Consider the following 50,211-nt stretch of genomic DNA (forward strand, 5'->3'; position numbering starts at 1 on the left):
CGCACGCGGACCGGCTGGTGATGGCGAACATCGCGCAGACGGTCAACGTGCTGCAGGCGATGCTGCTGACCGATGGGCAGGCGCTGGTGCTGACCCCGAGCTACCACGTGTTCGAGATGAACAAGGGTCACCACGACGCGGAGGTGCTGGCGCTGGCGCTGCGCGGGGCCGCCCCGGTGCGGAAGGTGCAGGGCAAGGAGCTGGTGACGTTCTCGGCGTCGGCCTCGACCAAGGACGGGCGGGTGCTGATCTCGCTGACCAACCTCGACGCCGAGGAACCCCTGGACGTGCGCATCGACGTCCGTGGTGCCACCGTGCAGGACCTGAGCGCGCGCCTGCTCACCGCCGGCGCGATCGGCGCGCACAACACCGCCACCGACACCCCCGTCGCCCCGCGCCCGCTCGACTCGGTGCGCCTGCAGGACGGCACCCTGCACGTGACCCTGCCCGCCCACAGCTTCGCCACCGTCGGCTTCGCCGCCGGCTGAACCGGTGGGCCGCCGCTCCACCGGACCCGCGTCCCGCACCCCCAGACCCCGCACCGAGCGCCGGACGGCGCTCCGTCACGAATCCCCGAAGGAGTGGACCACCGTGAACACCACGTCCTCGCCGTACTCGTCGCTCCGCACCGCCGCGCTGTCCCGCCGGCGCGTCCTGGCGCTCTCCGCGCTCGCCGGTGGTGCCGCGCTGACCGCCTCCGCCTGCTCGGGCGGCTCGTCCGGCACCAGCGACCCGAACACCTTCGAGTTCTGGTCGTTCACCGGCATCAACCAGAAGGACTCCGTCGAGGCGTACAAGGAGATCGCACCGGACGTCACGGTCAAGCTCACCGAGGTCGGCAACGCGCAGGAGACCGCACAGGGGCTGACCACCGCGCTGGCCGGCGGCAAGGTGCCCGACTTGGTGCTCATCCAGGCCGGCGACCTGCCGAAGTTCATGAAGAACCCCGGCAACTTCACCGACCTCACCACGCTGGGCGGTGCCGACATCGCGGGCGACTACGTGGACTGGGTCATGGCGCAGGCCACCGCCCCCTCCGGTGAGCTCATCGGCATCCCCACCGACGTCGGCGGCATGGGCATCGCCTACCGCACCGACCTCATGGCCGCCGCCGGGCTGCCCACGAACCGCGACGAGGTCAGCGCGCTGTGGCCCACGTGGGAGGAGTTCATCGCCACCGGCCAGCGCTACACCGAGGCCACCGGGAACGCGTTCATCGACAACGCCGCCACCACCGTGTTCCTGCAGGCCGTCTCCCAGGGGGAGGAGCAGTACTACTCCGCCGACGGCGAGGTGGTCTACGCCACCAACCCGATCGTGCGGCAGTCGTTCGACCTCGGCCTGCAGGCCATCGCCGCCGGGATCACCGCGAAGCTGGAGAGCTTCACCGACGGCTGGAACGCCGGCATGGCCAAGGGGGCGTTCGCCGCCGTCGCCGCGCCGTCGTGGATGCTCGGCTCGATCCGCTCCGCGGCGCCGGACACCGAGGGCAAGTGGGACATCGCCGTCATCCCCGGCGGCCGCGGCAACTGGGGCGGCAGCTACCTGGCCATCCCGGCCCGCGCGGCCAACCCGCAGGCGGCGTGGGAGTACGCCTCGACGATGCAGTCCCCCGAGCAGCAGCTGCGGCACTTCATCGAGTCCGGCTCACTGCCCACCACCCCGGTCAACTACGACAAGCCCGAGCTGGTCAACCACACCGACCCGTTCTTCAGCGACGCCCCCACGGGCAAGATCTTCACCCAGGCGGTGCTGGGCCTGAAGCCCTTCGTCAACGGCGAGTACAACACCGAGATCAGCACCGAGCTGCTCAACGCCCTCAACGGCGTCGAGGGCGACGGCGCCCCGGCCGACGCCGCGTGGGACACCGCCACGAGCAACATCGAGACCGCGATCGGCGCCTGATGAGCGCCACCCTGACTCCCGGCACCCTGCGGGGCGTCGAACCGGCCACGGCCACGCGGCCGGTGGAGAAGCGCTGGGAGCGGCTGGCGCCCTACGGGTACGTGGCCCCCTTCTACGTGCTGTTCCTCGTCTTCGGCCTGTTCCCGCTGCTCTTCACGTTCTACGTGGCGCTGTTCGACTGGAACCCCATCGGCGAGAAGACGTTCGTGGGGCTGGAGAACTTCCGCCTGCTCTCCGAGGACCCGCGCTTTTGGAACGCGCTGCGCAACACCTTCAGCATCTGGATCATCTCCACCGTCCCCCAGCTGATCATCGCGCTGATCCTCGCGCAGGTGCTCAACAGCGCCTTCCTGCGCTTCGCCAACTTCTTCCGCATGGCGATGCTGCTGCCCTACATCACCTCGGTGGCGGCGACGGCGATCGTCTTCGCCCAGCTCTTCAACCGCGACTACGGCCTGCTGAACTGGTTCCTCGAGCTGCTCGGCTTCGAGCACATCGACTTCATGTCGACCCCGCTCGGCAGCCACGTGCTCATCTCCGCCATGGTCATCTGGCGCTGGTTCGGCTACAACACGCTGCTGTACCTGGCGTCGCTGCAGGCCGTGCCGCGCGACCTGTACGAGGCCGCGGCCATGGACGGGGCCGGCGCGGTCAAGCAGTTCGTCCACATCACCCTGCCGGCCCTGCGCCCGGTGATCGTCTTCACCGTCATCATGTCCACCATCGGCGGCCTGCAGATCTTCACCGAGCCGCTGCTGCTGTCCAACGGCACCCTCACCTGCGGGACCGCGCGCCAGTGCCAGACCCTGTCGCTGTTCCTCTTCGACCAGGGCTTCGGGTCGTTCAAGTTCGGCTACGGCTCGGCCATCGGTGTCGCGCTGTTCGCGATCATCGTGGTCGTGGCGTTCATCAACTTCCTGCTCTCGAGCCGGCTGGGGAAGAGGGACTGACATGGCCACCACCACCGGACCCGCCCTGCGCGGGGAGCTGAACCGGCGAACCCCGCGCTCCCGGCGTCCGCGAGCCATCGCCCGGGTGCGCTGGTACACCTACGTGCTGCTCGCGCTGGCCGCGGCCGCGTGCATCTTCCCCGTCTACTGGATGTTCGTCGTGGCCTCCGTCGGCTCGGAGGCGGCCACCCAGCTGCCGCCGCGCGTGGTGCCCGGCGGCAACTTCCTCGACCTGCTGAGGCTGGTCTTCGAGACCGTGCCGTTCGTGCGCTCGCTGGTCAACAGCTTCATCGTCGCGGCCCTGATCGCGGTGGGGCAGGCGTTCCTGTGCTCGCTGGCCGGCTTCGCCTTCGCGAAGATGGTCTTCCCCGGCCGGGACGTGCTGTTCCTGGTCCTGGTGCTGACCATGACCGTGCCGGCGCAGCTGGCCGTCATCCCGCAGTACATGATCATCTCGCAGCTGGGGTGGGTGGACACCCTGCAGGCGATCGTCGTGCCCGGCCTGGTGAGCGCGTTCGGCATCTTCTGGATGCGCCAGCACATCAGCGCCACCATCAGCGACGAGCTGCTGCAGGCGGCGCGCATGGACGGGTGCAACTCCTGGCAGATCTTCCTGCGCATCGCGTTCCCCGTCGTCCGGCCGGCGGCCGCGGTGCTGGGCCTGCTCGGGTTCGTCAACGCCTGGAACGACTTCCTGTGGCCGTTCATCGTCCTGAAGTCCCCCGACATGTACACCGCGCAGATCGCCATCAAGGCCCTGCAGAGCAACATCTCCGTCGACCTCGGCCTGGCGATGGCCGGCTCCTTCCTGGTCACCGTCCCGCTGCTCGTCCTCTTCGCGTTCTTCGGGCGGCAGATGGTCTCGGGGATCATGGATGGCGCCTTCAAGGGCTGAGCCCCCCGCGCACCCGCCCCCACCCCCCCGGGAGGACCCCCGTGACCGGCACCGCCCCCGCGCTCGACCCGGCCGGGTCCCACGTGCGGCACCTGCCCCGCGTGCGCCTCGGCGCCGGCGACGGCGAGGACACCTCGATCGTCTTCGCCGACCCCGACCACCCGGACGGTGAGCGGATGGTGCGCGGCGTCACCGTCCCCGTCCTGACGCCGTACCTGCCCGCCCCGGGCGCGGCGACGGGGACCGGGGTCGTGATCGCCCCCGGCGGCGCCCTGCACGTGCTCGCGATCGACAACGAGGGCGTGCACGTGGCCGAGCGGCTCGCCCGGCGCGGCGTCGCGGCCTTCGTCCTGGAGTACCGGCTCGCGCCGGCCCCGCTCGACGAGGCGGGGTTCTCCGCCCGCGTCCGGGAGGTGACCGCCAGCCGCGAGCGCATGGCCGAGGTCTCCCGGCAGCGGCGCGCACCGGCCCTGGAGGACGGCGCCGCCGCGCTGCGCCTCGTGCGCGATCGCGCCGCCGAGTGGGGCGTGGACCCCGGCCGGGTGGGCGTGCTCGGCTTCTCCGCCGGCGCCTTCGTGTCCCTGGTGACCGCGCTGGACGGCGCGCCGGGGGAGCGGCCCGCGTTCGTGGCCCCGGTCTACCCGGCGTGGTGGGACGAGGTGCAGGTGCCTTCCCCGGCTCCGCCGATGTTCCTGGCCTGGGCCGAGGACGACGAGCTCGGCGAGACGATCGTCGGCTCCTGCCGGCGGCTGCACGAGGCCTGGCGGGCGGCCGGCGCGCCGATCGAGGTGCACGCCTACGCCGGGGGCGGGCACGGCTTCGGCGTGCGCCGCCAGGGCACGCCCTCGGACGCCTGGTTCGACGCCTTCGTGCGGTGGCTGACGACCGGGCCCCCGGCCCGGCTGCCCTGACGGCCGCCGGCGCGGCTGCCGTGACGCCCGCCGGCACCGGTTGCCCCTGTACGGGCGGCGGGGGACGATCCGCGGCGTGAGCTGGCACGCGGGCAACGCGGACCTCGACGGCGCCGACGACGGGGGCTGGTTCCTCGGGCACTTCATGGCCGGGCGCGTGCCCGCCCTGACCAGCCGCGACGTGGAGGTGAAGTGGGCGCGGCTGGCGCCGGGCTCGCGCGACGACGAGTGGACCGCGCCGGAACCGCACACCTCGCTGTGCGTCCTGGTCTCCGGCAGCCAGCGCCTGGCCTTCCGCGAGGGCGCGGTCGTCCTGCAGCGCCCCGGCGACTACGTGCTCTGGTTCCCCGGCGAGCAGCACACCTGGCGCTCCTCCGAGAGCGAGGAGACGACGCTCCTGACGGTGCGCTGGCCCTCGACCGCGGGGTGAGCGGCGCCGCGGCCTGCGCGCTCGACGCTCCGGGGCGTGGGATCGACGGCGTGGGAGTGCGAGCACCAGCGGATCCACGGCGCGCGGGCTGCAGCGCCGCGGGACGCCCCTGGTGACCGGCGCCGCCGGCCGGTTCGATGGTCGGCGTGCAGACCTCGATCTCCGCCGTGGACTTCTTCGCCGCCAAGCTGGCGCACCAGACCGACCCCTCCGACCTGGCCGCCGCCCGCGCCGCCAGTGCGGCGCCGCTGGTGCTGGACGTGCGCGCGCGCGCCGGGTGGGACCAGGGCCGCATCCCCGGCGCGGTCCACGCGCCGGCCGACGAGCTGGCGCAGCGCGCGCGCGAGCTGGTCCCGGACCTCGACACCGAGGTCGTCGTCTACTGCTGGGGGCCGGGCTGCAACGGCAGCACGAAGGCCGCCCTGGTGCTGGCCTCGCTGGGGTACACCCGGGTGCGCGAGCTGATCGGCGGTTTCGAGTACTGGGCCCGGGAGGGGCTGGCGGTCGTCACCGACGCCGGCCGCACCCGCCGCGCCCCCGACGAGCTGACCGCCCCGGTGCCGGCGGGCGCGAGCGCCCAGCCGGTGCCCGCCCCGGTGGGCTGAGCTCACGGCCCGGCCGCGCCCGGCGCCCCGGCGGCGCCGGGGTGGCGGGCGCGCCAGCCGTCCGCGCCGAGCTCGAACCTCGCCAGGTCCCCGTGCGCGCCGGCGGGCGCGAAGCCCAGCCGGCGCAGCACGGCGATCGAGGCGGTGTTGGCCGGCACGACCAGCGCCGCGGCCCGCCGAACGCCCCACGAGGAGAACCCCGCCTCCAGCAGCGCCCCGGCGGCCTCGGTGGCCAGCCCGAGCCCCCAGCGGTCGCGGCGCAGCGCGTACCCCAGCAGCGCGGCGTCGTCGGGCTCGCGCAGCAGCAGCACCTCCCCGACGACCGTGCCGCCGGCGCGCTCCTGCACCGCCAGGACGACGGCCTCGCCGGGCGCCGCCGCGCGCACCTGCCCGGTGCGCCGGGCGAGGAACTCCGCGGTCTGCTCGCGCGTGCGCACCGGCCAGGGCGTGAAGCGGGTGACCTCCTCGTCGCCGTGGAAGGCGGCCAGGTCGTCCAGGTCGCCGGGGCGGTGCGCGCGCAGCACCAGCCGCGGCGTGAGGAGCGGGACGGGCGGGGACCACGCGGCACCGGGCACGGCCCGACCGTAGCGGCCCGCGCGCGTCACGGCCGGGGGTTCACGGCCGGGGGTCCACGCCCCGGGGTTCACAGCCGGGAGTACTGCCCCGGCCCCAGCGGCAGGTCCAGGACGAACCACACCGTCAGCAGCGCCGTCCACGCGATCCAGAAGCACACGGTGAAGGGCAGGAAGCGGGAGATCAGCGTGCCCAGCCCCGCCCGCGGCTCGTAGCGGCGCAGCATGGCCAGCACCACCACGACGTACGGGTTCAGCGGGGTGAGGATCTGCGTGGCGGAGTCGCCCGCGCGGAACGCCGCCTGGGTGAACGCCGGCTCGTAGCCCAGCAGCGCGAACAGCGGCACGAACACCGCGCCCATGATGGTCCACATCGACGAGCCGGAGGTGATGAACAGGTTCAGCACCGTGGCCAGCAGCACGAACCCGATCACCGCCTCGAAGCCGGTGAGGTTCAGCGACTCCAGCCCGCTCGCGCCGGCCACCGCCATCCAGGTGCCCACCCGCGTCCAGGTGAACAGCGCCACGAACTGCCCGAGCACGAACGCCAGCACGATGAACGGCGCCATGTCCCGCACGGCCTCGCCCATCGCGGCCGGCACCTGCTCCACCCGGCGCAGCGAGCCGGTGCGCCGGCCGAACACCAGCGCCGGCACGGTGAGCACGCACACCACGAAGAACACCGTGGCGTCCAGCAGGGGGGACTCCGGCAGGTAGCCGCCGGAGGCGTTGCGCATCGGCGAGCCGGGCACCACGGCCAGCACCACGAGCGCGAGTGCGGTCAGCAACGCCGCCAGGCCCGCCAGGGCCAGCGCGCGGCGCTCGGTGCCCGACACGCTCAGGTCGTCGACGTCCTCCACGGCGCCGACGCCCTCGGCGTCCTCGCGCTGCTCGGTGGGCACCCCGGTGCGCGTGAGCATCGGCTCCAGCACCCGGGTGATGAGCAGCCCGCACACCAGCGTCAGCAGCAGCGAGCTGGCGATGTTGTAGTACCAGTTCGACACCGGCGTCACGGGAGTTCCCGCGTCGGGCAGGGTCTCGGCCACCGAGGAGGTGATGCCGGCGAAGAGGGCGTCCAGGCTGGTGACGGCGATGGAGGTGGAGTACCCGGCGCCGGCGGCGGCGAACGCGCCCAGCAGCCCCGCCACGGGGTGGCGGCCGGCGGCCCCGAACACCATCGCGGCCAGCGGCGGGATGACGAGCATCACCGAGTCGGCCATGACGCTGCCGACGACGCCGATGAACGAGACCGCGTAGGGCAGCAGCCAGCGCGGGGCGCCGGCGAAGACCACCTTCACCAGGGTCGACATCAGCCCGCTGCGCTGGGCCAGGCCCACCGCCAGCAGGATGACCACCACGGTGCCCAGCGGCGGGAACGAGACGAAGTTGTCCACCAGGGTCGTGGTGAACCACTGCACCCCCTCGGCGGTGAAGAACCCGCGCACCGGGTTCGTCTCGCCCGAGCCGGGCACCTGCACGGTGACCCCGGCCGCCGCCATCGCCGTGCTGACCACGGCCAGCACGGTGAACAGCCCCACGAACAGCACGAACGGCTCGGGGATGCGGTTGCCCACGCGCTCGACGCCGCCGAGCAGGCGGTCGGTGCGCGTGGCCGCCGGGCGCGGCCCGGCCCCGGCGCCCCGGCCGGTGCGCTCCTCGCGGCTCACGACAGGAACCCCTCGACGTCCATCGCACCGCCGGCCGCCTCGAACTCCGCGCGCACCGCGGCGAGCAGGTCGGCGTCGGCCAGCAGGTCCAGCGCCGTCAGCGCCAGGCCCACCGCGCCGTCCAGCACGCCCGCGTCGCCGCCGGCGGACCCGGCGGCGGCGGCGAACTCCGCGGTGTGCAGCGAGGTGCCCGGCCCCGCCACGGCGAGCATCGGGTGGATCGAGGGCACCCGCACGCTGACGTTGCCCAGGTCGGTGGAGCCCGACAGCGTCTCGGGCACCACCCCCGGCGGCAGCGCCGTGCGCCCGCGCCGCTGCTGGTGGCGCGTCCAGCGCGCGGCCATCTCCAGGTTCGCCCGGATCGGCAGGTACGCCGGCTGCCGGTCCCAGTCCAGCTCGTAGCCGCACCCGGTCATCGCCGCCGCGGCCACGAGCACCGCCTCCACCCGCGCGCACAGGTCCGCCAGCGTCTGCGGCAGCGCCGAGCGCACGTAGTACTCCGCCACGGCGCGCTCGGGCACCACGTTGGGGCGCTGCCCGCCCTCCAGCACGACGCCGTGCACGCGGTCCGCGGGGCTGATGTGCTGGCGCAGCATCGCGATGCCCTGGTACCCGGCGACGACCGCGTCCAGGGCGTTGCGGCCGGCGAACGGCTGCGCCGAGGCGTGCGCGGCGATCCCGCGGTACGTCGCGCGCACCTGCCGCCGGCCCAGGAACGGCTGCACCGCCACGTCGTAGGTGAACGGGTGCAGCATGACCACCGCGTCGACGCCGTCGAACGCGCCGGCGCGCGCCATCGTCTCCTTGCCGCCGCCGCCCTCCTCCGCGGGCATGCCCAGCAGCAGCGCCGTGCCGCCCACGGCCCCCGAGCGCAGCGCCGCCGCCAGCGCCAGGAACGCCCCCGCCGCCGAGGCGCAGATGACGTTGTGCCCGCAGCCGTGCCCGATGCCCGGCAGGGCGTCGTACTCGGCCAGCACCGCCACGGTGGGCCCCTCGCCCGAGGTCACCGAGGCGCGCAGCGCGGTCTCCAGCCCGTGCGCGCCCACCTGCGCCCGCACGTCGTGCGCGGCCAGCAGGTCGGCCAGCGCGCGCACCGAGCCGTGCTCGGCGAACGACTCCTCCGGGTGCGCGTGCAGGTGGTGGCTCAGCGCCAGCAGCGGCTCGCGCAGCGCGTCCACCGCGGCCTCGGCCGCGTCCAGCACGCGGGCCGGGGCACCGGTGTGCGCGCTGGCCAGCGGCGCCGCGGTGGCCGCGGCGCGCTCGACGCCGGTCAGCAGCGAGTCCAGGTAGGTGCGGTCGGGCGTCGTCGGCTCCGGGCCGGGCACGGCGGGGGAGCGCTGGGCGGGGGTCTCGACCATGACGAGCAGGCCTACTCCTGTGCGCGCCGCGCGGCCACCCCGCGCCGGGCGCGCCGCCGCGGCGCAACACGGAGTTCACACGAGCACCCGTGCCGGTGCCCGTGCGGGTGCCCGCGCGGGCCCGTTCAGCGCGCCCGCGCGCGCACCTCGCGCGGGTCGCGCCCGGCCGGCTGCGAGGGGCGCGGCAGCGGCTCCAGGGCCGGCACGTCGAAGCTCAGCGGGGCGCCCGGCTCGACGGTGAAGCGCTCGCCGTGGTGGCTGCTGGTGACCGCCGCGCCGCTGACGACGGTGTACGTAGCGTGCTGCGCGGAGCCGTCGGCGCGCACGTCCACCTCCAGGCAGCTGCCGCGGTGGCGGGTGCGGAAGCACAGCCCGCGCAGGCCCTCGGGCAGGCGCGGCGCGAAGACCAGCACCCCGTCGGCGTCGCGCATGCCGCCGTAGCCGGCCACCAGCGCCTGCCACGCGCCGGCCAGGGAGGCGATGTGCAGCCCGTCGGGGGTCTTGCCGCGCAGGTCGTGCAGGTCCACGAACGCCGCCTCGTGCGCGTAGTCCGCCGCCAGGCCCAGGTGGCCGACCTCGGCGGCCACGACGGCCTGCACCGAGGCCGACAGCGAGGAGTCGCGCACCGTCAGCGCCTCGTAGTACTCGAAGGCGGCGCGCTTCTCCTCCCGGGTGAACGCCTCCGGGCGCAGGTGCAGCGCCAGCACCAGGTCCACCTGCTTGGCGACCTGGCGCCGGTACAGGCTGAAGTAGGGGAAGTGGTCGGCCAGCGGGTACTGCTCGGGGGAGGTGGCGTCGAAGTCCCAGCGCTTGCGCCGGGTGGAACCCTCGTCCTGGGCGGGCATCCCGGTGCGCGGGTCGCGCGGCACGTGCACCGCGTCGGCCAGGCGCACCCAGGTCGCCACCTCCTCGTCGTCCACGCCCAGGGCGGCGGCGCGCTCGGGGAAGCGCCCGGCCAGGTCCACGGCGGCGCGCAGGTTCGCCTGCGCCATGAGGTTCGTGTACGCGTTGTCGTCCACCAGCGCGCTGTACTCGTCCGGGCCGGTGACGCCGTCGACGTGGAAGCGGCCCTCCTCGTCCTCGCGGCCCAGCACCACCCAGGTGCGCGCCGTCTCCACCACGAGGTCGGTGACCAGCTCGCGCGCGACGTCCTCGTCGCCGGTGGCGTGCACGTGCCGCACCGCGGCGTCGGCGATGTCGGCGTTCAGGTGCACCGCCGCGGTGCCCGCCGGCCAGTACCCGGAGCTCTCCCGGCCCGTGATGGTGCGCCACGGGAACGTCGCCCCCGCCAGGCCCAGCTCGGCGGCGCGCTGCCTGGCCGCCGGCAGCATCGAGTGCCGCCAGCGCAGCGCCTCCGCGGCCGCCTGCGGCCACACGTGGTTGAGCATCGGCATGACGAACACCTCGGTGTCCCAGAAGGTGTGCCCGTCGTAACCGGTGCCGGTCAGGCCCTTGGCGGGGATGCCGCGGTCGGTGGCCTGCGCGGCGGCCTGCAGGACGTGGAACAGCGCGAAGCGCACCGCCTGCTGCAGCTCGTCGTCGCCCTCCACGCGCACGTCGGCGTGCTCCCAGAAGTCGTCCAGCACGGCGCGCTGCTGCGCGGCCAGGTGCTCGTAGCCGTCGCGCAGGCCCGCGGCCAGGTCGGTGCCCAGCGCGCCCAGCAGGTCCTCGCGGTCCACCAGCGGCGCCCAGCCCAGCGCCACCACCTTCACCACCCGCAGCTCCTGCCCGGCCTCCAGGCGCGCGCGGGCCACGGTGACGACCCGGTCGGCGGTGGCGTGGGTGCGCACCTGCGTGTCGGCCGGGCCGGTGACGTCGTGGTCGGCCACGGCCGCGACCGCCAGGCCGCTGCCGTCGGTGCGCTGGCGCACCACCCCGCCGCGGGCGCGCGCCTCGGTGACCGGCTCGTGCAGCTGCGCGCTGCACACCACCGCCGAGCGCACCTCCACCTCCTGCGGGGCGTCCACGGCGCGCACCCGGTAGTCCACCGCCAGCAGCCCCGGGCGCTCCAGCGGCACCACCCGCTCCGAGCGCACCCGCACGCGCGCGCCGTCGGGGGAGGTCCACTCCGCCTCCCGGCGCAGGGTGCCGGCGCGCAGGTCCAGGGTGCGCTCGTGGGCGTGCAGCTCACCGGTGCGCACGTCGAAGCGCTCGGGGCCCACGAACAGCTCCACCAGGGTGGGGTCGGGCACCGCCACGAGGCGCTCCTGCACCTGCGGGTAGCCGTAGCTGTACTCGGGGTACGTCATCGGCCACAGCTCGTACGCCCCGCTGAGGTAGGTGCCGGGGCTGCCGCACGGGGAGCCCTCGTCCAGGGAGCCGCGCACCCCGACCCGCCCGTCGGCCAGGGTGAACAGCGACTCGGTGCGCTCCAGCGCCGAGACGTCCAGCTCGCCCTCGTGCACCGCCCAGGGGTCCACCGCGCCCAGGCCCTTGCCCCTGCTGCTGCCCGCCCCGTCCCGTCCCGCGCCCACGCCCGCCCCGCTCCCGTCAGCCCGCCGCGCTCCGACGGGTCACGGCGCCATCCGAGCAGGTGCCGGGACCGTCCGCACCCCCGGGGAGCGCGCGGGAGGCGGCCCGGGGCACCGGGCCCGGGTCAGTCCACCAGCACCGTGCGGCCCCGGGTCCCCGGGCCCGTGCCCGCACCCACCGCCGCGACCGCGGCGGCCAGCGGTGCGAGGGCCCGCACCCGCACGTCCAGCGCCCCGGCGCGCACCGAGCCCAGCAGCCGGGCCAGCCCCACCGGGTCGGCGCGCACCGCGACCGCGACGACCGACCGCCCCGGCGGCGCGACCGGTTCGGCGCCGGGCCGCACGCCGACGAGGGTGCCCCCGTCCTGCAGGGCCCGCAGGGCCGCGGCGCCGAGCACCGCGGCGTCCAGCACCGCCGCGCACCCGCCGCGCGGCACGTCCTGGACGGTGCGGTGCGCCCCCAGGGCCCTCAGCTCGGCGGCGTCGCGGCTGCGGGCCAGCGCGGTGACCTCCCAGCCGGCGCTCGCGGCCAGCTGCACCGCCCAGGCGCCCACCGCCCCGGCCGCCCCCGTGACGAGCAGGCGCCCGCGCGGGGGGCCGGCGCGGTCCAGGGCCTGCGCGGCCGTCAGCGCGTTCAGCGGCACGGCCGCCGCCTCGGTCAGACCCAGCCCCTCCGGCAGGAGCGCCACCGCGGCGGCCGGGACGCCCACCGCGTCCGCGTGCGCACCCGTGGGCACGTCGAAGCCGTCGTGGAGCCCGGCGACGCGGGCGCCGGGGCGCAGCTCCGGGCGCCCGGCGCCGGCTCCCGGACCGAGGCGCTCGACGACACCGGCGAACTCCCAGCCCACCCCGACCGGCCCGTCCCGGCGCACCAGGCCCAGGCGGTGGTACTCCCCGGCCGCCGTGGCGGCGTCCACCCGGTTGACCCCCGAGGCGGCCACCGCGACGAGCACCTCACCCGGCCCCGGCTCGGGCGCCGGGACGTCGGCCAGGGACAGCGGGGCGGGGGACCCGGGCAGGGCCAGCAGCGCGCGCACCCGCCCACCCTGGCCCGCCACCGCCCCCGCCCACCGGGCTTTTCCCGGCGGGCGCGGCCGCGGGCGCGGGCGGGGTCCGGCCCGGCGGGCGGCTCAGGGCAGCGGCGGGCCCGCGATCGCGGCGGCGGGCTTGTCCAGCGCCGTGCCCGAGCCGTCGCGCCGGCCGGGCACCTCCGGCAGCGCCACGGGCGTGCCGGTGGGCGTGGCGGCCTCCGCCGGGCCGTGCCCGGCCCAGGCCAGCAGCAGCACGTCCTCCCCGCGCGCGAAGCGGTGGCAGCGCACCCCGCCGGTGGCGCGGCCCTTGGCGGGGTACTCCGTCAGCGGCGTGACCTTCGCCGAGCCGAGCTGGGTGCCCGGCAGGGCGCCGGAGTCGCCCGCGACGGTGACCACCACCGCCTCGGGGTCCTCGGCGTCCACGGCCGTCATCGAGAGCACCTGCGCGCCCGCGGACAGGCGCACCCCGGCCACCCCGGCCGCCCCGCGGCCCTGCGGGCGCACCAGCGAGGCGCTGAAGCGCAGCAGCTGCGCGTCGGAGGTGATGAGGACCAGGTCCTCCTCGCCGGTGCGCAGCTGCACCGCGGCGACGACCTCGTCCTTGCGGCGGGCGGTGACGTCCTTGAGCGCGATGACGTCGACCTCGTCGCGGTTGCCCAGCGGCTCGAGCACCAGGCGCTTGACGACGCCGGTGGCGGTGGCCAGGGCGAAGCCGGGGTCGTCGGGGTCCTCCACGCCGGCCACCGGCAGCGGCACCAGCGCCAGCGCGCGCTCGCCCTTGCCGAGGGTGAGGAACTCCTTGACCGCCACCCCGCCGGAGAGGGTGGGGCGCCCGTTCGTCTCCGGCAGCACCGGCAGGTCCAGCACCGGCAGGCGCACCAGCCGCCCGGCGGAGGTGACGATGCCCACGTGCCCGTGCGCGGTGGCCGGGGCGGTGGAGACGACGAGGTCGTGGCGCACCCGGCGCCCCTCGGTGCCCAGCGGCTCGGCCGAGCCGGTGCGCGCCAGCAGCCCCGTGGAGGACATCAGCACCGTGCACGGGTCGTCGGCGACCTCCAGCGGCACCGCCGCGCCCGTGGCCGGGCCGCTGGAGGTCAGCAGCACCGTGCGGCGCGGGGTGCCGTGCTCGGCGGCCACGCGGCCCAGCTCGTCGCTGACCAGCCGGCGCAGGCGCGAGTCGTCGGCGAGGATGCCGCGCAGCTCCTCGATCTGCCGGTTCAGCTCGGCCTGCTCGCGCTCCAGCTCGATGCGCGAGAAGCGCGTCAGCCGCCGCAGCTGCATCTCCAGGATGTACGACGCCTGCGTCTCGGACAGGTCGAACGCCTGCGTCAGGCGGGTGCGCGCCGCGGCGGCGTCGTCGGAGGAGCGCACGATGGCGATGACCTCGTCGATGTCGACGATCGCGGTGAGCAGCCCGTCGACCAGGTGCAGGCGCTCCTCCCGGCGCCGCAGCCGGTGCGCGGTGCGCCGGCGCACCACGTCCAGGCGGTGCGCGACGAAGACCTCCAGCAGCTCCTTCAGGCCCAGGGTGCGCGGCTGGCCGTCGACCAGGGCGACGTTGTTGATGCCGAAGGTCTCCTCCATCGGCGTCAGCCGGTACAGCTGCTCGAGCACCGCCTCGGGCACGAAGCCGTTCTTGACCTCGATGACCAGGTGCAGGCCGCGGGTGCGGTCGGAGAGGTCCACCACGTCGGCCACGCCCTGCAGGCGCTTGGCCTTGACGCTGTCGGCGATCTTCTCCGTCAGGCGCTCGGGACCCACCCCGTGCGGCAGCTCGGTGACCACCAGGCCCTGGCGCCGGCCGATCTTCTCCACCCGCACGGTGGCGCGGGTGCGGAACGTGCCGCGCCCGGAGGCGTAGGCGTCGCGGATGCCCTCCAGGCCCACCACGCGCCCGCCGGTGGGGAAGTCCGGGCCCGGCACGAAGCGCATCAGGGCCGGCAGGTCCGCCCCCGGGTGCGCGATGAGGTGGCGCGCGGCGGCGACGACCTCGCCGAGGTTGTGCGGGGGCATGTTCGTGGCCATCCCGACGGCGATGCCGCTGGCGCCGTTGACGAGCAGGTTGGGGAACGCCGCCGGCAGCACGGCCGGCTCGGTCAGGCGGTCGTCGTAGTTGGGCACGAAGTCGACGACGTCCTCGTCCAGGCCCGTCGTCATCAGCAGCGCCGCCGGCGCCGGGCGCGCCTCGGTGTAGCGCTGCGCCGCCGGGCCGGCGTCCAGGGAGCCGAAGTTGCCGTGCCCGTCCACCAGCGGCAGGCGCATCGTGAACGGCTGCGCCTGGCGCACCAGCGCGTCGTAGATGGCGACGTCGCCGTGCGGGTGCAGCTTGCCCATGACCTCGCCGACCACGCGCGCGCTCTTCACGTGCGCGCGCTCGGGCGTCAGGCCCATGTCCTGCATCATGTAGAGGATCCGCCGCTGCACCGGCTTCAGGCCGTCGCGCGCGTCCGGCAGGGCCCGCGAGTAGATGACCGAGTAGGCGTACTCGAGGAACGCCCCCTGCATCTCCTGCTCGACGTCGATGTCGACGATGCGCTCGGGGGCGTCGGGCTGCGGGGGAGGGGACGTGCGTCGTGCCATGGCCCCCATCCTGCCGCCCGGGGCCGACACCTCCGGACCTAGCCGCCCCAGGGCGCGCCGAAGGCGCCGTCGTGGGCGCTGTCGGCCAGGGTGCGCCGGTGCCGGCGCGAGGGCCGCGAGCCCTCGCCCGGCGCGGGGTGGCCCAGCGCCACGGCCGCGACGAAGCGGTGCCCGGCGGGCACGCCGAAGCGCGCGCGCAGCGCCGCGCGCGCCGCCGAGGGCACCCCGAACAGGCACGCGCCCAGGCCCTCGTCCACCGCGGCCAGCAGCAGCAGCAGCCCGCTCATGCCGGTGTCCACCTCCGGCCACGGCACCTCCCACGAGGCCGCGTCGCGGTCCGGGCCGGGCTTGTCCGGCAGGGCGTAGCGCGCCGCGTACGCGCCGGGGTCGGCCAGCAGCAGCACCAGCACCGGCGCGGTGCGCATCCCGCTCAGCCACGCGTCCGCCGGGCCCGGGCGCCCGGCGGTGGCCAGGTCCCAGAAGGCGCCCCGGTCCCGCTGCGCGCGCAGCACCAGCAGGTCGCGGCCCTGGCTGTTGCCGGCCGAGGGCGCGCGCAGCGCCGCGGCCAGCACCCGCTCCAGCGCCCCGGCGCCCACGTCGCGCCCGGCCTCGAAGCGGCGCACCATGCGCCGCCGGCGCAGCACCTCGGGGAAGTCCACCGCGCCATCCTGCCCCGCCCGCCGCGTGCGCCTTCCCGCCCGCCGCGCGGGCGCTGCCCCCCACTAGGGTGGCGGGCATGGTGCCGCTGCCGCCGGTGGGCTACCCGACCCGCTGGGAGGCCGACGTCGTCCTGCGCGATGGGGGCACCGCGCACGTGCGCCCCATCCGCCCCTCCGACGCCGACCTGGTGGCCGCCTTCCACTCGCGCCAGTCCGAGGAGTCGCGCTACCTGCGCTTCTTCGCCCCCATGCCGCGGCTGTCCGCGCGCGACCTGGAGCGCTTCACCAACGTCGACCACGTCGACCGCGTCGCCCTGGTCGCCACCGTCGGCGAGGACATCGTCGGCATCGCCCGCTTCGACGCCGCCCCGCCGCGCGAGGGCTCGCCGCGCTCGGCGGAGGTGGCCTTCAACATCTCCGACGACCACCAGGGCCGCGGCCTGGGCTCGGTGCTGCTGGAGCACCTGGCCGCCGCCGCCCGCGAGCGCGGCATCCGCCGCTTCACCGCCGACGTGCTGCCGCAGAACGCCAAGATGATCGGCGTCTTCCGCGAGGCCGGCTTCGAGGTGCGCCAGGGCTACTCCGACGGCGTCCTGGACGTCTCCTTCGCCATCGACCCCACCGAGCGCTCGGTGGACGTCATGCGCGCCCGCGAGCAGCGCGCCGAGGCGCGCAGCGTGCAGGCGCTGCTCTCGCCGTCCTCGGTCGTGGTGGTCGGCGCCAGCCGCACCCCCGGCTCGGTGGGCCACCGGCTGCTGGCCGACGTCGTCACCGGCGGCTTCACCGGCGAGGTGCACGCCGTCAACGCCGAGGCCGAGCCGGGCGAGCTGCTGCTGGGGGTGCCGGTGCTGCGCTCGGTGCGCGACCTGCCCGGCCCGGTGGACCTGGCGGTGGTGGCGGTGCCGGCCGCGGCCGTGGTGGCCACCGTCGCCGACTGCGCCTCCCAGGGCGTGCGCGGGCTCGTCGTCGTCTCCAGCGGCTTCGCCGAGACCGGCCCGGAGGGCCTGGAGCGCCAGCGCGAGCTGGTGCGCATCGCCCGCGCCAACGGCATGCGCGTGGTCGGGCCGAACTCCTACGGCGTGGTCAACACCGACCCCGCGGTGCGCCTGAACGCCTCGCTGTACGCCGACACCCCGCCGGCGGGCCGCTTCGGCCTCTTCAGCCAGTCCGGGGCGCTGGCCGTCACGGTGCTCTCCTCCGCCCAGCGCCGGGGCCTGGGGCTGTCCACCTTCGTCTCCGCCGGCAACCGCGCCGACGTCTCGGGCAACGACCTCATGCAGTTCTGGCTCGACCACGAGGGCACCGCCGCGGTCGGGCTGTACCTGGAGAGCGTGGGCAACCCGCGCAAGTTCAGCCGGGTCGCGCGCACGCTGGCGCGCAAGAAGCCCGTCGTGGTCGTCAAGTCCGGCGCCTCCGGCTTCGGGGTGCCGCCCGGGCACGCCGTGCGCGCCTCGCGCGCGCCGTTCGAGGCCGTCGACAGCATGCTGCGCCAGGCCGGCGTCATCCGGGTCGAGAACGTGCACCAGCTCTTCGACGTGGCCCAGGTCGCGGTGCACCAGCCGCTGCCGCAGGGCCCGCGCGTGGCGATCGTCGGCAACTCCGACGCGCTGGGCACCCTGGCCGCCGACGCGTGCGTCAGCTGGGGCCTGCAGGTGGTGCGCGGGCCGAGCGCGGTGGCCCCGTACGCGCCCGTGGAGGCGTTCACGGCGGCGCTGGAGAGCGCCTTCGCCGACCCCGGGGTCGACGCCGTCGTCGCCAGCTGGGTGCCGCCGACGCCCGCGCCGGACCCCGCGGTGGCCGCCGCCGTGGCGCGCACCGCCGCGGCCGGGGCGAAGACCACCGTCACCTGCTTCCTGGGCACCCGCTCGCTCTCGGCGGCCGTGGCCGACGCCACCGAGGGCGTGCCGGCCGACGCCCCCGTCGTGCCCTCGTACCCCACGCCCGAGGACGCCGTGCGCGCCCTGGCCGCCGTCGTGCGCTACGCGCAGTGGCGCCGGCGCGACCGCGGGCACCCGCTGGCGCCGCGGGGCGTGGACCTGCGCGCGGCGCGCGCCCTGGTGGAGCGGGCGCTGGCCGCCTCCCCGGACGGGGTGGAGCTGGGCCCGGAGGACACCGCCGCGCTGCTGGCCGCCGGCGGCGTGGACCTGCTGGCGCGCGCCGAGGTGCGCGGCGTGGAGGAGGCCGTGGCCGCCGCCGAGCGGCTGGGCTGGCCGGTGGCGCTGAAGACCGTGGGGGAGGACCTCGCCGGGCGCCAGGACCTGCGCGGGGTGCGCCTGGGCATCACCAACCCCGTGGCGCTGGCCGAGGCGGTGGCCGACATGCGCCAGGTCTTCGGCGAGCGCGCCGACGTCCTGGCCGTGCAGCACATGGCCGGCCTGGGCGTGCCCTGCCTGGTGCGCAGCACCGAGGACCCCCTCTTCGGGCCGGTGGTCAGCTTCGGCGTCGAGGGCGACCCCATCGACCTCATGGGCGATGTGGCCTACCGCATCCCGCCCCTGACCGACGTCGACGTGGCCGATCTGGTGCGCTCGGTCAAGGCCGCGCCGAAGCTCTTCGGGCACCGCGGCTCGCCCGTCATGGACGTCGACGCCCTGGAGGACGTGGTCGCGCGCGTGGCGGTGCTGGCCGACGCGCTGCCGGAGGTCGCCGAGCTGCGCCTGTCGCCGGTGCTGGTGGCCGAGCGGGGCGCGCGCGTGCTGGGCGCCTCGGTGACGCTGGCCCCGCCGCAGGGTCGCGCCGACCCGGACCGGCGCACCCTGCCCAGCTGAGGCCCGCCCGGGTGGCCCGTGCCGCGCCGGGGGGCGGCGTGCGGGAGGATGGGGGGATGCGCGAGCGCACCCACCCCCGGCGGTCCGGGCACGGCACGAGCGGCGGCGGCGCGGCGGGGGCGCCCACCCCGCTGCCCCTGCCCCCGCAGCTGCTCTCCGACGTCGAGCGCGCCGGCTTCTACCCCTCCCTGGTGGTCGACGGCCTGCAGACCGCCCTGGGCGGCGAGGAGGTCGACGCCCACCTGGTGCACCAGGAGACGACCATCGAGGACAGCGAGGTGCGCCGGCACGTCACCGTCCTGGCCGCCACCGCCACCCGCCTGCTGGTCACCCACGCCGACGACCACGGCGCCGACGAGACCTCCCCGGAGCCGTACGCGGTGTGCTCGACGGAGTCCGTGCCCCTGGAGCGCGTCTCCTCCGTGGTCGTCTCGCAGGTCGTCACCCGCCCCGCCGACCACCGCCCCGGCGCGGTGCCCGCCGAGGTCAGCCTCACCGTGGGCTGGGGGGCGGTGCAGCGCGTGGACCTGGAGCCGGCCGGCTGCCCCGACCCCGACTGCGAGGCCGACCACGGCTACACCGGCACCCTCAGCGGTGACGACCTCACCGTGCGCGTGGCCGGCGCCGCCGAGGGCGCCGACGCGGTGGCCGCCGCCGTGGACTTCGCCCGCTCGCTGTCCGCCGCCACCTGCCGGTGAGCCGGTGACCACCACGCCCGCCCCACCGGCCCCGCCGGCGCCCGCCTACGGCGTCGACACCCTCGCGGAGCTGGTGCCGGCGCTGGCCGGCGCGCTGGGCGTGCCCGGCACCGGGGGCGGCGGGGGCAGCGGCGCCGGTGCCGGCCTGGCGCCGGCGCTGCCCGCCGCGCGGCGGGTGTGCCTGCTGCTGGTGGACGGCATGGGCGAGGTCGCGCTGCGCGAGCGCTCCGGGCACGCGCCGGTGCTGCGGCGCTGGCGCTCCGAGGGCGGGCACCGCGTGCTGACCGCCGGCTTCCCCACCACCACCGCCACGAGCATGGGCCTGCTGGGCACCGGGCTGCCCCCGGGCGGGCACGGCCTGGTCGGCTACGAGGTCCTCGACCCCGAGCGCGACGCCCTGCTGAACCAGCTGCAGTGGGACGGGCCGGTGGACCCCCGGCGCTGGCAGCCGCACCCCACCGTCTTCCAGGCCGTCGCCGCGGCTGGGCTGCCCGTCACCCGCGTGGCGCCGCCGCACTTCGACGGCTCGGGCCTGACCGAGGCGGCGCTGCGCGGGGGGCGCTTCGTGGGCACCCCCGAGCGCCTGGAGGCGCGCGTGGACGCCGCCGTGCAGGCGGTGCGCGCCACCGGGGCCGGGCTGACCTACGTCTACTGGGGCCGCCTGGACCGCACCGGCCACGGCGAGGGCGTCGGCTCGTGGCAGTGGGGCGAGGAGCTGGCGCGCGTGGACGCCGCCGTCGGCGAGCTCACCCGCCGCCTGCCGCGCGGCACCCTGCTGGTGGTCACCGCCGACCACGGCATGGTCGACGTGGCCGCCCCGCAGCGCCTGGACCTGGCGCACGAGCCGGAGCTGCGCGCGGGCGTGCGCCACGTCGGCGGCGAGCCGCGCGCGGTGCAGCTGTACACCGAGCCCGGCGCCGCCGCGGCGGTGGCGGCGGTGTGGGCGCGCCGCCTGGCCGGCAGCGCGCTGGTGCTCACCCGCGCCGAGGCGGTGGCCGCCGGGTGGTTCGGGGCGGTGGAGGAGCGCGTCAGCGGGCGCATCGGGGACGTGCTGGCGGTGATGTCCGCGCCCGTGGCCGTCGTGGACTCCGCGCGCATGCGCCCGGAGACGCTGCGCCTGGTGGGCCAGCACGGCGCCCTCACCGACGACGAGCGCCTCGTGCCGCTGTTCACCGCCGTGCTCTGACCGGCGGCGACCCGCAGCCGGAGCGCGCGCGTCCCGGCGACCGGGCCACGGGTCCGGAGACCGGGTCCGGGGACCGGGTGCGAGGGGCGAGTTTGGGGATCGGGGAGCGGGGTACCCCTGCTGGTGGCAATCGATTCGGCCTCACCAGCCGAGACGTCCAACAGAAGGGCACCACCATGATCTCCGGTCTCCAGTCCGTCGACGACCTCTACGGCACCACCGTCTACGACAACGACGGCGACAAGATCGGCAAGGTGGACGAGGTCTACCTGGACAACGCCAGCAACCAGCCGGAGTGGGTCTCGGTCAAGACCGGCCTGTTCGGCTCGAACGTCTCCCTGATCCCGCTGGCGCAGGCCTCCGTGAGCGGCGACCGCCTGACCGTGCCGTTCGAGAAGGCCAAGGTCAAGGACGCCCCGCACCACGACCCCGGCCACGAGCTGAGCGAGTCCGACGAGGACGACCTGTACCGCTACTACGGCATCGCCTCCTCCGGCGGCACCGTCACCGAGGGCACCACCACCGGGACGACCGGCACCGCGGACCTCGCGGCCTCGCGCGGCACCACCGGGACCACGGACACCACCACCGCCACCACCGGGACCACCGGCACGACCGGCCGCACCGGCACCGACTTCAGCAGCGGCGACGACGTCTCCGGTCCCGAGACCGACGACGCGATGACGCGCTCGAAGGAGGAGCTGCACGTGGGCACCGAGTCCCGCGTGTCCGGCCGGGCGCGCCTGCGCAAGCACATCGTCAGCGAGCACGTCACCCGCAGCGTGCCCGTCAGCCACGAGGAGCTGGTCGTCGAGCGCGAGCCGATCACCGACGCCAACCGCGGCGCGGCCCTGGCGGGCGGGGACCTGACCGAGGAGGAGCACGAGGTCACCCTGCACGAGGAGCGCGCGGTGGCCGCGAAGGAGACCGTGCCGGTGGAGCGGGTGCGCCTGGGCACCAAGACCGTCACCGGTGAGGAGACCGTCTCCGCCGAGGTGCGCGAGGAGAAGATCGACCTCGACGCCGGTCGGGAGACCCGCACCAGCACCGACCGCTCCTGAACGGGGAGCACGCCGAGGTCGTCCGCTCGGCAGAGGAACTGCGCGTCCACCGCGTGCGGGTGGCGCGCGAGCGCGTCCGGGTCAGCAAGCGCGTGGTCTCGGAGGTGCGCACGGTGCAGGTGCCGGTGCGCGTCGAGCAGCTCGTGGTCGAGCGCGAGCCGCTCGACGCGGACGCCGGGGACGCGGACGCACCGGCCGCGGGGGACACCGCGGCGGCCGAGCCGCTGGTGATCGTCCTGCACGAGGAGGTCCCGGTGGTCTCGGTGCGCGCCGAGCCAGTCGAGGTCGTGCGGATCGGCGTCCGCACGGTGCAGGGCGAGCAGACCGTCTCCACCGAGCTGCGCTCGGAGCAGGTGGTCGTGGACCGCTCGGTCGCCACCGGGCACGAGCCCGGTCCGGCCACCACCACGGCCTGAGGCGGGCCCGAGGCGGACCCGAGGCGGCCCCGAGGCAGGGCTGAAGGCGGGGCCGAGGTAGGACGGACGACGGAGGGGCCCGTGCGGTGCGCCGCACGGGCCCCTCCGCGCGCGGGGTCAGTCCTTCTTGGTGCCGAACATGATCTCGTCCCAGCTCGGGACGCTGGCGCGCTTGCCGCCCGCACCGCCGCCGCCCCCGCCGCCGGTGCCGCCACCCCCGCCGGAGCGCCGTCCCGACCGGTTGCGCCGGCGGGGCGCCGGGCGCTCGGGCGCGGGGACCGGGACCGCGTCCGCCGCGTCCGCCGCGTCGTCGGCGGTGCCCGCGTCCCCGGTGCTGCCCGCGCCGCCGGTCCCGGGGGCCGTGTCCTCCACGGAGCCGGCGAGGTCCTCGGCCGGCACGCCCGGCGCCTCGGCCACGACCGGCCCGGGAGCGCGCACCGCCTCACCGCCGGGCACGTCGGTGTCCTCGACGTCCCCCTCCGCGGCGGGCTCGACGTCCGCCTCGGCGGCGGGCTCGGCGTCCGCCTCCGCGGCGGGCTCGACGTCCGCCTCGGCCGTGGGCTCGTCGGGCACCTCCGCGGCGGGACCGCCGGACGCCTCCGCCCCCTGCGCCGCCTGCGCGCCGGGCCCGTCGGCCGGGTCGCCGGCGCGCTCCGCCGCGGCCCGCGGCGGCGGCAGGACGGTGCGGTCCTCGTGCTCGTGCGGGGCGGACGCGGCCGGGTGCGCCGGCGGCGGGTCGGCCAGCAGGGCGTCCACCCGCGGGGCCGCCTCACCGGACCCGGGTGCCGGCGCGGGCTCCCCGCGCACGCCGCGCTGGGCGTCGAGGGCGTCGAGCAGACCGGGGGCCACCTCGCCGGGGCCGGGGCGCGCGGCGCGGCCGCGCTCGGCCGAGCGCACCCCGCCGTCCGCCTCCACGTCGTACACGCGCTCGCCCGGGCGCACCTCGCCGGCCACGCTCACCAGCCGCCGCGAGGGCAGCGGGCCGGGGTCGGGCGGTTCCTCCTCGCTGAGCCAGCGCGCCTCGTCGTCGGTGGCCGTCAGCGCCCGCGAGGCCGGGTCGAAGGACCAGCGCGCCACCCGCCCGCGCCCGCCGGCGACGAACTCCAGCTGCACCGTCCAGTCGCCGTCCTCCTGGCGCCAGGCGTCCCAGCGCGCCCCCTCGGGGTCCACCGCGCGCGCGCTCAGGCGCGCGACGACGAGGTCCTCCAGCGGGCCGGTGCCCCCCGCGCGCCCGTAGGCGGTGCGCCGGGCCAGGCCCGCCACGTGCGCGCGCTCGGCCAGCACGGGGCCCTCGTAGCGGCGCACCCGGTCCAGCGGCAGCCCGCCGGACTCGGCGACCTCCTCGGCCGACTCCCCGGCGCGGATGCGCGCCTGGATGTCGCGCGGGCGCAGCTGGGACTCCATCTGGATCTGCAGCTGCCCCAGCCGGGCGCGGTCGCGGCGCACCGCCGCCCGCAGGGCCTCGTCCACCCGCAGCCGGTAACGCGCTCCGTCGGCGCCGACCAGCACGACGTGCTCACCGTCGTCGTGGACCCCGACGAGCCTCAGGTCCTGCATGAGGGCGTCCTCCAGCGGTGTCGTTCGCGGCGGCGCGGCCGGACGGGCCGGACCGGCGCGGCTCCCGGGCGGGCCGAGCGCTGCGTGCACTCTGCCACCTGCGCCCCCGCGCGTTCACCCGGCGCCGGGAGCGGGCCGCCCCCACCCTCGACCTCCGCCCGAGGGTCAGGGCGGTGCGCGCACCCGGCGGGGACGGTGCCCCACCCCGCGCGGGCGCCCCGGCGCGCGGTGGTGACAATGACCCCGTGAGCGCTGCGACATCGACCGCACGTCCGTACGACGCCCTGCTCCTGCTGTCCTTCGGCGGCCCCGAGGGACCCGACGACGTCATGCCGTTCCTGGAGAACGTCACGCGCGGCCGGGGCATCCCGCGCGAACGCCTCGAGGCCGTCGCCGAGCACTACCTGCACTTCGGCGGCAAGAGCCCCATCAACGACCAGAACCGCGAGCTGCTCGCGCAGCTGCGCACCGAGCTCGACGCGCGCGGGCTGGCGGACCTGCCGCTGCTCTGGGGCAACCGCAACTGGGAGCCGTACGTCACCGACGTGCTGCGCGAGGCGCACGAGGCCGGCGCGCGCCGGGTGCTCGTGGTGTTCACCAGCGCCTACTCCTCGTACTCCAGCTGCCGGCAGTACCGCGAGGACCTCGCCCGCGCCGCGCAGGCGCTGGCCGCCGAGGGCCGCGACATCGAGTTCGACAAGATCCGCCACTACTTCAACCACCCCGCCTTCACGGAGGTGAACGCGCGCGCGGTGGCCGCCGCCGTCGGCGAGCTGCCCGAGGACGCCCGCGCCGGCGCGCGGGTGGTCTTCGTGACCCACTCGATCCCCGACGCGATGAACGACGTCTCCGGCCGCGACGGCGGCGCCTACGTGCGCCAGCACCTCGACGTCGCCGCCGAGGTCGCCCGCCGCGCCGGCGCCGCCCTGGGCCGCGAGCTGCCCTGGGACCTCGCCTACTGCTCGCGCTCGGGCCCGCCGAGCCAGCCGTGGCTGGAGCCCGACGTCAACGACCACCTGCGCGCCCTGCACGAGCGGGGGGTGCCCGGTGTCGTGGTCGCGCCGGTCGGCTTCGTCAGCGACCACATGGAGGTCAAGTTCGACCTCGACACCGAGGCCGCCGAGACCGCCGGGGAGATCGGGCTGCCCTTCGCCCGCGCCGCCACCGTCGGCGCCGACGCCGCGTTCGTGGCGGGCTTGGTCGACCTCGTCGAGGAGCGCGCCGCCCTGGCGCGCGGTGAGGCCCCCGAGCAGCCGGCCACCGGCGCGCTGGGCCCCTCGCACAACCTCTGCCCCGTCGGGTGCTGCCGCAACCTGCGCGCGGACCTGCCCGCGGCCACGGGCGAGGACTACCGGGCCCCGGCACCCGCGTGAGCGGCGCGACGCCCCCCGCGGCACCGGGGCCGCAGGGGTTGCCGGGGGAGGCGGAGCTGGACGAGCTGCGCCGCGTCGCGGTGCGCGCGGCCGCCGCCGCCGGCGAGCTGGTGCGCACCGGCCGCCCGGACCGGGTGGAGGTCGCGGCGACGAAGTCGACGCCCACCGACGTGGTCACCGCCATGGACACCGCCTCCGAGGAGCTCCTGCTGGAGCTGCTGGCCGAGCTGCGCCCGCACGACGGCGTCCTGGGCGAGGAGCACGGCCACCGGCCGGGCACCTCGGGGCTGACGTGGGTCGTCGACCCCGTGGACGGCACCGTGAACTACCTGTACGGGCTGCGCGCCTACGCCGTCAGCGTCGCGTGCGTGCTCGACCCGGTGGCGGGCGCCGGGCGCCCCGACCCGGCCACCTGGGTGCCGCTGGCCGGGTGCGTGCACGACCCCACCTCCGGGGAGGTCTTCAGCGCCGCGCGCGGGCGCGGCGCGAGCCTGAGCTCGCCGGAGGGCGAGCGCGCCCTGCGCGCGCACCGCGACGTCGCCCTGGACCGCGCCCTGGTGGCCACCGGCTTCGGCTACGACCCGGTGCGCCGCGCCGAGCAGGCCGCGGTGCTGGCGGCGCTGCTGCCGCGGGTGCGCGACGTACGGCGCATCGGCAGCGCGGCGCTGGACCTGTGCTGGGTGGCGGCCGGGCGCCTGGACGCCTACTACGAGCGCGGCCTGAAGCCGTGGGACCTGGCCGCGGGCGCGCTGGTGGCCGCCGAGGCCGGGGCGCTGGTCACCGGCTTCGACGGCGGGCCGGCCGGCGGGGAGGGCCTGCTGGCCGCCGGCCCCGGCCTGCACCCGGCCCTGCTGGCCGAGCTGGCCGAGTCGGCCGAGTCGGCCCGGCCGGCGACCTGACGGACCCGCGGCCCGGAGCTGCGACGCGCGAGGCCCCCGTCCCGGCAGGGACGGGGGCCTCGCGCGTCGCCGCGCCGGGCGGCGCGAGCGGGGTGGTCGGTGTGGGCCGGGTGGCCCTCAGGCGGGCGCCGCGCAGGCGGCCGGGACGCGCCGGGCGAGGGCGGTCAGGTCCACCACGGCGGGCCGGGAGCCGCCGTCGCGGGCGCGCGGGTCCTCGGCGCCGTCGGCGCCGTCGGCCCGCCCGGCCAGGTAGGCCACGGCGTCCGGCAGCGCGACGTCGTGGGCCGCGGCCAGGTCGACCAGGCCCTCCAGCTCGCCGAGGTGGGCGGCGGCCAGCTCATCCTCGCCGGCGGCGGTGGCGCACTCGATCGTGGCGCGCGTCTGCTGCACGCGCTCGGACAGCTCCGCCACGAAGGCGGGCGGTGCGGACGGGGTGCTCCCGTCGCCGGTGGCGACGGGCGGGGCGACGGGTGTCGCGGGGGGTTCCTGCACGGGCACGGCACCTCCTGGGGGCTCGAGGGGCGCCCGGCGCTCGCGCTGCGCCGCGGCGCGCGGGCCGGTCCTGCCGTTCGGCGGGCTCGGGCGCACACTACGGCCCGTCGCAGCCGCGTCCAACTCCCCCCGGAGGGGGGTGTGGACGCCCCGGCCGCCCGCCGCGGCGCCCCGCGCGGGTCGCGCCGGTGCGCGCCGGCGGCGTTCCCGCGGCGTTCCCACCGCGTTGGTGCTGCCTTCCCGCGGCGTTCCCGGTGCGCCGCACGGCCAACGGCTGCCGTGCGTGGCGGAGCGCGACGCGCCGTGACCCCGCCCCGGTTCGTCGCCGGCGCGGCGGTAGGTCATGATGCGTGCTCGCCCCGCCGCACGCGGCACCGCAGGGCGGGGCCGGGGACGCGGGCATGATTCGGGGCCGTCCAGCGTTGAGCCGGCCGCAGGACCACGGGACACGGAGTGAGGCAGGGTCATGGCGACCGACTACGACGCACCGCGCAAGAACGACGACGAGCTCAACGAGGACTCCATCGAGGAGCTGAAGGCCCGTCGGACGGACAAGAGCTCGGGCGCCGTCGACGAGGACGAGACGGAGGCCGCGGAGGGCTTCGAGCTGCCCGGCGCGGACCTCTCCAACGAGGAGCTGTCGGTGCGGGTCCTCCCGCGCCAGCAGGACGAGTTCACGTGCACCAGCTGCTTCCTGGTGGTGCACCGCAGCCAGCTGCGCGAGAGCGCGGACGGCCGCGTCATCTGCACCGACTGCGCCGCCTGAGGCGCTGCGGACCGCCGGGACGGCTCGCCCCGGCGGTCCGGCCCGGTGCTCAGCGGCCGGCGCCGATGGCGTCGGCCAGCTCCCGCGGGCGGCGGGTGGAGACCACCCAGTAGGGCGCGGGGTCGTCCGGGTCGTCCAGGTGCACCCGCACGGCCGTGGGCACCCATGAGCGGATGGCCAGGTGCGCCCGGGCGTCCAGCTCCGGGCCCAGCACCGCCCGGCGCCGCTCGGCGGGCACGACGTCCACCCCGGAGACCACGCGCAGCGGCAGGCGCGCCCTGCCCACGCGCAGCTCCCCGCCGGAGACCTCCACGGTGCCGGCCAGGCTCAGCAGCACGCCCACGGCCAGCGCCGCGCCCACCAGCGCGCCCACCAGCGCGCCGCGCGGTCCGAAGACGGGCAGGGCGATGAACGCGCCGCCGGCCACGGCCGGCGTCCACGACAGCCAGGTCGTCACCGCCGGCCACCAGCGCTCGCGCCACGGGGGCGCCGCGGCGCCGTCGCCGCGGGCGCCGGGGCGGGTGGGGGCAGGACCGCTCACGGGGCACAGCGTCTCACGCGGCGGGTAGGGTCCAGACCCGTGGACCACGCCGACGCCGCCCCGGAGACCACCCTGGAGGTGGAGACCGTGCTGGCCGACCCGGCCGCGCTGCCGACCTACGCGCACCCCGGGGACGCGGGCGCCGACCTGAGCACCCGGGTGGACGTCGTCGTGCCCCCCGGCGGGCGCGCCACCGTCCCCACGGGCGTGTCCATCGCGCTGCCGGAGGGGTACGCCGCGTTCGTCGTGCCCCGCTCGGGCCTGGCCGCCCGCCGCGGGCTGACCACGCTGAACGCGCCGGGCACCGTCGACGCCGGCTACCGCGGGGAGATCCGCGTGACGCTGCACAACACCGACCCGCGCGAGGCGGTGGCGCTGCGCGCCGGCGACCGCGTGGCCCAGCTCGTCGTGCAGCGCGTCGAGCGCGTGCGCTTCCTGCCGGTGGCGCAGCTGCCGGCGTCGGTGCGCGGCGAGGGCGGTCACGGCTCCACGGGCGGCTCGGACGCGCTGGCCGACGGCCCCGCGCCGGCGCCCCACCACGCAGACCAGGGCACCACCACCGGGGAGGGACGACCGTGAGCCTGTTCCGCCGCAAGCGCGCGCAGAGCGACGAGGCCGAGGAGAGCACGAGCGGCACCGCGGGGGGTGAGCAGGTCCCGGGGGCCGCCGCCCCGGAGGGCGCCGCCGCCGGGGAGGGGACCGCCGCCGCGCCGGGCGCGGACGCGCCGGGCCCCGCGGACGGCGGCGCCGACGTCGCCGCAGGCACCGGGGACGCCGCGGACGCCGGTGCCGCCGCGACCGTCGCGGACCGCTCCGCCGGCCCCTTCGACGCCTCCGAGGTCCCCGCCGAGGACGGCCGCCTGCCGCTGGGCGGGCTGCGCCTGGCCGGGCGCGAGGGCATGGAGCTGCGCTTCGAGGTCGAGGAGGCCTCCCAGCGCGTCATCGCCGTCACCGTCGGGCTGGGCGGCTCCGCCGTGCAGCTGCAGGTCTTCGCCGCCCCGCGCAGCAGCGGGGTCTGGGAGGAGATCCGCACCGAGATCGCCGCGGCCGTCACCGCCCAGGGCGGCGCGGCCGAGGAGCGCACCGGCCCCTTCGGCGCGGAGCTGCTGTGCCGGCTGCCCGTGCGCACCGAGGACGGGCGCACCGCCCACCAGCCCACGCGCTTCGTCGGCGTGGACGGCCCGCGCTGGTTCCTGCGCGCGGTCTTCTCCGGCCCGGCCGCCTCCGACGAGCAGGCCGCCCGCGGCCTGGAGGACGTCGTGCGCGACGTGGTCGTGGTGCGCGGCGGCGAGGCCATGGCCCCGCGCGAGCTGATCCCGCTGGCGCTGCCGGACGCCTCCCGCGCCCGGCCGGCCCCGGCGCCGCAGGAGGCGGCGGACGGGCGCGAGGAGCTGCGGCCCTTCGAGCGCGGCCCGGAGATCACCGAGGTCCGCTGAGGTCCGCTGAGGTCCGCCGGGGCCCGCCGGGGGAGCTCCCCGGGCGGGCCCCGGCGTCCCGTCGGGTGGACCGGGTCGGCACGGGGCCGCGGGGGTCCTACCCTGGTGGTGTGTCGAAGTCGTCGGTGCTGAGCACGCCGCTGTGGCGTCGCGCGCTGCAGCGTTTCACCGCCTCGGAGTCGGACCTCGCGGCCCAGGAGGCCCAGGAGGACGCCGTGCGCCACGGCGGCACCCCTTGCGGGGCCGTCCCCAACCGCACCCGCGCCAGCGTCTGCGGGACGCTGCGCTCGGTCACCGCGCGCCCGCGTGGCGGCGTGCAGGCGCTGGAGGCGGAGCTGTTCGACGGCTCCGGCTCGGTGTCGCTGGTGTGGCTGGGGCGCCGGCGCATCGCCGGGGTCGAGCCCGGGCGCCGGCTGAAGGCGCGCGGCCTGGTCGCCGACGACGCCGGCCAGCGCGTGATCTTCAACCCGGAGTACGAGCTGTTCTGCCCGGACGGTCCGTGAGCGCAGCGGCGGGCGCGCCCGGCGCGCCCGACGCCCCGGTGCCCACCACCGTCGAGGAGGTCGTGCGCCACCGCCTCTCGGCGGCGCTGGGCGGCTGGCGCGGGCTGCTGGACTCCGCCGCCCCCGCCCTGGCCTTCCTCGTGGGCTGGCTGCTGACCTCTGACGTGCTGGTCTCGCTGGGCGCGTCCGCGGCGGTGCTGCTGGTGGCGCTGGTGGCGCGGGTGGCGCGGCGCGAGACCGTCCAGCACGCCCTGGGCGGCATCCTCACCACCGCCGTGGCGGCGTTCATCGCCTCGCGCACCGGCCGGGCCGCGGACGTCTTCCTGCCCGGCATCCTGCTCAACGCCGCCCTGGCCGTCGTCTTCGCCGTCTCCATGGCCGCGCGCTGGCCGGTGGTCGGCTTCGTCGTCGGCGCCGTCACCGAGGACCCCACCGGCTGGCGGCGCGACCGCGGCGTGGTCGCGCTGTGCCAGAAGCTCACCGCCCTGCTGCTGGCCGGCTACGTGGTGCGCGTGGCGGTGCAGCTGCCGCTGTACCTGGCCGACCGCGCCAGCGGCGGCGGGTGGACCACCGAGCTGGCGGTGAGCAAGCTGCTGCTGGGCTGGCCGCTGCTGGTGGTCGGCGTGCTCGTCGCCGGCGGGGTGCTGCTGCGCGGGCGCACCCCGCTGCAGCCGGAGGACGGCCCGGACGCCGCGGACGCCCAGGACGGGCCGGACGCCCAGGACGCCGCGGACGCCCGGGACGCCGCCGGGCGCGGCTGACCCCCGGGCGCGCGGGGCGCCCGGGGTGCACGGGCGCCCGGGGGTCAGCGCGCGCCGAGCAGGGTGCGCAGCTCCGCCTCCGCGTCGGGGACGCTGAGGAACATCAGGTGGTCCCCGGCCTCGAGCACGTCGTCGGGGCTGGGGGCGATGGGCCGCTCCCCGCGCACGATCGCCACGAGCACCGCGTCGGGCGGCAGCACGACCTGGCCGACGGTGCGGCCCACCACGGGGCTGGCCGCGTCCAGGGTGTACTCGGCCATCGAGGTGTTGGCCTGCTGGAAGGTGAACAGGCGCACCAGCTCGCCGACGCTGACCGCCTCCTCCACCAGCGCCGTCATCAGGCGCGGGGTGGACACGGCCACGTCCACCCCCCAGGCCTCGTCGAAGAGCCACTCGTTCTTGGGGTTGTTCACCCGCGCGACGGTGCGCGGCACGCCGTACTCGGTCTTGGCCAGCAGGGAGACGACGAGGTTGGCCTTGTCGTCGCCGGTGGCGGCGACCACGACGTCGCAGTCGGCCAGCTCGGCCTCGTCCAGGCTGGAGATCTCGCAGGCGTCGGCCAGCAGCCACTGCGCGTCGGGGACGCTGGTGACCTTCATGGCGGCGGGGGAGCGGTCCACCAGCAGCACCCGGTGGGAGTTGGCCAGCAGCTCGCGGGCGATGGAGCGCCCCACGATCCCGGCACCGGCGATGACGACGCGCATCAGGCACCCTCCTCCGGCGCGGCGGCCAGCACGGCGGTGGCGGCCGCGGTGCGCTCCTCGGCGACGACGACGTGGACCAGGTCGCCCTCCTGGTGCACGGTGCCCTTCACCGGCACCAGCCCGCGGCCCAGGCGGGTCACGTAGGCCACGCGCACCCCGGCGGCGGCCTCCAGCGCGTGCAGGGGCCGGCCCACCCACCCCTCGTGCACGGGCGCCTCCAGCATCACCACGCGCCCGCTGGCGTCGCGGAACTCGCTCAGGGCCCCCTCGGGCACCAGGCGGCGCAGCACCTGGTCGGCGGTCCAGCGCACGGTGGCGATGGTGGGGATGCCCAGGCGCTCGTAGACCTCGGCGCGGCCGGGGTCGTAGATGCGCGCCACGACGGTCTCCACGCCGAACTTCTCGCGGGCCACCCGCGCGGCCAGCACGTTGGAGTTGTCCCCGGAGGAGACGGCGGCGAAGGCGTCGGCCTGGTGGATGCCGGCCTCGACGAGGGTGTCGTGGTCGAAGCCGACGCCGGTGACGCGCCGCCCGGCGAAGGAGGTGCCCAGGCGGCGGAAGGCGTCGGCGTCCTGGTCGACGACGGCCACGCTGTGCCCGCGCTGCTCCACGGTGAGGGCCAGGGTGGAGCCCACGCGGCCACACCCCATGATCACGAAGTGCACGGCCCCTCCGGTGCGTCCTGTGCTGCGCGGCGCCGGCTCCTGCGGGCGCCCCGGGCCGCGACGCTACCGCCTCGCCCGCGCGCCCGCCGCACCGCCCGCTCGGGCTTAGCATCGGTGGACGTGCCCTCTGTGACGGACGCGGTCAAGCGCGTGCTCGTCGGCCGGCCGTTCCGCAGCGAACGCCTGTCCGAGACCCTCCTGCGCAAGCGCATCGCGCTGCCGGTGTTCGCCTCCGACGCCCTCAGCTCGGTCGCGTACGCGCCCGACGAGGTCTTCCTGACGCTGTCGATCGCGGGCATCGCCGCCTACGCGTTCTCGCCGTGGATCGCGCTGGCGGTCGTGGTGGTCATGCTCGTCGTGGTCGCCTCCTACCGGCAGAACGTGCACGCCTACCCCTCCGGCGGCGGCGACTACGAGGTCGCCACGGTCAACCTGGGCCCGAACGCGGGCCTGACGGTGGGCAGCGCCCTGCTGGTGGACTACGTGCTCACCGTGGCGGTGTCCATCTCCTCCGGGGCCCAGTACGCCGCCACCGCGATCCCGCTGCTGCGCGGGCACGAGGCGCTCTTCGCGGTGGTCCTGGTGGTGCTGCTGATGACGGTGAACCTGCGCGGCATCCGCGAGAGCGGCACCGCCTTCGCCGTGCCCACCTACATCTTCATGTTCTCGATCATCGGCATGGCGCTGTGGGGCTTCGGGCGGTACCTGTTCGGCGAGCTGCCGCAGGCGCCCAGCGCCGGCTTCGAGCTGGCCGCCGAGCACGACATCTCCGGCGGCCTGACCAGCCTGGCGGGCGCCTTCCTGATCCTGCGGGCGTTCTCCTCGGGCGCGGCCGCCCTGACGGGCGTGGAGGCCATCAGCAACGGCGTGCCGGCCTTCCGCAAGCCCAAGAGCCGCAACGCGGCGACCACGCTGCTGCTGCTGGGCCTGATCAGCGTGACGATGCTCGTCAGCATCATCACCCTGGCCAACCTCACCCGCGTGCGCTTCGCCGAGGACCCCGCCGTGCAGCTGCTGCGCGACGGGGTGCCGGTGGGCGACTCCTACGTGCAGGACCCGATCATCGGCCAGCTCGCGGCGACCGTCTTCGACCACTTCACGATCGCCTTCTACCTGGTGACCGCCGCCACCGGCGTGATCCTCGTGCTGGCGGCCAACACCGCGTTCAACGGCTTCCCGGTGCTGGCCTCGATCCTGGCCCGCGACGGCTACCTGCCCAAGCAGCTGCACACCCGCGGCGACCGGCTGGCGTTCTCCAACGGCATCATCGCCCTGGCCGGGGCGGCGATCGTGCTCATCCTCGCCTTCGACGCGCAGGTCACCCGCCTGATCCAGCTGTACATCGTCGGCGTCTTCGTCTCCTTCACGATGAGCCAGACCGGCATGATCCGGCACTGGACGCGCCTGCTGCGCACCGAGGCGGACCCCTCCGCGCGCGGGCGCATGAAGCGCTCGCGGGTCATCAACTCCATCGGCCTGGGCCTGACCGGGCTGGTGCTGGTCATCGTGCTGCTGACGAAGTTCACCCAGGGCGCCTGGATCGCCATCCTCGCCATGGTGGTGATCTTCGCCAACATGAAGCTCATCCGCCGGCACTACACCTCGGTGAGCCGGGAGCTGGCCATCGCCGAGGACGCCGGGGCCAAGGCGCTGCCCACCGGCGTGCGCAGCGTGGTGCTCGTCTCCAAGCTGCACAAGCCCACGCTGCGGGCGCTGGCCTACGCGCGCGCGGCGCGCCCCACCGACCTGCAGGCCGTCACCGTCGCGGTCGACCCGGAGGAGACCGCGGCGCTGCAGGCGCGCTGGGACGCCCTGGGCCTGCCGATCCCGCTGACCGTCCTGGACTCGCCCTACCGCGAGATCAGCCGGCCCGTCGTCGAGCACGTCAAGGCGCTGCGCGCGCGCCACCCGCGCGACCTGGTGACGGTCTACGTGCCCGAGTACGTCGTGGGCCACTGGTGGGAGACGCTCCTGCACAACCAGTCCGCCCTGCGCCTGCGCGCGCGGCTGCGCTACACCCCCGGGGTCATGGTGGCCAGCGTGCCCTGGCAGCTGAGCAGCTCCGAGGGCATGGAGGAGCGCACCGACCGCTCCGCGCCCGGCCTGGTGCGCCGGGGGGCCTTCGGCCCCACGCCCGCGCGCCCGGAGGCGTCCTCCCCGAACGCCGTCACGCCGCCCGCGAGCGGGTCCGGCGGGTCCGGGGGGTCCGGCGACGGTGAGCACGAGGGGGTCCGGTGAGCCGCCCCGCGCGCGCCGCCGCCCCCGGAGCGAGCCGCGGCCGGCGCACCCGCCGGGCGCCCGAGCGGGGCGCGGACCGCACCGGCACCGAGTTCGAGGTCGAGGTCGGCCCGGTCGCCCACGGCGGGCACTGCGTGGCCCGGCACGAGGGCCGGGTCGTCTTCGTGCGCCACGCCCTGCCCGGCGAGCGGGTGCTGGCCCGCGTCACCGAGGGCTCGGACGGCTCGAGGTTCTGGCGCGCCGACGCGGTGCGGGTGCTGCGCGCCGACGCCGACCGCGTCGAGCAGCCCTGCCCGGTGGCCCGCCCGGGGCTGTGCGGCGGGTGCGACTTCCAGCACGTCGCGCTGCCGCGCCAGCGCGCGCTGAAGGCGCAGGTGGTCGCCGAGCAGCTGCGGCGCCTGGCCGGGCTGGAGCTCGCCGTGCGGGTCGAGGAGGTCCCGCTGCCGGCGGGGGCGCCCGAGCCGGGGGCGGAGGGGCTGCGCTGGCGCACCCGCACGCAGTTCGCCGTGGACGCCGAGGGTCGCACGGGGCTGCGCGAGCACCGCTCCCACGAGGTCGTGCCGCTGGCGGACTGCCCGATCTCCACCCCGGCCGTCGTCGGCAGCGGGGTGCTGGCGCAGCGCTTCGGCAACGTGGAGTCGGTGGAGGTGGCGGCCGGCTCGGACGGCGGCGACCCGCTGGTCGTCGTCACCCCCAGCGCCGGCGCGCACGCGCACCTGCCCAGGCTGCCGGGCGCCTCGGTGGCCGTGCGCACCCCCGAGGGCCTGCACCGCGTCAGCGGGCGCACCTGGGTGGGCGAGCGGGTGCCGGTGCGCGGGGAGGAGCTGTCCTTCCGCGTCAGCGGCGCGGGGTTCTGGCAGGTGCACGCGGGCGCGGGCGCCGCGCTGACCGCGGCCGTGCTGGAGGCGCTGCAGCCGCGCCCGGGCGAGCGCGTGCTGGACCTGTACGCCGGGGCGGGGCTGTTCACCGCCGTGCTGGCGCGCGCGGTCGGCGAAGAGGGCTCGGTGCTGGCCGTGGAGGGCGAGGCGCGCGCCGTGCGCGACGCGCGACGCACCCTGCACGACGCCCCGCAGGTGGAGCTGTGGGAGGGCGACGTGGCCGAGGCGCTGGCCGAGCCGGAGCTGGCCGGCGCCGAGGTGGACCTGGTGGTGCTGGACCCGCCGCGCGCGGGGGCCGGGCGCACGGCGGTGGCGGGCATCGCGGCGCTGCGGCCGCGGGCGGTGGCGTACGTCGCCTGCGACCCGGCGGCGCTGGCGCGCGACCTGGCGACCTTCGCCGAGCACGGCTACGCGCTGGAGGGCCTGCGCGCCCTCGACCTGTTCCCGATGACGCACCACGTGGAGTGCGTGGCGCACCTGGTGCCCGCCGGCTGAGCCGGGCTCGCCAGCGCGCGGGGCGCGCGCGCCGGCGCGCAGCCGGGTGCGCGGTGGTATCTTGACGTCGAGATAAGTGGTCGCGGCCCGGTGGGGTGCCGCTCCGCGCGGGCGGCGCGGGTGGCAGCATCGGTCCGGACGCCCGACCCGCGACGACGACGAAGCGGACGACGAGTGAGGAGCTCACGGTGAGCAGCCAGAACAGCTTCCAAGCCAAGGCTACCCTAACGGTGGGCGGCACCGACTACACGATCTTCCGCCTGTCGGCGGTCGAGGGCGCGCAGGAGCTGCCCTTCAGCCTGAAGGTGCTGCTGGAGAACCTGCTGCGCACCGAGGACGGCGCGAACATCACCGCCGACCACATCCGCGCGCTGGGCGGCTGGGACCCCTCGGCGCAGCCGGACACCGAGATCCAGTTCACCCCCGCCCGCGTGATCATGCAGGACTTCACCGGCGTGCCCTGCATCGTCGACCTGGCCACCATGCGCGAGGCCGTCGCCGAGCTCGGCGGCGACCCCACCAAGGTCAACCCGCTGTCGCCGGCCGAGCTCGTCATCGACCACTCCGTCATCGCCGACGTCTTCGGGCGCCCCGACGCCTTCGAGCAGAACGTCGAGATCGAGTACGGCCGCAACCGCGAGCGCTACCAGTTCCTGCGCTGGGGCCAGACGGCCTTCGACGACTTCAAGGTCGTGCCCCCCGGCACCGGCATCGTCCACCAGGTCAACATCGAGCACCTGGCCCGCGTCGTCTTCGAGCGCGAGGTCGGCGGCGAGCTGCAGGCCTACCCCGACACCCTGGTGGGCACCGACTCGCACACCACGATGGTCAACGGCCTCGGCGTGCTCGGCTGGGGCGTCGGCGGCATCGAGGCCGAGGCCGCGATGCTCGGCCAGCCGGTCTCGATGCTCATCCCGCGCGTGGTCGGCTTCAAGCTCTCCGGCTCCATCCCGGCCGGCGCGACCGCCACCGACGTCGTGCTGACGATCACCGAGGTGCTGCGCAAGCACGGCGTCGTGGGCAAGTTCGTGGAGTTCTACGGCGAGGGCGTCGGCGCCGTGCCGCTGGCCAACCGCGCCACCATCGGCAACATGAGCCCGGAGTTCGGCTCCACCGCGGCGATCTTCCCGATCGACGACGTCACGCTGGACTACCTGCGCCTGACCGGGCGCAGCGAGGAGCAGGTCGCCCTCGTCGAGGCCTACACCAGGGAGCAGGGCCTCTGGCACGACCCCTCGCGCGAGGCGCGCTACTCCGAGTACCTCGAGCTGGACCTGTCCACGGTCGTGCCCAGCATCGCCGGCCCCAAGCGCCCGCAGGACCGCATCGTGCTCACCGAGGCCAAGGAGGCGTTCCGCGCCGCCCTGGCCGACTACGTCGCCGACGAGGTGCCCGCGGGCAACGTGGCGTCCAGCGCGCACAGCGACGCGGTCGACGCGGTCGCCGGCTCCTCCCAGGACGAGGCCAGCGCCGAGAGCTTCCCCGCCTCCGACGCGCCCTCCGCCTCGCACACCGACGAGCGCGACGTGCCCGCCGCCCCCGGGCACGCCAGCGGCCGCCCCTCCAAGCGGGTCGCCGTGACGATGGCCGACGGCACCACCGCCGAGATCGACCACGGCGCCGTCGCCATCGCCTCGATCACCAGCTGCACCAACACCTCCAACCCCTCGGTGATGGTGGCCGCCGCGCTGCTGGCCAAGAACGCCGTCGAGCGCGGCCTGACCCGCAAGCCGTGGGTGAAGACCTCCCTGGCCCCCGGCTCGAAGGTCGTCACCGACTACTACGAGAAGGCCGGGTTGACCCCGTACCTGGAGAAGCTGGGCTTCCACCTCGTCGGGTACGGCTGCGTCACCTGCATCGGCAACTCCGGCCCGCTGCCCGAGGAGGTCTCCGCCGCGGTCCAGGAGAACGACCTGGCGGTGACCGCGGTGCTCTCGGGCAACCGCAACTTCGAGGGCCGGATCAACCCGGACGTGAAGATGAACTACCTCGCCTCCCCGCCGCTGGTCATCGCCTACGCGATCGCCGGCACGATGGACTGGGACGTGGAGCACGACCCCATCGGGCAGGACGAGTCCGGCGCCGACGTCTTCCTGCGCGACATCTGGCCCGACGCGGCCGAGGTCGAGCGGGTCATCGGCGAGGCCATCAGCAAGGACATGTTCGTCAAGGACTACGCCGACGTCTTCGCCGGCGACGAGCGCTGGCAGGGCCTGCCCACCCCCGAGGGCGACACCTTCGCCTGGGACGCCCAGTCCACCTACGTGCGCAAGCCCCCCTACTTCGAGGGCATGCGGGCGCAGCCGGCGCCGGTCACCGACATCACCGGCGCGCGCGTGCTGGCGCTGCTGGGCGACTCGGTGACCACCGACCACATCTCCCCGGCCGGTTCCATCAAGCCCGACAGCCCCGCCGGTACGTACCTCTCCGAGCACGGCGTCGAGCGCGCGGACTTCAACTCCTACGGCTCGCGCCGCGGCAACCACGAGGTGATGATCCGCGGCACCTTCGCCAACATCCGGCTGCGCAACCTGCTGCTGGACGGCGTCTCGGGCGGCTTCACCCGCGACTACACCCGCGGCGGGGAGCAGACCACCATCTACGACGCCGCGCAGAACTACGCCGCCGCCGGAACCCCGCTGGTCGTGCTGGGCGGCAAGGAGTACGGCTCGGGCTCCTCGCGCGACTGGGCCGCCAAGGGCACCGCCCTGCTGGGCGTCAAGGCCGTCATCACCGAGAGCTTCGAGCGCATCCACCGCTCGAACCTCATCGGGATGGGCGTGGTGCCGCTGCAGTTCCCCGCCGGCGAGAGCGCGGCGTCGCTGGGCCTGGACGGCACCGAGACCTTCGACGTCACCGGCATCACCGAGCTCAACGAGGGCCGCACCCCGCGCACCGTGCGCGTGAGCGCCACGAAGGAGGACGGCTCCACCGTCGCCTTCGACGCGGTCGTGCGCATCGACACCCCCGGCGAGGCGGACTACTACCGCAACGGCGGCATCCTGCAGTACGTGCTGCGCTCGCTCACGAACGCCTGACGAGCACCCGGCGCGCACCCGCCGCGCGGCGGGGGAGGGCGGTCACCCGAGGTGGGGTGGCCGCCCTCCGGCGCGCCCGGGGCCCCGCACCCGCGCGCCGTCGCGCGCTGCCCCCGCGCGCCGTCGCGCGCTGCCCCCGCGCGCCGTCGCGCGCTGCCCCCGCGCGCCGTCGCGCGCTGCCCCCGCGCGCCGTCGCGCGCTGCCCCCGCGCGCCGTCGCGCGCTGCCCCCGCGCGTCGTCGCGCGCTGCCCCCGCGCGTCGTCGCGCAGCGTCGCCGCCCTCACCCGTCCGGGTGCACCCGGGGGTCAAGGCGGGTGCGGCGCGTGCCGATGGGGTTGCTGTGCGGGCCCACGCGGGGAGGCCGCCGGAGCGGACGGGGCGAGGGTTGTTCGACGAGGTGTGGCGCAGCCAGGGCGAGGACGTCGCCCCCGGGGTCGTCGCCGCCCTGCTGCACCTGGCGGCCGCCGGGGACCGGCCCGTGCTGGTCGTCTCCCGGCCGCGCCCGCCCGAGGCGCCCGAGCGCCCGCGCGTGCGCTGGTCGAACGCGCCCCTGGCCGACGTGCTGGGCGTGGCGCCGGCCGACCTGCAGGACCTGCCGGTCGAGCGCGTGCTGCGCGGCGCGGGCGCGCCCGGCGCGCTGGTGCGCGAGCGCTGCACCCGCTTCGCCGTCGAGGCGGTCACCGCCTCCGGCGCGGTGCGCGCGGTGGAGGTCGCCGCCTGGCCGGTGCCCGAGCGCGTCAGCGGTTTCGGCGCGGTCTCCGAGCGCCTGCACGTGGACCTGGCGCTGGCCGCGGAGGACCACTGGGTGCTGCAGCTGGTGGCCCCCGACGACGAGCGCTCCCGCGCGGCGCTGCGCGCGGCCGAGGAGCGCTTCACCACCCTGGCCCAGGACTCCCCGGTGCCCACCGTCGTCTCCGACGTCGGCGCGCGCCTGTCGCGCGTCAACGACGCCTTCGCCGTCCTGCTGGGCGTGCCGGCCGACCAGCTGCACGGCACCGGCTGGCTGGCGCACGTGCCCGACGAGGAGCGCGACCGCGTCGCGCAGGCCGTCGCCGACGTGCTGGCCGGTGAGCGCGTCGCCTTCGAGACCCGGCTGCGCACGGCCGACGGCCTGGTGCGCTGGGTCGCGGTGCGCCTGGCGCCCAGCCGCACCCCCGGTCACGGCGCCGGTTTCGTCGGCACCGTCGAGGACGTCACCGACCGGCGCGCGCGCGAGCGGCGCCTGGCCTACCAGGCCCAGCACGACCTGCTGACGGGCCTGGCGAACCGCCTGGCGCTGCTGGACCACCTCGGCGAGCTGCTCGCCGGGGGCGCGCGCACCCCGGCCGGGGTCCTCATGGTGGACCTGGACGACTTCAAGACCGTCAACGACGGCCTGGGCCCGGAGGCCGGCGACGCGGTGCTGGTGGAGGTCGGGCGCCGCCTGGCGCGCGCCGTGCGCACCGGCGACCTCGTCGCGCGCCCCGGCGGCGACGAGTTCGTCCTGGTGTGCCACGACCTGCCCGACGAGGCCGCCGTGCAGGCCACCGCCCGCCGGGTGCTGGAGTGCCTGGTGGCGCCGGTGGAGGTCAACGGGCTGAGCCTGCGGGTGGCGGCCAGCGTCGGCGTGGTGCTGCTCGACGGCGCCCCCGGCGGTGCGGAGGAGGTGGTGCGCGACGTGGGCATCGCCACCCACGAGGCCAAGGCCGCCGGCGGCGGGCGCTGGGCCGTGCTCGACGAGGACGTGCGCCAGCGCGCCCGGCGCTCCCTGCGCCTGGTGGCCGACCTGCGCGAGGCGCTGGCGCGCGGCGCCCTCGACGTGCACTACCAGCCGGTGGTGCGCCCGGGCACGCCCACCCGCCCCGGCGGGCTGCTGCTGTCGGTGGAGGCGCTGGCCCGCTGGCGCCACCCGGAGCTGGGCCCGATCGACCCGCAGACCTTCATCGAGGTCGCCGAGCGCGCCAACCTCGTGCCGGTGCTGGACGCGCACGTGCTGGCCGTGGCGTGCCGGGACCTGGCCGCCTGGCGCGCCGCCGCCACCGCCGAGGGCCTGGCGCACGTCCCGCGCCGGGTCGCGGTGAACGTCTCGGCCGTCAGCCTGTCGGCGGAGGGCTTCGCCGAGGGCGTGCGCCGCACCGTCGCCGGCGCCGGCCTGCAGCTGGAGGACGTGTGCCTGGAGGTCACCGAGACCGCCCTGGCCAGCGACCTGCGCGCCTGCCGCGCCGTGCTGGAGGAGCTGCGCCGCGAGGGCGCGCGCGTGGCCATCGACGACTTCGGCACCGGCTACTCCTCGCTGTCGTACCTGGTGGGCCTGCCGGTGGACCACCTGAAGGTGGACCGCTCCTTCGTGCGCGACCTGCGCGGCGGGCGGGCGGGCGGTGCGCGCGGCGGCCCGGCGCGCGCCGTGGCCGCGGCCGTGGTGACCCTGGCGCGCACCCTGGGCCTGGACGTTGTGGCCGAGGGCGTGGAGACGCCCGAGCAGAACGCGGTGCTCGTGGAGCTGGGCTGCGAGGCGGTGCAGGGGTACCTGTACGCGCGGCCCATGCCCCGCGAGGAGCTGTGGGCGGTGCTGCGCGGCGGGGGCGTGCTCGACCCCGACCCGGCCGCGCCGGGGCTGCCCGCCCCCCGGCAGGTGAGCGCGTGAACGCCCCGCGCCCGCGCACCGGCGCCGCCGCGCGCGGCGCGCACCCCGCCGCGCCCACCGCGCCCACCGCGGCCCCGGTGCCCGCGGGCACCTCCGTGGTGGCGGAGGGCGCCGTCGACGTGCTCGGGCGCGTCAGCGCCGCGCTGGACGACCTGCCCGCGCACCGCCCCGTCGCCGCGCGCGTGATCGCCCAGGCCGACGACCACCGCTCCGACGCGCGCTCGCTGGGCCAGACGCTCAGCTACGACCCGGCGCTGACGGCCAAGGTGCTGCGCCTGGCGAACTCGGCGTACTTCGGCCTCAGCGGCCGCGTCTCCGCCCCGGCGTTCGCCGTGACCGTCGTGGGCTTCTCCACCGTGCGCAGCCTGGCGGTGGCCGCCATGGCGGGCCTGGAGGAGGTGCCCGAGTCGCTGGGGGGCTTCTGGGAGCGCAGCGTGCTCACCGCCGTCACCGCCGGCGAGGTGGCCGGGCGCGTCGGCGTGCGCGCCCCCGACGCCTTCAGCCTGGGCCTGCTGGCGCGCCTGGGGCAGGCGCTGCTGGTGCGCTGCGACCCGGTGCGCTACCCGGAGCTGCTGGCCGCGGCCGGCGACCGCGAGGAGCTGCTGGCCGCGGAGGTGCGCCGCTACGGCTCGACGCACACCCGCGTCTCCGCCGAGGCGCTGGCGGCCTGGTCCTTCCCCGACGAGCTGTCCGCGGCGCTGGCGCAGGTCGACGCGCCCGGCTGGGCCGCGCCCCTGGCGGTGTGCGTGCGCCTGGGGGTGGAGCTGTCCGAGCGGCTGCTGGACCCCGGGCGCACCCCGCGCCCGGCCGGCCACCTCAGCGGCGGGCGAGTCGACGACGCGGAGCTGGACGCGCTGCGCAGCCGGGTGCAGCACGTGGCGCAGGACATGCTGCGCCTGCTGGCGAGCTGACCGCCGTGCCGGCGGGCGGCGGGGCCGGCCGTGCGCCCGGCCGTGCGCCCGGCGAGCCCCACCGCGCACGGACGGGGTGCGCCGGGCAGGATGGCCGCGTGTGCGAGGCGACCCCCGATGCTGAGATCTCCCTGCCGGATCACGAGCACTCGGCGCGCCGGGCCCGCACCTTCCTCTCGGAGGCCTACTGCGCGGTGCACCACGCCCGCGTGCTCGACGAGGCGCAGCTGCTCGTCTCGGAGCTGGTGACCAACGCCGTGCGCCACGGCGGCCCGCCCGTGCGGGTGCGCGTGCACTGCGACGGCTCCGACGGGCTGCAGGTGTCCGTCTCCGACGGCGACCCGCGCCCGCCGGTGCGCCGCGACGTCGCGCCCGAGGCCGAGGGCGGGCGCGGGGTCGCCCTGGTGGACATCCTCTCCGACCGCTGGGGCGTCGAGCGCGTCCCCTCCGGCAAGACGGTCTGGTTCGTCCTGTCCTGACCCCCGCCCGAGCCCGGGCGCGGCGCCTACCGCCGGGCGTGCGCGGCGGTGCGCCGCACCAGGTCCGCCCACCCGTCGCCGAGGCGGTCGGCTCCGAGGTTGCGCACCCCCGCCAGGTGCGCGGCCATCGGCGCCTCCAGGCAGGCCAGCAGGAAGAAGGCCAGCACGTCCCGGTCGCCGGGCACGTGCGCGGCGCGCAGCAGCACTCGCACGTGCATGCGCGCGAAGTCCGCGGAGGGGTCCTGGCCGCCGCGCAGGTCCGCCTCGGCCGCGCGCAGCAGGTCGCCGCGCTCGGCGAGGAAGCGCAGCCGGTGCCGGCCGAAGGCCTCCAGGCGCTCCAGCGGGTCCGCGCCCGGGCCCAGCGGGGGCGGGCCGGAGAGCACCTCCTGCTGGAAGGAGCGCTCGAACTCGTCGAGCAGCGCGGCGAACAGGCCCGAGCGCGAGCCGAAGCGGCGGAAGACGGTGCCCTTGCCCACGCCGGCGCGCGCGGCCAGGCGGTCCATGCTGAAGCCCGCCACGCCCACCTCCTGCACCAGGCCGCGCGCCGCGCACATCAGCGCCTCGCGGTTGCGCGAGGCGTCGGCGCGCACGGGCCCGCGAGCGGGTCCGAGCAGGGTCAGCGGTCGTGCCACCCGCCGAGCGTAGGCCCGCCGGGCCGGTGCGCGGCGACGCGCGGGCGGGTGAGCCGGCACCGCCCCGGTTGACGGCACGGGCGGGGTGGGCGCTATGGTCGAAGACATGCGGACCGCGGTCCGCATCGAAGCCCGCGGGGCGCGCCGTCCGCGCGTCCCGCCCCGCACCGCCGCGGCCGACACCGCCGGCCGCGCCACGCCCCGACGCCCCTCCCGAGGAGTTCCCGTGACCGACGTCCTGGTCCTGGTGGGCAGCCTGCGCGCCGCCTCCGTCAACCGCCGCATCGCCGAGACCGCCGTGCACCTCGCGCCCGCGGGGGCGCACCTGCACGTGTACGAGGGGCTGGGTGAGCTGCCCCTCTACAACGAGGACATCGACGTGGAGGGCGCCACGCCCCCCCAGGTCGAGGCCCTGCGCGCGGCCGTCGCCGCCGCCGACGCGATCCTCGTGGTCACCCCCGAGCACAACGGCACCATCCCCGCCGCGCTGAAGAACGCCGCGGACTGGGCCTCGCGCCCGTACGGCGCCAGCTCCCTGTCCGGCAAGCCGACCGCGGTCGTCGGCAGCGCGTTCGGCCAGTACGGCGGCGTGTGGGCGCAGGACGACGCGCGCAAGGTGTTCGGCATCGCCGGCGCGCGCGTGCTCGCCGAGGCCACCATGGCCATCCCCGAGTCCGTGGTGCGCTTCGCCGAGGCCCACCCCAAGGACGACACCGAGGTGACCGAGAAGCTCACCGCCGTCCTCGACGCGCTGCTGAGCGCCACCGAGCCCGTCGCGGCCTGAGCACCGCTGCGCCGGCGCGCCGGGGAGCGCCTCACCGGGCCCCCGGCGCGCCGGGCGCACCAGCGCCCCCCGGGGCGTCGAGCACGTCCAGCACGCCCATCATCCCCATGTCCTCGTGCGAGGCGACGTGGCAGTGGAACACCGTGCGCCCTGCGGGCCCGGAGAACTCCACCGCCAGCCGCACCGACTCGCCCGGCCGCACCGGGACCGTGTCGCGCCACCCGCGCTCCACGGGGGCGACGGGCGCCCCGTCGCGCTGCAGGACGCGGAACGGGTGGGTGTGCAGGTGGAACGGGTGGTCGGTGGTGTGCTCGTTGACCACCTCCCACACCTCCACCGTGCCGCGCCGGGCCGTGACGTCCGCCGGCCCCGAGGCCGCGCGCTCGTGGTCGAACGCGCGGCCGTCGACCGTGAAACCCCCCGCGGGGTCCGCGTCCAGCACGATCCGGCGCGCGACCGGCGCACCCGGCGCGGTCGCCGGGTGCGCCGGCGCCGTCGTGGGCAGCCGTGCGGGCAGCGGCGGCGCGGTGCGCCGCACCCGCGTCTCCAGGGCCAGCAGCACCTGCTCCGGCGCCCCGGCGCCGCCGTCGGCGTAGGGCGAGAAACCCAGCGCGCGCAGTTCCGAGCGACCGGGTGCGGCGGTGTCCACGAGCAGTTCCACCCGGCCCCCGGGCGGCAGCAGGAACTCCGGCACCGGCTCCACCCGCGTCAGCGGGTGCCCGTCCACGGCCAGCACGTGCACCGGCGCCGGTGCGCCGGCGGCGACCAGCCCGAGCAGCAGGTGGTCGTCGGAGGTGGCGTTGACCACCCGCAGCCGGGTGCGCCCCGAGGTCGTCTCCAGCACCGGCCGCCGAACCCCGCCGACGAGGAGCTCCCCGCCGGCGGTGGTGCCGCCGGTGACCACGAGGACGCGGTCGTCGCAGTCGGCCAGCTCCGGCAGCTCGTCGAGGGGGCCGGTCACCAGCAGCGCCCCGGCCAGCCCGGCGGAGACCTGCCGGGAGACGTCGCCGTGCGGGTGCGGGTGGTACCAGTGGATCCCGGCCGTGCCTGGCACGAGGGGGAACTCGTGCACGCTCGTGCCGCCGTCGGGCACCGTCTCCAGCGGGCGGTCCACCGCGGGGTCCAGGGGCAGGCCGTGCACGTGCAGGCTGCTCGGGGCCCCGGTCGCGTTGCGCAGCGTCAGCCGGGCGGTGTCGCCCTCGCGCAGCCGCAGCAGCGGGCCGGGGTTCGTGCCGCCGTACGCCAGCCCCGTCCCGGCGGGGGCGGCCACCAGGTCGGTGGCCAGCACCCCGCCGGGACCGGTGCTCCAGACCGCTTCCGCCGCAGCGGGCAGGGCCGGGCCGTCGACCCCGGCCGCGCCGCGGCGGCGCAGCAGCGGGTAGGAGGCGGCCGAACCGCCGCCCAGCAGGGCCGCGGCGCCCAGCGCCAGCGCGGTGCGCCGGGAGGGCCGCGCAGGGGTCCGGGCGCCGGTCCGGGCGTCGGGCCGGGTACCGGGCCGGGTCTCAGCCATGGTGGTGCCCCCCGGCGGGCACGGAGGTCGTCGCCGCGGCCGGTGCGCTCGCGCCCTCGACCGTGGCGCCCGTGCCGACCACGGTCAGGCGGCCCTCCATGCCCTCCTCCAGGTGGTCCCCGGCGGTGCAGGTGATGCGGTAGGTGCCCGGCGCCACGTCGAGCACCACGGTGCGCTCGCGCCCGCTGGGCACCAGCACGTCCACGCCCAGCTCCTCCAGCGCGAACGTGTGCGCGTCGTCGGAGGTGTTCGTGAACCGCAGCGCCACGGTGCCGGCCTCGGCGCGCAGCTGCGAGGGGCCGAACCGGTAGTTCGTCATCGACACCGCGGGCAGTTCGCGCACCTGCGCGGCGGTGAGGTCACCGGTGTGCGCCGTCTGCGGGCTGAGCACCAGCACCAGCGCCGCGGTCACCGCCGAGAGCGCGGTGGCTGCCGCCGCCAGCGGCAGCACCGCGCGCCGCCCGGGGCCGCGGCCGCCGGCCGCCGTCGCGGCGGCCGCCGCGAACGCCGTGCCCAGCGCCACCACCTGCACCGCCGCCACGGCGAACGGTACGAGGTCGCCGGGGCGCGAGAGGTCGAAGGACAGCTCCGCCGCCCGCAGCGCCGCGACCGCCGGCACCACGACCAGGGCGGGCAGCGCCGCCCGGCGCCGCCTCGAGCGCAGCGCCAGCGCGGCACCCAGCGGGAGGACGGCGATCGCCGCCATCCCGGGGTTCGGGGTTCCCGCCAGGACGGTGTGCGCGACGACGGTGGTGGCCGCGACCACCGCGAGCGCGGCGCTCGCCACGGCCCGCGCCGGGTCGCCGCGCCGGCCGCCGGGCTCCGCAGGTGCCGCGGGGGTGCTGCGGTCGTGGTCTCGGGGGTCTCGGGGGTCTCGGGGGTCTCGGGGGTCTCGGGGGGAGGTGGTGGTTCCGACGGTGCTCACGGTGCTCTCCTCGGGTCGGGTTCGTGGGTCTCTCGGGCTCGTCGGGTCTCTCGGGTTCCGGGTTTCGGTGGTTCGAGGGTTCGAGGGTTCGGGTGGGTTCCCGGGCTTCAGGAGGCGTCGGGCACCAGGACGACCTTCCCGGCGACCGTGCCGGACTCGGCCAGCCGCACGGCCTCGGCGACGCGGCTCAGCGGCAGCACGGCGGCGACCCTGGCCGGCAGCAGGCCGCGGGCGTGCAGGTCCAGCACCTGCCCCAGTTCGCTGCGCACGCGCGCGCGGAACCGCTCGGGGTCGCGCCGCCCGCCCCAGACGTCGAAGAAGGTCGCCCGGCGGCCGTCGGGCAGCGCGTTCCACCACGCCAGGCGCAGCACGAGCCGCAGCACGGGCAGGCGCGGGTTCCCGGTGACGTCGCGGGTGGCGGCGCTGCCGTAGGAGACGAGGGTGCCGCCGCGGCGCAGCAGCGCGCGGGAGGTGGCGATGCCGGGGCCGCCGACGTGGTCGAACACGGCGTCGACGCCGCCGGGGGCCAGGGCCCGCACCTGCGCGCCGAGGTCGCCGCGGTGGTCCACCGGTTCCACGCCGCGCTCGCGCAGCGCGTCGTGGTGGCGGGCGGAGGCGGAACCGATCACCCGCGCCCCGGCGAGCAGGGCGAGCTGCACCAGCAGGCCCCCGACGCCGCCGTTGGCCCCGAGCACGAGCACCGTCTGGCTGGCGCGGACCCGCGCCACGCGGTGCAGCATGCCCCACGCCGTCAGGCCGTTGACGCCGAAGGTGGCCGCGTCGACCGGACGCACGCCCTCCGGCACGGGCACCAGGTCGGCGGCCGTCAGCAGCGCGTGGGTGGCCCAGCCGCCCGTCTTCGTCATCGCCGCGACCCGGCGACCGACCAGGGAGGGGTCGGCGCCGGGCCCGACGGCGAGCACCGTGCCCACCAGGTCGTAACCGGGCACGAAGGGGAACGGCGGCTGGTCGTAGTACTTCCCGCGGCGCATCTGCTGCTCGGCGAAGGAGACGCCGCTGGCCTCGACCGCGACGAGCGCCTGCCCGGCGGCGGGAGCGGCCAGCGGCCGGTGCCGCAGCTGCAGGCCCTCCGGCTCGACGAGGCCGGGCAGGACCACCTCGGTGGCGGTGACCGCGGGCGCGGCGCCAGCGGTGGAGGTGCGGGGGGTGGGGCGGGTGGTGGTCACAGGGTCCTCCTGGTGAGTGATTGGTGAGTCACATCTGTGGTCGCACCGAGGGCTCCGCCGCGGTGGCGGAGGGGTGCTCGGGTGCCGTTCCTCGAGGGCCGCCGGGGTGGTGCGCCCGTCGGGGCGTTGCGGCCTGGTTTGAGTGAGTGAACACTCACAACAGGGGGCGTGTCAACCCCCGTTGCGGGAGGGCGCGGTGGGCGGGGGTGCGGGGCGCGGGTGGGTACGTTGCCACCGTGAGCACCGAGCCAGGCCCGCAGCACGCCGACCTCCTGGCCGCCCTGGCCGGCGACCCCGCCGCCGCGGCGCCGTCCACCGCCCCTGCTCCCGCACCCGCCGAGGTGGCCGGGGCCGAGGGGGACGACGGCGCCGGCGAGGACTTGGCGCTGCCCGTGCCCGGGCTCACCTCCGCGCACCGGCGCGCCGTGGCCGCCGCGCTGAGCGGCGCCCCGGTCCTGGTGGACACCGGCGCCGACCCCTCCGCCGCGCCGCTGACCGCCGCGCTGCTGGCCGCCCTGGCCGCCCGTGGCCGGCGCGTCCTGCACCTGCCCGGCCCCCTGACCGGTCCGGACGTGCGCGAGGAGCTGCAGCGCGCGAGGCTGACCGCCCTGCTGGGCGAGGACGGGCCGGGCGAGGACGGGCCGGGCCGGGAGGGACCCGGCGACCCGGACGGGGCGGGCGGGGCGGGCGGGGCGGCGGGTGACGAGCAGCGCCCGCAGGAGCTGAGCGCGCGCCTGGCCCGCTACGCCGCGGACCTGCACGCCCGCCCCGGCGACGGCGGCCCGAGCGCGTTCGAGGCGCTGGCCGAGCTCGCCGAGCTGCGCGCCGGGCACGTGCGCCCCCCGCTGCTGCCGGCGGCCGCCGCCTGGGACGAGCCCGAGCGCGCCGAGGTGGCCGCGCTGCTGGGGGCCGAGCCCGTCGCGGTGGCGGTCCCCCTCGGCTCGGAGGAGGACGTCGAGCGCCGCGCCGGTGCGCTGCAGCGGCTGCCCGGGGCGCTGGACGCGCTGGGCGCCCTGACGGGCCGCCTGGGCGCCGAGCTGTCCTGGTCGCCGCTGGTCACCCTGGGCGACGCCGAGGCGGCCGTGCCGCTGCTCGAGCGCGCCGAGGCCGCCGCCCGCACCTACGTGCCGCTGGCCCTGACCGCCGACCTGGAGCAGGCGCGCGCGGTCTTCACCCAGCAGCAGCGCTCGTTCCTCAGCGCCGAGGAGCGCAACCGCCGCCGCGAGGTGCGCCGGCTGTCCGCGCTGCGCCACGACGGCGCCTTCGGGCTGCGCGACGTGGAGGAGCTGCAGCGCCTGCGCGCGGACTGGTCCCGGCACGCCCCCGGGGCGCCGCGCGCGTGGGACGGGCGCGGGGAGCTGGCCCGGCTCCTGGGCGAGGTGCGCACCCTGCTCGCCGCGGCCGGCGAGCTGCCGGCGCCCCTGCCGCAGGACGCCGACGCCGTGGAGCTGGTGCAGCTGCCGGCCCTGGGCGAGCGCGCCGGCGCAGCGCACGCGGCCCTGCTGCGCGAGCGCCGCCGCGCGCGCCTGGACGAGCAGGGCCTGGCGGAGCTGCGGGCGGCGGTGCCCGCCGGCGCCGACGCCGCCGACGTCACCCGCCTGGTGCGCGGGGCGTGGTTGCGCGCCCGCGCCGAGGCCGCCCTGAGCGCTCTGGAGGCCGCCGGGCCGGCCGCCGCGGCCGGTGAGCTGCGCGCCGTGCGGGCGCGCACCCGCCTGGCCGCCGCCCGCGCCCTGCGCGCCGCCCTGGCCGACGGCTCCGCCCCCCGCGTCGTCCTCGCCGGCGGCCCCGGCGACGCGCGGGACGACGGCCCCGACGCCCCCTCCGACGACCTCTCCGACGTCGCCTTCGACGTCCTCGTCGTCGCCGACGCGCACACCCGCCCGGCCGAGGACGTGCTCGCCGCGGCGCGCCGGGCGCGCACCCTTGTCCTCGTGGGCGACGCCTCCGCCGCCGGCACCGGCGACGGCTCGGCCTGGAGCGCCCTGGCCGACCGCGTCCCCGTGCACCGCACCGCCGCACCCGCGCCGCCGCAGGACCCGGCCACCGCGTCGCTGCGGGCCGTCGTGGCCGCGTCGCTGCGCGCGGCCGGGCTGGCCGTGGCCACCGGGCCCGTCGTGGCCGGGCGCACCGTGGACCTGCTGCTGGGCGCAGACCCCGCCGGTGGCGGTGACGGTGACAGTGACGGTGACAGTGACGGCGGCGGTGACGGCGGCGGCGTCGGTGCGGGCGCGGCGGCGCTCGCCGTCGAGCTGGACGGCGCCGGGTACGCCGCCCTGCCCACGGTGCACGACCGGGAGGTCGCCCGCCCCGAGCAGCTCGAGCGGGCCGGGCTGCGCGTGCTGCGGCTGTGGAGCACCGCGTGGGCCCGCGACCCGCGCGGGGAGGTCCAGCGCGTCGTGGAGGCGCTGCGCAGCGCCCGCGAAGAGGCCGAACGCGCTGCCCGCGAAGAGGCCGAACGCGCTGCCCGCGAAGAGGCCGAACGCGCTGCCCGCGAAGAGGCCGAACGCGCTGCCCGCGAAGAGGCCGAACGCACTGCCCGCGAAGAGGCCGAACGCGCTGCCCGCGAAGAGGCCGAACGCGCTGCCCGCGAAGAGGCCGAACGCGCTGCCCGCGAAGAGGCCGAACGCGCTGCCCGCGAAGAGGCCGAACGC

At 77.0% G+C, this 50,211-nt stretch carries 42 protein-coding genes and 1 pseudogene; 27 read left to right on the forward strand and 16 right to left on the reverse strand.

Annotation, left to right across the window (positions count from 1 at the left end; all coding sequences use genetic code 11):
* The 7 genes from ACRYMN_RS12860 to ACRYMN_RS12890 all read left to right on the forward strand — a co-directional run.
* Positions 1–488, forward strand: a 488-nt coding sequence (locus ACRYMN_RS12860) for an alpha-L-arabinofuranosidase C-terminal domain-containing protein (protein ID WP_432495639.1), incomplete at its 5' end; no start/stop codon positions are given.
* Positions 489–591: 103 nt separating this feature from the next.
* A complete protein-coding gene (locus ACRYMN_RS12865) occupies positions 592–1,905 on the forward strand; it encodes an ABC transporter substrate-binding protein (RefSeq protein ID WP_432495642.1) in 1,314 nt (437 codons plus the stop codon).
* Entirely contained in the window at positions 1,905–2,855 is a 951-nt protein-coding gene (locus ACRYMN_RS12870; RefSeq protein ID WP_432495644.1) for a carbohydrate ABC transporter permease, read from the forward strand. Before ACRYMN_RS12865 ends, ACRYMN_RS12870 begins: the two co-directional genes overlap by 1 nt.
* A gap of 1 nt (position 2,856) precedes the next feature.
* Positions 2,857–3,750, forward strand: a complete 894-nt coding sequence (locus ACRYMN_RS12875; protein WP_432495646.1) for a carbohydrate ABC transporter permease — start codon at positions 2,857–2,859, stop codon at positions 3,748–3,750.
* Between the two features lie 41 nt (positions 3,751–3,791).
* A complete protein-coding gene (locus tag ACRYMN_RS12880) occupies positions 3,792–4,661 on the forward strand; it encodes an alpha/beta hydrolase (protein ID WP_432495649.1) in 870 nt (289 codons plus the stop codon).
* Between the two features lie 76 nt (positions 4,662–4,737).
* Positions 4,738–5,091, forward strand: a complete 354-nt coding sequence (locus ACRYMN_RS12885; RefSeq protein WP_432495651.1) for a signal peptidase I — start codon at positions 4,738–4,740, stop codon at positions 5,089–5,091.
* 137 nt (positions 5,092–5,228) lie between these two features.
* Positions 5,229–5,696, forward strand: a complete 468-nt coding sequence (locus ACRYMN_RS12890) for a rhodanese-like domain-containing protein (RefSeq protein ID WP_432495654.1) — start codon at positions 5,229–5,231, stop codon at positions 5,694–5,696.
* 2 nt (positions 5,697–5,698) lie between these two features.
* On the opposite strand, the gene ACRYMN_RS12895 is transcribed toward ACRYMN_RS12890, so the two are convergent.
* The 7 genes from ACRYMN_RS12895 to ACRYMN_RS12925 form a co-directional block, all read right to left on the reverse strand.
* Complete coding sequence (locus ACRYMN_RS12895) at positions 5,699–6,271, reverse strand: GNAT family N-acetyltransferase (RefSeq protein ID WP_432495657.1); 573 nt, start codon at positions 6,269–6,271, stop codon at positions 5,699–5,701.
* Positions 6,272–6,339: 68 nt separating this feature from the next.
* Positions 6,340–7,935: an AbgT family transporter gene (locus tag ACRYMN_RS12900; RefSeq protein WP_432495660.1), complete on the reverse strand. Its 1,596-nt coding sequence runs from the start codon at positions 7,933–7,935 to the stop codon at positions 6,340–6,342.
* Entirely contained in the window at positions 7,932–9,293 is a 1,362-nt protein-coding gene (locus ACRYMN_RS12905) for an amidohydrolase (RefSeq protein WP_432495662.1), read from the reverse strand. Before ACRYMN_RS12905 ends, ACRYMN_RS12900 begins: the two co-directional genes overlap by 4 nt.
* A gap of 125 nt (positions 9,294–9,418) precedes the next feature.
* Positions 9,419–11,767, reverse strand: a complete 2,349-nt coding sequence (locus ACRYMN_RS12910; RefSeq protein ID WP_432495664.1) for a glycoside hydrolase family 65 protein — start codon at positions 11,765–11,767, stop codon at positions 9,419–9,421.
* 122 nt (positions 11,768–11,889) lie between these two features.
* Positions 11,890–12,801: an alcohol dehydrogenase catalytic domain-containing protein gene (locus ACRYMN_RS12915; RefSeq protein WP_432495666.1), complete on the reverse strand. Its 912-nt coding sequence runs from the start codon at positions 12,799–12,801 to the stop codon at positions 11,890–11,892.
* Between the two features lie 93 nt (positions 12,802–12,894).
* On the reverse strand, positions 12,895–15,375 hold the full coding sequence (locus ACRYMN_RS12920; protein ID WP_432495669.1) for a DNA gyrase/topoisomerase IV subunit A: 2,481 nt from the start codon (positions 15,373–15,375) through the stop codon (positions 12,895–12,897).
* Between the two features lie 38 nt (positions 15,376–15,413).
* The gene (locus tag ACRYMN_RS12925) at positions 15,414–16,034 is read right to left on the reverse strand and encodes a nitroreductase family protein (RefSeq protein WP_432495671.1); all 621 of its coding nucleotides are present in this window, start codon (positions 16,032–16,034) and stop codon (positions 15,414–15,416) included.
* A gap of 77 nt (positions 16,035–16,111) precedes the next feature.
* Between ACRYMN_RS12925 and ACRYMN_RS12930 the strand changes: the two genes are divergently transcribed.
* The 5 genes from ACRYMN_RS12930 to ACRYMN_RS12950 all read left to right on the forward strand — a co-directional run bounded on the left by ACRYMN_RS12930 (position 16,112) and on the right by ACRYMN_RS12950 (position 22,163).
* Positions 16,112–18,802, forward strand: a complete 2,691-nt coding sequence (locus ACRYMN_RS12930) for a bifunctional acetate--CoA ligase family protein/GNAT family N-acetyltransferase (RefSeq protein ID WP_432495674.1) — start codon at positions 16,112–16,114, stop codon at positions 18,800–18,802.
* Positions 18,803–18,858: 56 nt separating this feature from the next.
* Entirely contained in the window at positions 18,859–19,500 is a 642-nt protein-coding gene (locus ACRYMN_RS12935) for a DUF5998 family protein (RefSeq protein WP_432495676.1), read from the forward strand.
* 4 nt (positions 19,501–19,504) lie between these two features.
* A complete protein-coding gene (locus ACRYMN_RS12940; protein WP_432495679.1) occupies positions 19,505–20,686 on the forward strand; it encodes an alkaline phosphatase family protein in 1,182 nt (393 codons plus the stop codon).
* A gap of 176 nt (positions 20,687–20,862) precedes the next feature.
* Positions 20,863–21,747 carry a DUF2382 domain-containing protein gene (locus ACRYMN_RS12945; RefSeq protein ID WP_432495682.1) on the forward strand — a complete coding sequence of 295 codons (885 nt, stop codon included), beginning with the start codon at positions 20,863–20,865 and terminating at the stop codon, positions 21,745–21,747.
* The gene (locus ACRYMN_RS12950) at positions 21,744–22,163 is read left to right on the forward strand and encodes a DUF2382 domain-containing protein (protein WP_432495739.1); all 420 of its coding nucleotides are present in this window, start codon (positions 21,744–21,746) and stop codon (positions 22,161–22,163) included. The genes ACRYMN_RS12945 and ACRYMN_RS12950 overlap by 4 nt, the downstream gene beginning before the upstream one ends.
* A 117-nt stretch (positions 22,164–22,280) precedes the next feature.
* On the opposite strand, the gene sepH is transcribed toward ACRYMN_RS12950, so the two are convergent.
* On the reverse strand, positions 22,281–23,720 hold the full coding sequence (gene sepH, locus ACRYMN_RS12955; RefSeq protein ID WP_432495684.1) for a septation protein SepH: 1,440 nt from the start codon (positions 23,718–23,720) through the stop codon (positions 22,281–22,283).
* Positions 23,721–23,965: 245 nt separating this feature from the next.
* Between sepH and ACRYMN_RS12960 the strand changes: the two genes are divergently transcribed.
* Complete coding sequence (locus tag ACRYMN_RS12960; RefSeq protein WP_432495687.1) at positions 23,966–25,093, forward strand: ferrochelatase; 1,128 nt, start codon at positions 23,966–23,968, stop codon at positions 25,091–25,093.
* A complete protein-coding gene (locus tag ACRYMN_RS12965) occupies positions 25,090–25,992 on the forward strand; it encodes an inositol monophosphatase family protein (RefSeq protein ID WP_432495689.1) in 903 nt (300 codons plus the stop codon). The genes ACRYMN_RS12960 and ACRYMN_RS12965 overlap by 4 nt, the downstream gene beginning before the upstream one ends.
* Positions 25,993–26,109: 117 nt before the next feature.
* Here ACRYMN_RS12965 and ACRYMN_RS12970 read toward each other — a convergent pair whose 3' ends face one another.
* A complete protein-coding gene (locus tag ACRYMN_RS12970; RefSeq protein ID WP_432495692.1) occupies positions 26,110–26,490 on the reverse strand; it encodes a hypothetical protein in 381 nt (126 codons plus the stop codon).
* Positions 26,491–26,950: 460 nt separating this feature from the next.
* Here ACRYMN_RS12970 and ACRYMN_RS12975 point away from each other — a divergent pair, with 460 nt between their 5' ends.
* Positions 26,951–27,250, forward strand: coding sequence for a DUF4193 domain-containing protein (locus ACRYMN_RS12975; protein WP_432495695.1), 300 nt, complete (start codon positions 26,951–26,953; stop codon positions 27,248–27,250).
* A gap of 49 nt (positions 27,251–27,299) precedes the next feature.
* Here ACRYMN_RS12975 and ACRYMN_RS12980 read toward each other — a convergent pair whose 3' ends face one another.
* On the reverse strand, positions 27,300–27,791 hold the full coding sequence (locus tag ACRYMN_RS12980) for a DUF3093 domain-containing protein (RefSeq protein ID WP_432495697.1): 492 nt from the start codon (positions 27,789–27,791) through the stop codon (positions 27,300–27,302).
* A 72-nt stretch (positions 27,792–27,863) separates the two neighbouring features.
* On the opposite strand from ACRYMN_RS12980, the gene dut reads away from it, so the two are divergent.
* From dut to ACRYMN_RS13000, 4 genes are all read left to right on the forward strand, one after another.
* Positions 27,864–28,370, forward strand: coding sequence for a dUTP diphosphatase (gene dut / locus ACRYMN_RS12985; protein WP_432495742.1), 507 nt, complete (start codon positions 27,864–27,866; stop codon positions 28,368–28,370).
* Positions 28,367–29,227 (forward strand): DUF3710 domain-containing protein, encoded by an 861-nt coding sequence (locus ACRYMN_RS12990; RefSeq protein WP_432495700.1) that lies wholly within the window; start codon positions 28,367–28,369, stop codon positions 29,225–29,227. Before dut ends, ACRYMN_RS12990 begins: the two co-directional genes overlap by 4 nt.
* A gap of 110 nt (positions 29,228–29,337) precedes the next feature.
* Positions 29,338–29,730 (forward strand): OB-fold nucleic acid binding domain-containing protein, encoded by a 393-nt coding sequence (locus ACRYMN_RS12995; RefSeq protein WP_432495703.1) that lies wholly within the window; start codon positions 29,338–29,340, stop codon positions 29,728–29,730.
* Complete coding sequence (locus ACRYMN_RS13000; RefSeq protein ID WP_432495706.1) at positions 29,727–30,491, forward strand: DUF3159 domain-containing protein; 765 nt, start codon at positions 29,727–29,729, stop codon at positions 30,489–30,491. Before ACRYMN_RS12995 ends, ACRYMN_RS13000 begins: the two co-directional genes overlap by 4 nt.
* 44 nt (positions 30,492–30,535) lie before the next feature.
* Here ACRYMN_RS13000 and ACRYMN_RS13005 read toward each other — a convergent pair whose 3' ends face one another.
* The gene (locus ACRYMN_RS13005; RefSeq protein ID WP_432495709.1) at positions 30,536–31,195 is read right to left on the reverse strand and encodes a potassium channel family protein; all 660 of its coding nucleotides are present in this window, start codon (positions 31,193–31,195) and stop codon (positions 30,536–30,538) included.
* Positions 31,195–31,860 carry a potassium channel family protein gene (locus tag ACRYMN_RS13010; RefSeq protein WP_432495712.1) on the reverse strand — a complete coding sequence of 222 codons (666 nt, stop codon included), beginning with the start codon at positions 31,858–31,860 and terminating at the stop codon, positions 31,195–31,197. The genes ACRYMN_RS13005 and ACRYMN_RS13010 overlap by 1 nt, the downstream gene beginning before the upstream one ends.
* Before the next feature lie 120 nt (positions 31,861–31,980).
* Between ACRYMN_RS13010 and ACRYMN_RS13015 the strand changes: the two genes are divergently transcribed.
* The 6 genes from ACRYMN_RS13015 (at position 31,981) to ACRYMN_RS13040 (ending at position 42,522) form a co-directional block, all read left to right on the forward strand.
* Positions 31,981–34,098, forward strand: coding sequence for an APC family permease (locus tag ACRYMN_RS13015; protein WP_432495715.1), 2,118 nt, complete (start codon positions 31,981–31,983; stop codon positions 34,096–34,098).
* Positions 34,095–35,471 (forward strand): class I SAM-dependent RNA methyltransferase, encoded by a 1,377-nt coding sequence (locus tag ACRYMN_RS13020; RefSeq protein WP_432495717.1) that lies wholly within the window; start codon positions 34,095–34,097, stop codon positions 35,469–35,471. Before ACRYMN_RS13015 ends, ACRYMN_RS13020 begins: the two co-directional genes overlap by 4 nt.
* 188 nt (positions 35,472–35,659) lie before the next feature.
* On the forward strand, positions 35,660–38,509 hold the full coding sequence (locus ACRYMN_RS13025; protein ID WP_432495720.1) for an aconitate hydratase: 2,850 nt from the start codon (positions 35,660–35,662) through the stop codon (positions 38,507–38,509).
* A 385-nt stretch (positions 38,510–38,894) separates the two neighbouring features.
* Positions 38,895–41,132 carry a putative bifunctional diguanylate cyclase/phosphodiesterase gene (locus tag ACRYMN_RS13030; RefSeq protein ID WP_432495722.1) on the forward strand — a complete coding sequence of 746 codons (2,238 nt, stop codon included), beginning with the start codon at positions 38,895–38,897 and terminating at the stop codon, positions 41,130–41,132.
* Complete coding sequence (locus ACRYMN_RS13035; RefSeq protein ID WP_432495725.1) at positions 41,129–42,043, forward strand: HDOD domain-containing protein; 915 nt, start codon at positions 41,129–41,131, stop codon at positions 42,041–42,043. The genes ACRYMN_RS13030 and ACRYMN_RS13035 overlap by 4 nt, the downstream gene beginning before the upstream one ends.
* A gap of 98 nt (positions 42,044–42,141) precedes the next feature.
* Complete coding sequence (locus ACRYMN_RS13040; RefSeq protein ID WP_432495727.1) at positions 42,142–42,522, forward strand: ATP-binding protein; 381 nt, start codon at positions 42,142–42,144, stop codon at positions 42,520–42,522.
* Positions 42,523–42,548: 26 nt separating this feature from the next.
* On the opposite strand, the gene ACRYMN_RS13045 is transcribed toward ACRYMN_RS13040, so the two are convergent.
* Complete coding sequence (locus tag ACRYMN_RS13045) at positions 42,549–43,076, reverse strand: TetR/AcrR family transcriptional regulator (protein WP_432495744.1); 528 nt, start codon at positions 43,074–43,076, stop codon at positions 42,549–42,551.
* Between the two features lie 304 nt (positions 43,077–43,380).
* Between ACRYMN_RS13045 and ACRYMN_RS13050 the strand changes: the two genes are divergently transcribed.
* The gene (locus ACRYMN_RS13050; RefSeq protein ID WP_432495730.1) at positions 43,381–43,938 is read left to right on the forward strand and encodes an NAD(P)H-dependent oxidoreductase; all 558 of its coding nucleotides are present in this window, start codon (positions 43,381–43,383) and stop codon (positions 43,936–43,938) included.
* 31 nt (positions 43,939–43,969) lie between these two features.
* On the opposite strand, the gene ACRYMN_RS13055 is transcribed toward ACRYMN_RS13050, so the two are convergent.
* The 3 genes from ACRYMN_RS13055 to ACRYMN_RS13065 all read right to left on the reverse strand — a co-directional run bounded on the left by ACRYMN_RS13055 (position 43,970) and on the right by ACRYMN_RS13065 (position 47,560).
* A complete protein-coding gene (locus ACRYMN_RS13055) occupies positions 43,970–45,448 on the reverse strand; it encodes a multicopper oxidase family protein (protein ID WP_432495733.1) in 1,479 nt (492 codons plus the stop codon).
* On the reverse strand, positions 45,441–46,235 hold the full coding sequence (locus tag ACRYMN_RS13060; RefSeq protein ID WP_432495735.1) for a cupredoxin domain-containing protein: 795 nt from the start codon (positions 46,233–46,235) through the stop codon (positions 45,441–45,443). Before ACRYMN_RS13060 ends, ACRYMN_RS13055 begins: the two co-directional genes overlap by 8 nt.
* Before the next feature lie 245 nt (positions 46,236–46,480).
* Positions 46,481–47,560, reverse strand: a complete 1,080-nt coding sequence (locus tag ACRYMN_RS13065; RefSeq protein ID WP_432495737.1) for a medium chain dehydrogenase/reductase family protein — start codon at positions 47,558–47,560, stop codon at positions 46,481–46,483.
* Positions 47,561–47,796: 236 nt separating this feature from the next.
* Between ACRYMN_RS13065 and ACRYMN_RS13070 the strand changes: the two are divergent.
* Positions 47,797–50,211: pseudogene (locus tag ACRYMN_RS13070) on the forward strand (hypothetical protein); the annotation flags it as partial.

It is taken from the genome of Kineococcus gypseus (assembly GCF_050871305.1).
In the GTDB taxonomy this organism is placed as follows: Bacteria; Actinomycetota; Actinomycetes; order Actinomycetales; family Kineococcaceae; genus Kineococcus; species Kineococcus gypseus.

Coding starts and splice junctions, on each gene's coding strand:
- ACRYMN_RS12870 (WP_432495644.1), top strand. CDS start 1,905: ATGAGCGCCACCCTGACTCCCGGCACCCTGCGGGGCGTCGAACCGGCC.
- ACRYMN_RS12875 (WP_432495646.1), top strand. CDS start 2,857: ATGGCCACCACCACCGGACCCGCCCTGCGCGGGGAGCTGAACCGGCGA.
- ACRYMN_RS12890 (WP_432495654.1), top strand. CDS start 5,229: ATGGTCGGCGTGCAGACCTCGATCTCCGCCGTGGACTTCTTCGCCGCC.
- ACRYMN_RS12905 (WP_432495662.1), bottom strand. CDS start 9,293: ATGGTCGAGACCCCCGCCCAGCGCTCCCCCGCCGTGCCCGGCCCGGAG.
- ACRYMN_RS12920 (WP_432495669.1), bottom strand. CDS start 15,375: ATGGCACGACGCACGTCCCCTCCCCCGCAGCCCGACGCCCCCGAGCGC.
- ACRYMN_RS12930 (WP_432495674.1), top strand. CDS start 16,112: ATGGTGCCGCTGCCGCCGGTGGGCTACCCGACCCGCTGGGAGGCCGAC.
- ACRYMN_RS12935 (WP_432495676.1), top strand. CDS start 18,859: ATGCGCGAGCGCACCCACCCCCGGCGGTCCGGGCACGGCACGAGCGGC.
- ACRYMN_RS12945 (WP_432495682.1), top strand. CDS start 20,863: ATGATCTCCGGTCTCCAGTCCGTCGACGACCTCTACGGCACCACCGTC.
- sepH (WP_432495684.1), bottom strand. CDS start 23,720: ATGCAGGACCTGAGGCTCGTCGGGGTCCACGACGACGGTGAGCACGTC.
- ACRYMN_RS12975 (WP_432495695.1), top strand. CDS start 26,951: ATGGCGACCGACTACGACGCACCGCGCAAGAACGACGACGAGCTCAAC.
- ACRYMN_RS13005 (WP_432495709.1), bottom strand. CDS start 31,195: ATGCGCGTCGTCATCGCCGGTGCCGGGATCGTGGGGCGCTCCATCGCC.
- ACRYMN_RS13045 (WP_432495744.1), bottom strand. CDS start 43,076: ATGTGCGCGGCGCGCGGCCTGGTGCAGGAGGTGGGCGTGGCGGGCTTC.
- ACRYMN_RS13055 (WP_432495733.1), bottom strand. CDS start 45,448: ATGGCTGAGACCCGGCCCGGTACCCGGCCCGACGCCCGGACCGGCGCC.